We start from the raw sequence: 54,590 nt of genomic DNA on the forward strand, positions 1-54,590 counted from the left end.
CGCCGAGCAGCCTCGGCAGCAGGGCGTCGAGGCGCCCGAAGGCCGACGACGGCCCCCACGTGGATGTGACGGTCACCAGCCGCTGGCCCTCGTCCAGCCCGAACGCCCGCCGGTACGCGTCGCGCCGCGGCAGGCCGGCCACGATCCGGTCGTGGCACGGGTCGCCGACCACCGCGGCCACGGGGAGCGCCTCGGGGCACGAGTCCGCGAGGACGTCCAGGTACCGCTCGTGCGAGAGCGCGACGGCCGCCGGGACCACGCGCCCGGCGCGGACGAGGTTGCGGCGGCTGAGCAGCCCGGGGGTCCGGGGCTCGCCGTCGCGGACCCGGCGGAGCAGCTTGATGTGCCCGGCGCCGTGCGACATCCGGATCAGTGGTGCCCGGATCTGGTCGATCCCCTGCGAACCGGCCGCCAGGGCCAGGTCGAACTCCGTGCGCACGGCGTCCTTCCACGGGACGACCGTGATCCCTTCGTCGCGCAGGTGCTCCGGTACGCCGGCGCCGAAGGCGTGCGGCGCGACGGTGAAGACGACGTTGACCCGCAGGTCGGACCGGAGAAGCGCGATGATGTGCTTGAGACGGTGTGCGTAGGGCAAGGTGTGCATGACCGCCAGGACCGTTTTGCAGTCCGTGACGGTGCTCCACTCCCCCCGTTGAACCAGCGCGGGCGTTGTGCGCCGTGCCCCTGTCGACATGACATCCCCCATCGGGTGCGACGGATACTTCATCCGCCGGGGGTCATGCCCCGGGAGTCCGGCCGATCGCTTGCAACACCCTTGCAGAACGCTTGCGGCGGCGGCCCGCGCGGCGCCCCCCACCGGGGGGGGGGGGGGGGGGGGGGGGGGGGCGGGGGGGGGCGGGGGGGGGGGGGGGGGGGGGGGGGGCGGGGGCCCCCCCCCCGGGGCCCCCGGGGGGGGGGGGGGGGGCCGCGGCCCCCCCCCGGAGGACGCCGCGCCGGGGGGGGGGGGGGACCCGGGCCCTGCTGCGGGCCTCCGCGCGCCGACTCCCCCGGGCCGCCCCGCCCCCCGGCGGGCCCCTCGTCGGCTGCCTGCCCGCTCCCCCGGCCGCCCGCTCCGGCCTGTACGTGGGCGGCCAGGGAGACCAGGCCGCCCACGTACAGGCCGGAGCGGGCGCCGAGGAGTTCCGACAGCCAGCCGACGAGGATCGCGCCGAGGGGTGTGGAGCCCTGGAGGATCAGCGTGTAGAGGGCCAGCACCCGGCCCCGGTACGCCGGGTCGCTGCCGAGCTGGATGCGGTGGTTGGCGGCCTGCGCGAAGTAGATCGAGGTGAAGCCGGTGAGCGCCAGCAGCACCACGGCCGCGCCGTAGGTGGGTGCCCAGCCGGTGAGGGTCTCGGTGACGCCGAACGCCAGGGCGGCGCCGATGACCGTGCGGGCGGTGGGGCGTCCGCGCCGGCCGGTGGCGGCGAAGGCGGCGATCAGGGAGCCGGCGGCCAGGGAAGTGGTCAGCAGGCCGAAGGAGGTGGCGTCGGCGTCGAAGACCGTCTTGGCTATCAGTGGCACGGTGAGCTGGAAGTTGAGGCCGAACAGGCCGATCACGGCGACGAGCGCGATCGGCAGCATCAGGTCGGGGCGGCCCCGCATGTAGCGCAGGCCGTCGGCCACCCCGGCGCGGGCCGTGTCCCGCTTCTCGCGGAGGAGTTCGGACGGGCGCATCATCCGCAGGCCGACGACGGTGCCCAGGTAGCTGGCGGCGTTGAGCAGCATCACCGGGCCGGTGCCCCAGGCAGTGATGAGGAGTCCGGCGACGGCCGGGCCGACGACGCGGGCGATGTTGAAGTACGCCGCGCTGAGGGCCGACGCGTTGGGCAGCAGGTCGGCGCCGACCATCTCGCTGACGAACGCCATGCGGGTGGGCACCTCGACGGCGTTGACCGTGCCGAGGGCCAGCGCGAACAGGTAGACGTGCCACAGCGCGACGGCGTCGGTGACGACCAGCAGGCCCAGGGCGAGGGCGAGGACGCCGGAGATCACGTTGGCGACAGTGAGCAGCAGCCGCTTGTCGTACCGGTCCGCGAGCTTGCCGCCGTACAGCGTCAGCAGGAGCAGCGGCGTGAACTGGAGGGCCGTCACCAGGCCCAGCGCCGTCGCGGAGTCGTCCGTCATGCCGAGCACGAGCCAGTCCTGGGAGACGACCATCATCCAGGTGCCCGCGACCGAGACCACCTGTCCGCCCGCGAAGAGCCGGAAGTTGCGGACGGACAGGGAGCGGAACGTGGTGGCGAGAATCTTCTTCATGGTCCTTCGGTCATACCCGGGCCGGCGCGCGGGCAGCCGACGCGCGCCCGGCGAGGCACTCCTCGAAGAAGGCCAGCGCCTTGAGGTGGTACGCGCGGGCGGACCAGCCGAGGCTGATGTTGTGGCCGGTGCCGGGCTGGCGGTCGACGAGCACGCGGGGGGCGGCGAGCCGGGCGGTGAGGTCGGCGACGGTCGCCTCGGCGTGGTGCCACCACGTCTCGTGCTCGGCGAAGGTGAGGCGGACGGGGACGCGGACGCGGGCGGCGACGCCGGGGAAGATCTCGGACCAGCGGGCGGCTTCCTGCCGTTCCCTGGGCGGCATGGGCTTCACCAGCGCGGTGGAGAAGCGGAAGGTGTTGGGCGGGTAGAGGCTGAGCTTGCCCCAGTTGAGGGTCCAGTGGCCGTGCCGCCGGCCGGTGGACTGGTCGTCGAGGCGGGCGGCGTAACGGTGGCCGCAGCCGGAGATGTCGATGCCGAGCCAGCGGCCCCGGCTGTCGTCGGCGGCGGCGGTCAGGGCCAGTTTGCCGCCGTAGGAGTGGGCGAGGACGAACAGCCCGGCGCCGGTGTCGTACCGGGCGGCGAAGTCGTCCAGGGCGGCGTGCAGCACGGCGGACTGCTCGGCGAGGGTGGCGCCTTCGGGGAGCTGCGCGGCCGAGTGGCCGTAGCCGGGCCGGTCCACCGCCAGGACGGTGTAGCCCAGGCTCGCGCCGAGGGCCAGCAGGGAGGTGCTGGGGTGGGCCTGGCCGTCGAAGTAGCCGGCGCTCATGCCGCCGCCGTGCAGGGCGACGACGGCCGCGCGCGGGGGGCCTTCCGGCTCGATGAGGAGGCCGGAGAGGGTGACGCCCGCGGGGTCGAGGGTCACACGCCGTACTCCGGGCGAGGCGTCGAGGGTGGGCGTGGGCATCTGCACGTCACTGCTCCTTCTTCGGGGATGGTGCGTACGGCTGTCCGGCCCGCGCCGGGCCCCCGGCGGGGACAAGGTCCGGGGACGCGACGGGGCCGGTGTCATGTGGACGCGCCCCGCGGATCGGTGCTCAGTACTGCCAGAGGTGCTTCTTCCGGTAGCTGGACTCCCAGAAGAGCTTGTTGAGGGCGCGGGCGGGCGGGGGCATGTTCACCAGGAACCTCTGGCGGTCGGCCTCCGAGATGTCGTCGAGGATCCACGGGATGTAGACGGCGGCGCCCTTGATGCCCTGGGCGCGGGCCATGCCCGCGGCGAAGTTCTTCCAGTCGGCGTTGGTGCACGTCTCCTGGATGAGCGGCAGGGCGTTCTCCTCCTCGTGCTTCATGTGGAAGCCGAGCACGGCGCCGAGTTCCTTGATCTTCTCGACGAGGTCGGGCGACTTGGTCGCCAGCGCCTCGTCGACCGCGGTGAGGACGGGGTCGAGCTGGGCGTGCTCGGCCTCCATCTCGCGCAGCAGCTCGTTGGGGCCGGGGGCGTCGCCGACCTTGCTCTGGACCGTCGGCCACAGCCGCTCGTCCTCGACGGTGTGGTGGATGTGGAGCTGGTGCTTGAAGTTCTCCCAGCCGGCGCGGACCTGGGGCGTGTCGGTCTTGCCGGCGAGGGCGGCGGCCTCCAGGCGCTCCAGGTCGCGGCGGAACGCGTCGTGCGTCGCGAACATGACGTCGAAGTTGATGTGGTCCTGCTGCGCGTCGGTCATGATGCGCGCTGTCCCTTCTCTGGGCTGGCGATTCATCGGTTCTGCGGCGGAATGCGCGGGGGCCGCTTCCGCCGGGTCCGGACGGTGGACCCCGCGGTCCCGGCGCCGAATCCGGTCACCGGACGATGCGCCGGGCGTGCTCACGCTCCGTTCCCCGCTGCCAAGAGGGAGGCGGCGGCGTGGATGTGACATCGGCGGGCCGGGGTGAGACGCAGACCACATTTCCCGGCGGCGGCCGTGCCGATGTCACATTCCGGTGCCCGGCGGCCCTCTCATCGGCGGAGCGCACCACACGGGAGGCACACCATGTCCGACACCCCGTCGGGAAGCCCGGCAGGCAACGGCACCGGCCCGGAGGACCCGTCCGTCACGGCCGCGACGACCGTCTTCGTCGGCCACCGTGAACTGCTGTTCTCCATCGTCTACAACATGCTGGGCAGCGTCGCGGACACCGAGGACGTGCTCCAGGAGACGTGGCTGTCGTGGGCCCGGAAGTCCGGTCAGGCCACGGCGCCGGAGATCGACAACCCCCGCGCCTACCTGATCCGGATCGCCGTCAACCACGCCCTCGCGCGCCAGGCGACGATCAGCCGCCGCCGCGAGACGTACGTCGGTCCCTGGCTGCCCGAGCCGCTGGTCACGGACGCGTCGGAGTCCGACGACGCCGCCGACCAGGCGGTGCGCACCGAGTCGGTGTCGATGGCGCTGCTGGTGGTGCTGGAGACGCTGACGCCGCTGGAGCGGGCGGTGTTCGTGCTGCACGAGGTGTTCGGGTACGCGCACACGGAGATCGCCGAGATCCTTGGCCGTACGCCCTCGGCGGTGCGTCAGCTCGCGCACCGGGCGCGGGGGCACGTGCAGGCCCGGCGGCCCCGCTACCAGGCCGATCCGGACCTCCAGCGGCGGATCACCGAACGTTTCGTCGAGGCCGCCATGGGCGGTGACATCGCGGCGCTGATGCAGATGCTGGCGCCCGAGGTCACGTTCTGGACGGACGGCGGCGGCAAGACCCGGTCGGCCGGGCTGCGTCCGGTCAAGGGCCGGGAGAAGGTGGCGCGCCTGATGGCGGGTTACGCGTCCCGGCCGCCGAAGAACTTCGACGTGCGCTACATGCACGTCAACGGCGACCAGTCGGCCGTGGTCTTCTCCGGCGACTCGCCGTACGCGGTCGTCGTGATGGACCTGACCCCGGAGGGGGACCAGGTCCGCGAGGTGTACGCGGTCACCAACCCCGACAAGCTCGCCCACGTCCGGCTCGCCGAGGACCCGGCGGCGGGCGAGGACGACCGGGACCCGGCCGACGCCGGGTAGGGGCGCGCCGGGCCGGCGGTGACACCCGGCCCCGAAGGGGGGACTCCCTCGGGGCCGGGCGGTGGTGGCCGTCAGGCGGCCGTGAGCGGGAGCAGTCCCGTGCGGGCGTCGCGGGCCGCGAGAGGGTTCCGGACGGGTGGGGTGAACCGGTCCCGCACCTGCGTGAGGATCGCCTTGTACTCCTCCTCCTGTTCGGCGGTCCAGGCGGTCCAGGCGGCCTGCGGCGGCGGTGGTGGCTGCTCGTGCCGGGGTGCTCGTCCGGCGCGCCGGACGGTGCCGGGTCCGGTCACGAAGATCGCGACCACCGAGAGCTGGGGCTGATCGAGGTTGGCCGGCTCCGGGCGGTGCGCGGTGCGCTCGGTCGCGGACATGTGACGTCCTTCCACTGGGTGTTACGTGGTGGGGTCCTTGTCGGCGGGCGCGCCCATGAGGTCCAGCACCCGGCGCTCGCGGAGGTCCTCCTCCGCCGTGTGCTCGACCCGGGTCATGGCCAGCCGCAGCAGCGGCGGGGCCATGAGGGAGGTGAGCACCGCGACGAGCACGATGATGCTGTACATCTCGACGCTGAGAAGACCGAGGCGTACGCCGATCATGGCGATGATGACTTCGATCACTCCCCTGGCGTTCATACCGGCGCCCAGGGCGAGCGACTCCCACTTGTTCATCCTGCTGAACAGGCCGCCGACGAAGGCGCCGAGGAACTTTCCGGCGACCGCGACGGTGACCACCGCCAGCGCCCACAGGGCGATCTCCGGGTCGGCGAGCGCGGTGAGGTCCATGCGCAGACCCGCGGTGGCGAAGAAGAGCGGGGCGAGCACGGTGACGACCGTGGTGTTGAGGGGCTCCAGGGGGCGGACGTCGATGTCCTTGGCCGAGCCGATGAGGATGCCGCACAGGAACGCGCCGAAGACGGCCTCCAGTTCCAGCGCGTGGGTACCGGCCGCCGACAGGATGGTCAGCACGACCGCCGTCACGATGGGCAGCCCCCGGACGCCGGAGCGGATGGCCCACCGCATGGCGAGACGGACGACGACGCGGCCGACGGTGACGGTCATCAGCAGCACGATCGCGAGGTGCCCCAGCGCGGTCGCCACGTCGCCGCCGCTGAGGCCGGACGCGGTCGCCATGGCGGCCACCAGGGAGACCAGCACCCAGCCGACGGCGTCGTCGATGGTGCCGGCGACGAGGATCATCTGCCCGATGTTGCGGTGGATCAGCTTCAGGTCCATCAGGGTCCTGGCGATGACCGGGATGGCGCTGACGCACATGGCGACGCCGACGAAGCACGCGAACACGGCCTGGTCGGAGCCGTCCTCGCGGAGCGACGCGGGCAGCAGGAAGCCGAGCCAGACGCCGAGTGCCAGCGGCAGCACCAGGCCCGCGGCGCTGACCGTGGCGGCCCGGGCGCCCTGTCTGCGGACCCGTTTCAGATCGAGGGGCATGCCGGTGAAGCCGACGAGCAGGATGACGCCGAGCTGCCCGAGGGCGTCCAGCAGGTGCATCTGGCCGGGGTCCTGCGGGAAGAGCCACGACCCGAAGTCGGGGAACACGTGAGACAGCAGGGACGGCCCGAGGAGAACGCCGGCGGACAGCTCGCCGACGATGGCGGGCATGCCGAGTCGCTCCGCGAGCCGGCCGAGGAGCATGGCCAGCAGGAGCAGGACTCCGACCTGGGTGAGCAGAACCAGCAGCTCGTGATGGGCGATCGGCGGGACCGCGGTGGCCGCGAACGTCATGGAGGTGTCCTTTCTCCCGAGGGGAGGGGCGCCCATGGGGAGTGAGCGTCGTCGCCTCTTCGCCGGCCGTACGCCGCCCGGTGCGGCGGTGTGCGGCGGCGGCCGTGCCCGGGACCGACCGGGGAGGTGTTGCACCTGTGGGACATCCCCGCGTAACGTGATAAGCGGATTACTGGGTCCCCGAGTTGTGGGACCCGGCCGTCCGGGGGCCCGGCACAGCGGAACGACAGCGTGTGCGGGTGGAAGCGCGCGCACGGCGTCATCGGGTGCGCGGCATGGTGCGGTGATCGTGCCGTGGTCGTGCTGGTGTGGCGCGCCGCGCTCCTGGAGCACCGAGCGCGGGGTGGCCGGGGTGCCGCAGCGCTCCGGCCGGGGTCCGTCGAGGGACAGCTTGCCCACTCCCCCGAGCCGCCATGCGGCCGGGTGTGATCATGTCACCGGTGGGGCGTGTGCGCCCCGCGCGGGGGTCACGCGACGCAGACGCCGGGGACCGCGATCTTCTCGTAGACGTGCGGCAGGATCCGCACTCCCTCGGGGAACTGGTGCGCGCTCCGGTGGAACGCGGGGTCCGCGAAGGCGTCGGCGAGTGCCTCGGTGGACTCCCAGACCGCCACGTTCAGCAGCAGGTTGCTGCCCGCCGTGCCGCGGTGGAGCTGCGCCGAGAGGAACCCGGGGCGGCTCTTGAGGAACGCGGCGTCGGCCCGGAAGGCGGCGATGACCTCGTCCGTCTTTCCCTCCGGCACCACGAAGGTGTTCACCAGGACGATGGGGCCGGTCTTCTCCGCCAACTGGGCCGGGAGCGGCGTCGAGGGATCGAGGCTGTCGAGCTGCATCGGGAGCTACCTTCCACTGCGCGCGGCGGGGCGGTCGGGGACGGTCAGGGACCCGTTGCCCTTACACATCCTCGAGCCCACGAGACAGGCAGCAATCTTGCATGGCGTCTTCTGGTCGCCCGTGCTCGTGGTGCGGGAAGTGGTGAAAAGGGACGGTGGGGGGTCGGCGGCCCACCGGGCGAACGTCGACGCCGGGCGCCCGGTGATCCGTTCGGCGTCGGCCGAGACGAACGCGGGCCGGCCCGCCGCCTCTTCCTCCAGCCGCAGCACCGACTCGGCGATGCCCTCGGGCAGATGACGCACCGCCATGAGATGCCGGACGGCCCCCTCGCGCGGGATCCGCTCGAACCGGACGGGGCGCCCGATCGCCTGGGAGACGATGCGCGCCATGTGCCTGCGGGTGAGCGACTCGGGGCCGGTGACGGTGAACGTCGCGCCGCCGTACGCGCCGGACAGCAGCAGCCGGGCGGCCACGTCGGCGACGTCCCGCTCGTGGACGGGCGCCGACGCCGCCATGGCGTGGGCCTCCCGGACCACGCCCGCGGCGCGGATGCCGGGCGCCCAGTGCGTCAGCGTGTTCGCCGCGAACTCGGAGGCGCGCAGGATCGTCCAGTCCAGGCCGGAGGCGGTCACCGTCTCCTCGATCAGCCGGTGCCAGAACACCATCGGGTCGGTGTCCCAGGCGGCCTTGTCGCGGATCGCCGCGGTGGAGAGCAGCACGACGCGGCGCACGCCCCGGGAGCGGGCCAGGGACAGCAGCCGGCCGGTGAACTCCCCGGCGGCGGCCGGGTTGACGAACAGGGAGGTGACGCCGTCGAGGGAACCGGCCAGGGTGCCGGGCTCGTTGGGGTCGCCGCGGATGACCTCGGCGTCGGCCGGGAGCCGCGCGGTCAGGGGGTCGCGGGTGACCGCCCGGACCGGGGCGCCGGCGGCCAGCAGGGACGCGACGAGCGCGCGCCCCACCGTGCCGGTCGCCCCGGTGACGAGAACGGTTTGGTCAGCCGTCGAAGACCGGGTCGACACCGTGGGGTTCCTCCTCCAGGGATCCCAGGAAGCCGCGGAAGAAGATCAGCGGCTCCTGCGACTGTCGCGGGACGCCGAGTTCCACGACCTCGCCGACGAAGATGGTGTGGTCACCGCCGTCGAAGGCGTTGACCAGGCGGCAGGACAGGAACGCCAGCGCCTCGCTCAGCACCGGCACACCCGTCACCGACGCGTGGTGGGCCACGTCCGTGATGGCCGCGGTGGACTTGCCCGCGAAGGCGCGGGCCAGCTTCTCCTGGCGGCCGGAGAGGAAGTTGACGGCGTAGGCGCCGGTGCTCTCCACCACCGCGCGCAGCCGCGAGTCGTTGTGCAGGCAGAACAGCACCAGCGGCGGGTCGAGCGAGACCGAGGTGAAGGAGTTGACCGTGGTACCGGCCGCCGCCTCCTCCGTTCCGCTGGTGATGACGGTGACGCCGGTGACGAAGAGGCCGCACACGTCGCGCAGCGTCCTGCCCGCGACCGGGTTCACCTGGGCCGGTGCCTGCGTGTCCGTTGGAGTCACGAATACCCCCTGGGTCGTGGTGGTCGGGATCGGCGGCCGCCGGGATCAGCCGTCGAAGATCGGGTGGACGCCGCGGGGTTCCTCCTCCAGCGCGCCGAGGAACCCGCGGAAGAAGATCAGCGGCTCCTGGTTGTCGCGCGGGACGCCGAGTTCCACGACCTCGCCGACGAAGATGGTGTGGTCACCGCCGTGGAAGGCGTTGACCAGGCGGCAGGACAGGAACGCCAGCGCCTCGCTCAGCACCGGCACACCCGTCACCGACGCGTGGTGCGCGCAGTCGGTGATGGCCGCGGTGGACTTGCCCGCGAAGGCGCGGGCCAGCTTCTCCTGGCGGCCGGACAGGAAGTTGACGACATAGGCGCCGCCGTCCTCCACCACCGCGCGCAGCCGCGACTCGTTGTGCAGGCAGAACAGCACCAGCGGCGGATCGAGCGAGACCGAGGTGAAGGAGTTGACCGTGGTACCGGCCGCCGCCTTCCCCTGGCCCGCGGTGATGACGGTGACGCCGGTGACGAAGTGCCCGCACACGTCGCGCAGGGTTCGTCCCTCGACCGGTTTCGCGCGGTGCAGCGCCTCGGTGTCCGAGGTGGTCACACGCACCTCCTGGGGTTCGTCGCGGGAATGTCGGTCTGGTGGGGTGCCGGGCGGCCGGTCAGGCGGTGCCTTCCGCCACGGGCGCGCGGCCCGCGCCCGTGGCGACGGCGTCCCGGGGCGCGCCGGGCGGCTCGCCGGGGGCGGGTGACGGGACGCCGCCGGCCGCCAGGTCCGCCGGCCCGACGCGCAGGACGCGCAGCAGGGGGCCGGCCATGGTCGTGGTCAGCAGGGCCATCAGCACCATCATGGTGAACATCTCGGCGTCGATCAGGCCGAGTTCGCGGCCGATGTCGAGGATGACGATCTCCGTCAGGCCCCGGGTGTTCATCAGCGCGCCGAACGCGCCGGCCTCCCGCCAGCTCATGCCCGACAGCCGGGCCGGAAGCGCGGCGCCGGCGAACTTGCCGATCACGGCGGCGGCGATGACCAGCGCCAGCGACAGCAGGCCGCCGGTGCCGAGCGCGCCGATGTCGACGGAGAGTCCGGTGATGACGAAGAAGACCGGCAGCAGGATGCCGGCGGCCTTCTCCAGCGGGAAGGCGACGTGCTCGTGCAGCGCGGGCGCGTGCCCGTGCGGCATGATCAGGCCGAACGCGAAGGCGCCGAAGATGGCGTGGATCCCGATGAGGGACGTCGCGTACGCGGAGAGGAACACTCCGGCGACGACCAGGATCAGCAGCGGCGCGGTGTCGCCGCGCAGGGTCGCGCGGCGCACGAGGCGGTGCAGCACCGGCCGCGCGATCAGCGCCATGCCCAGGCCGTAGGCGACGGTCCAGGCGACGACCGAGACGAACTGCCCGGCGCCGCCGGCGTCCGCGACGGCGATGACCAGGACCAGCACGCACCAGGCGACGACGTCGCCGATGGCCGCGCAGGCCATGGCCATGGTGCCGACCCGGGTGTTGGACAGGCGGCTGTCCTTGATGATGCGGGCCAGGACCGGGAAGGCGGTGATGGAGAAGGCCGTCGCCAGGTAGAGCACGAAGGACGACGCGCTGACGCCGTCCGCTCCGTGACTGCCGAACAGCAGGGCGGCGGCGCCCAGGCCCAGGACGAACGGTACGGCCATGGCCAGGCCGGCCATGGTGCCGACCGCGCGGCCCCGGCCCCGCAGCAGGCTCAGGTCCAGCTCCCAGCCGGCGAGGAACATGAAGAGCGCCAGGCCCACCTGGGCGATGGCCGACAGCATGGACAGGCCGTCGTGCGGGAAGATCCGCGCGGGCAGGTCGCCCGGCAGCAGGCCCAGCACGCTCGGCCCCAGCATGATGCCGGTGGCGATCTCGGCGACCACGGGAGGCTGGTGGAGGCGTCTGCCCAGTTTCACCATCACGGCCCCCGCGAGCAGCACGAGCGCGATGTCGGCCAGAACGATCGCTTCCATGGGCAGGCCGTCGGCCGCTGCCATGTCACCTCCAGTGAGGAAGGGAAGGGGCGCGGCCGGCGCGCCGTGGCTTCCGGCCTCCGGCCGCGCTCGACGGGTCGCGCGTTACCGGGCGTCGCCGGTGGGCGGGCCGCCGTGCGGGCTGCCCTGCGGCGGGTGCGCGACGATGCCGTGCCGCTCGCCGAGGGCGCGCAGGTCCTCCCACGCGGGGCGGGTGTCGCCGGACAGGAGGGCGCTCAGCTCCTCGAAGAAGACCTCGATGCCGCCGGGTGTCGTGGTGCACAGCATCTTGCCCGGCCGCTCGGAGACGCAGTGGAACGAGTGCGCCACACCGCGCGGGCCGTGCACCAGGGTGCCGGCGGGCGCCTTGTGGATCTCCTGGTCGATCTTGATCTCGAACTCGCCCTCGATCACGTAGAACGTCTCGTCCATCGCCTCGTGGACGTGGTAGAGCGAGCCCTCGCCGGGCGGCATGAACACCTCGTAGAACGAGTACAGTCCGCCGGTGTCCTCGGCGCGGAGCAGGACGCGCGTCTCCTCGCCGCCGCCGTAGCCGATCGGTGCGACGTCGTCCAGGTGGACGACCTTCGCTGCCTTTCCTGTCTTCACCGACATGACGCCTCCTGGTGAGCGGACTCGCGGAACGGTCGCGTCGACGCGGCGACCGACCGGTGTGCGCCCGGGGCTCCGGGCGGCGGAAAGCACCCGGCCCGAAATGCACGCCGGGTGAATACGAGAGGGGCGGCCGGCGAATTCCTCGGCCGGGGGGTCGAAAACACGATCGGGAAGCTGCGCCGATTCGCGACTCTTTTTGAGTGAAGTGCGCCAACTCGGCCTGCAAACAGGCATACTTCGAGCGCCGGAAAAAGCGTGACACGCGTTCGGTGCCGGTGTCAACCCTGCCTTCCCCGCAAAGCACTCCAGGCCGCGACCGAGGAAATTCACCGGAAAGGGTGAGGTTCGTCGGTCACGGCCTGGAGGGGGCCGGTTCGCCGGCGGGGTCAGCCGGGGACGCGGGCGCTCTCGCCGCTCTCCGGCTGCGGCTGGGCGGCGGGCATGCCGTGCCCGTGGCCGCTGGGGGCGGCGCCGCCCTTGAGGACGAAGGTGGCGAGGGCACCGGCCAGCAGGATGCCGCCGGAGACCATCATCGTGGGCCCGAGGGCGTCCACGAAGCCGTTGCCGAAGACCTGACCGGACAGGTCCTGGATGGTGCGCACGACGTCCGAGGGGATGCCGTCGGGCAGCGCGCCGGCGCTCTGCTCGGTGCCGACGTTCAGGCCCTCGTCACCGGCCTCCTCGAAGCCCTGGACGAAGCCGTCCCGGAAGTCCGGGGGCAGCGCCTCGGCGCTCTTCTCCGCCTCGTCGACCAGCGAGGAGGCGAGCTGCGCCTGGAGCACGGCGCCGATCACCGCGCCGGCCAGCACCGAACCGACCTGCCGCAGGGCGTTGTTGACGCCGGAGGCGGCGCCGGTCAGGTGCGGCGGGACGTTGCGCATGACCTCGGAGGCCATCGGCGCGAAGGTGCAGCCGACGCCCACGCCGATGACCAGCAGCGGGCCGATGAACGTGGTCCACTCGCTGTCCGTCTCGGCCGAGGCGACCAGCCAGGTGATGCCGGCCGCGAAGCCGCCGAGGCCGACGGTCAGGACGTACTTGCCGCCGAACTTCTCGGACAGCACACCGGCCGGTCCGGCGACCATCATCGTGGCCAGCGCCAGCGGGAGCAGCACGAGGCCGGTCTTCTGGGCGCTGAAGCCGAGCACCGACTGGAAGTAGATGGTGGTCGGCAGGAAGAACCCGATGACGCCGAACGAGACGGCGATGCCCATGAAGTTGACGATGGAGAAGTTCCGGTCCTTGAACAGCGAGAACGGGATCAGCGGCTCGTTGTCCTGCTGGGTGCGCTCGTAGGCCAGGAAGATCAGGAAGATGACCACGGCGGCACCGATCAGCGCCCAGATGCCGGCGTTCCAGTCGTACTTCTCGCCCTCGGTCAGGCCGAAGGCCAGGCAGAACAGCGCCGCCGAGGCGAGGGCCACGCCGGGGACGTCGAAGCGGTGCTTCACCATGCGGCCGGTCACCGGCATGACCTGGAGGCCCATGACGAGCACGAGGATGCCGAGCGGGATGTTGATGTAGAAGATCCACCGCCAGTCGAGGTGGGTCGTCAGGACACCGCCGAGCGTCGGGCCGACGACGCCCGCGACGCCGCCGGTGGCGCCCCAGATGCCCAGGGCCGCGCCGCGCTTCTCCGGGGGGAAGACGTCGGCGACGATCGACAGGGTCTGCGGCATCAGCATGGCGGCGCCCACGCCCTGCACCGCGCGGAACGCGATGAGCTGGGTGGGGTCCTGGGCGAGGCCGCAGGCCAGGCTGGCGAGGGTGAAGACGGCCACGCCGGCGAGGAAGATGTTCCTCTTGCCGCGCAGGTCGCCCAGGCGTCCGGCGGTGATGATCAGCGTCGCCAGGGCGAGAGAGTAGGCGTTGACAACCCAGAGGACATTGTCCAGCGAGGCGTCCAGATCATCCGTCAGGTCCGGGATCGCGACGTTCACGATTGTCAGGTCCAGCAGGGTCATGAAAAACCCGAGGCACAGAACAGTCAGAATCGCCCACGGGTTGCCGTGCCATTTCCTCAACACAAATCCTCCTTGCCGTGGGCGGCAATGGCGCTCACGGTCTCGTCGCCGCGCGAGTGCGGGGTCAGCTTCTCGACCGCGCGGCATTCAGTTCCATGCCCCCAAGAGGGTCACGGCCCCGGAGCGTGTGACATCCCGGAGCACTCTGAGACGTAGGTCACACGTTCGGATGACGGAATATAAACGTGGCGTGTCAGGAACTCTGCCGGGACGTTGCGAGGGATCAGGCGGCGCCCGTCACGAGCCTTTCGCGCAGGAACGCGACGACGCGCTCGCGGGCGGCGAGCGCCGGGTGACCGGGCTCCTCGCGCACCTCGGCCGTCAGGACCTGGTGGGCGCCCTTGGCGAAGCCGGCCGCGTTGCCCTTGCCCGAGTCCAGTTCGATGACCTCGAACGCGTCCCCCAGCCGCGCGCGCAGGGTGGTGAAACGGTCCCGGGGACTGATGCCGTCCTCGCTGAACCGCAGGCCCAGCACGCACAGGCCGGCGCCGGTGGTGCGGGCGGTGACGGCGCTCAGCTCCTCCTCCGACAGGCCGGGGTCGGCCTTGCGGGCGCCGCCGAACGGGAAGGGAACGGTCGGCTGGCTCACGACGGGCGCGAGCACGGCGTCGTCCACCGCCGCGGCCAGGGCGAAGCCGCCGGTGAAGCACATGCCGATGACGCCGACGCCGGGTCCTGGAGTGCGGGAGGCGAGGTCGCGGGCCAGCGCGCGGATGTAGTCCGCCACCGGGCGGCGGGCGTCGAGGGCGAAGGCGCGGAACTCCGAGGAGACGCACAGCCGGGCGAACGCGCCCATGAAGGACAGCGGGGTCTCCGGGCGGCCCGGGGTGCCGAACAGGGAGGGGATGGCCACGGTGAACCCCTGCTCCACGAGGTGCTCCGCCAGACCGAGCACCTGCGGCGTGATGCCGGGCATCTCCGGCATCAGCACGACGCCGGGGCCGGTGCCCCTCTCGTAGACGTCGTGGGTGAGTGAGGCCCCGGTGAAGGGGGCGCTGCGCCAGCCGGTGAGGTCCGAGGTCGGTGCGGAACCGGTCACGGGGGATCTCCGGGTGTGCTTGGAGGGCGGGGGGAGGCGGCTCAACGGTTCGGGCATGCTAGCCCGTTGCCCGCCACGGCGACCGCCGGGGCGAGTGGCGCACCCGTCTCTTATACACACCTGACGCTGCCGACGAAGAGGATAGTGCAGATCTAGGCAGGGGTTGTCGCCTCTACAAGCACACGCCGCCTGCGTGGTCTTGAATCTCAGCAGCAGCGGGTGTTCTCGGTGTCGGCCTGGTCAGATGGGGATAAGAGGCAGGTGCGGGGCCGGGCGGCGGGTCCGCTCCCGTCAGGGGCGGAAGAGCGCGGCGATGTTCTCCGGAGCGTCGGTGGCGGCCCACTGCACGGCGCGCCCGACGAGCTCCTGCGTCGCGTTGAAGCACTTGTTGCCGGGCGCGCCCAGCTCGAACGGGGCGGGCAGGAACGCCGCCTCCTGGAGCCGGGCGAACAGCCGCCCGGCCGCCTCCTCGGGGGCCAGCGAGCCGTCCTCGACCGCGAGGCAGGTCTCCCGGGCGAAGGTCAGCAGCCCGTTGATGTCCGCGCCCACCGCGGCCGGCAGCCCGGGCACGTCCCGCTTCTCCAGGTCGCGGAAGATCTGGTCGTCGCGGCTCTGCATGTACCGCCGGTACGCCTGGTCGAGGGTGACCGTCGGCAGGATGCTCGTCGACTCCCACACCCGCAGGACCGCGTTCCACAGGTCGTAGTGCTTGAAGCCGACGAACGAGCAGAAGACCAGGTCGTCGTGGACGTCGAACAGGCCCTGCTGGAGGCGGTCGACGTACGCGAAGCGCTCGGTGGACCAGTCGTCGTCGCGCGAAGCCTCGATCAGGCGCCAGGCGAGGGCGTTGACGACCTCCAGGGTGTTGGTCAGGCCGCGCGAGTAGAGCGCGTCGATGAAGCCGGCGGCGTGCGCGGTCAGGACGTACCGGTCGCCGACCGTCTTCGTGGAGGAGTACTGGAGGCGGCCGGTGGCCACCCACGGGCGGACGGCCTTCGCCCGCGTGAACTGCTCGGCGATCTCGGGGAACCGCTCCAGGAACTCGTCGAACTCCTGCTGCGCGGACACCCCTTCGCGCCGGGGGAACACGCGGGGGTCCAGCGTCAGGCCCACGCTGCACAGCGGGTTGAGCGACCCCTCGTGGTTGTCGAACGGGATCACCCACAGCCAGCCGCCGTCGAAGACGTGGTGCAGCGTGCCGTGGTGCCACGGGCTGGGGTTCTCGTGCGACTTGGCCGCCGGGGCGTCGTCGAACGGGGTGACGCCGATCATGTGCGTGAAGATCGTGCGGGAGTGGGCCCGCGCGCGGGTCGGGGTCTCGCGCAGCCCGAACGCGTCCGCGACCGGGGAGCGGAAACCGCTGCCGTCCACCAGGTACTTGGCGTGGAACTCCTCGCCGGTGTCGGAGCGCAGCAGGACACCGAGGGACGGCTCGATGAGGATGTCCTTGATACGGGTGTTGGTGCGCGGCTCGGCGCCGTAGCGGACGGCGACGTTGAACAGGTAGCTGTCGATGTCCTGCCGGAACAGGTGGCTCTCGGTGCGCTGCCACTCCGGGACGACCAACTGGTTGATCTGGTCGGGGTCCTGGGGGCGGCCCTCCTGGTGGTACACGAAGCCGAAGTTCTGCTTCCGGCCGCTCATCCGGCCGACGGTCTCCTGGATGCCCTGGAAGCTGGCCAGCGGCTCGATCTCGGGCACCTGGTACCGCTCCGCGATGATCCTGGTCATCGACGACGTGTAGGGGATCGTGGACTCCCCCACCGCGAAGCGTGGGTGCACGCCCGCGTCGATCAGCAGGACCTTGACCCCGTTGCGGGCCAGTGCCGCGCCCAGCATGCCGCCGGCCATGCCCGCGCCGAGAATCGCGACGTCGTAGGGCTCGGGCGCCTGCGGTTCCGTGGTGGTTGTGTTCATGCTGTCGTGTTCCTCCCAGTACGAGAAAGGTCCGCCGTTCGGAATGCTTCGAGGGGGGCGCGGGAGCGCGGCCGTCCCTCCTCCCCATCTGGCCCCGCCGGCGTAGGGTGCGGGCCGGTGCGGCGGCAGGGTCAGAGGTGTATAAGGGGCAGGTGGACGGCGGCGGCTCCCGCTCCCCGGTCGGCGCCGGTCCTCCCGCGTGGGGGCGCGCCACAGGAAAGGCAGCACGATGTCCGACACCCCGGCAGCAGCAGACTCCGCCGAATCGCCCGTCGAGGCGGCGACGAGGGTGTTCACCGGCCACCGGGAGCTGCTGTTCTCGATCGTCTACAACATGCTGGGCAGCGTCGCGGACACCGAGGACGTGCTCCAGGAGACGTGGCTGTCGTGGGCCCGCAAGCACGGGCAGGCCACCGCGCCGGAGATCGACAACCCCCGCGCCTATCTGGTGCGCATCGCCGTCAACCACGCCCTCGCGCGCCAGGCGGCGATCAGCCGCCGCCGCGAGGCGTACGTCGGCCCCTGGCTGCCGGAGCCTCGGGTCGCCGACACCTCCGACGCCGGGGACCGGACGCTGCGCACCGAGTCGGTGTCGATGGCGGTGCTGGTGGTACTGGAGACGCTGACGCCGCTGGAGCGCGCGGTGTTCGTGCTGCACGAGGTGTTCGGGTACGCCCACGCCGAGATCGCCGGCATCCTGGACCGCAGTCCCTCGGCGGTGCGTCAGCTCGCGCCCCGGGCCCGGGAGCACGTCCACGCCCGCAGGCCGAGGTTCCGGGCGGACCCGGTGGTGCAGCGGCAGGTGACCGAGCGGTTCGTGGCCGCCGCGCTCGGCGGCGACATGGCGTCCCTGCTGCGGCTGCTGGCCCCCGATGTGACCATGTGGACGGGCGGCGGCGGCCGGGTGCCGGCGGCGGCGCTCCGCCCGGTCACGGGCCGCGAGAAGGTGGCCCGTCTCATGGCCGGGTACGCCTCCCGCCCGCCCGCCGACCTGCGGGTCCGCTTCGGGCAGGTGGGCGGGGACCAGTCGGCCGTGGTGTTCTCCGGCGACGAGCCGTTCGCGGTGGTCGTGATGGACCTGACGCCGGAGGGCGACCAGGTCCGGGAGATCTACGCCGTCACCAACCCCGAGAAGCTGGCCGGCGTCCGGCTCGACGAGACCCCCGGGCGGGAAGGCGACGGGGACCGGGCCTAGGGCCTGCCGGGGGCAGCCGGGTCACACCCGGCGCGGGCCGGTGCCGGCGATGTGCAGCTCGATGAAGTCGTACGCCTTGATCTTCTTCAGTGCCGCGGCCAGCGGGCGCGGCAGGTCGGCCTGCACAGTGTCCACGTACACCTTGGGCTCGACCAGGCGCACCCGGCGCCAGCGGGTCAGCAGCTCGCACTCGCCGGCGGCGACCACGTTCTTCACCCAGTCGGAGTCCGGTCCGTAGGGCAGCGAGAGGATGAACTTGTCGCCGACGCGGAAGACCTTCACCGGGGTGCGGTACGGGCGCCCCGACTTCCGGCCCCGGTGGTACACGGCGCCGAACCCCGGCATCCGCGAGATGACCTGGCCGATGATGCGATTGGCGACAAGGCGGTTGAAGCGCGCCAGTCGTCTTTTGACGGTCACCATGACTCCCTGAATGGTTGGTGCGTTGTCGGCGGCGGCGGCAGGGGGCCGGCGGCGGCGCTCCGCCCGGTCACGGGCCGCGAGGTGGGGAGGCAGGTGCAGAAGTAAATCAGAGACGGGCACCGCCCCCGTCCGCCGGGGGCGGGTCAGGCGACGCAGACGCCCTCGACCGCGATCTTCTCGAACACGTGCGGGTGGGCGATCACGCCGTCCGGGAGCTTGGCCGTCGCCTTGCGGAACTCGGGGTTGGCGTGGGCCCGGGCGAGGGCCTCGGTGGACTCCCAGACCGCGATGTTCACCAGGAGTTGGCTGCCGGCCGTTCCCCGGTGCATCTGCGTGGAGATGAAGCCGGGCTGGGCCTTCATCACCGCCGCGTCGGCGCCCCACAGCGTCAGGAACTCGTCCATCGCCTCGCGGGGCACGAAAAAGGTGTTCACCAGCACGACGGGGCCGGTCTTCTCCTGGAGCTGGGCCGGCATGGGCGTGGCCGGGTCCAGGTGCCTGACCTCGGGCATCGTCACATCTCCTTCGCGGTGAGCATGTCCTTGGGCGTCAGCCGCACCACGGGGATGAGACGGCTGGAGCGGGACTGGAAGTACCGCATGAACGGGAACACCTCGCAGAAGCGCTCCCACATCGCGTCGCGCTCCTCGCCCCGCAGCTCCTCGCCGACGACCTCGATGATCTCCGGGCCGATGTTGATGGTGGCCTCGGGGTTGGCGCGCAGGTTGACGAACCAGCCGGGGTGCTTGCCCTTGGGGCCGCCGGGCACGTCGAAGTGGCCGGGGGCGGCCATCGAGTAGAAGTGGCCCTTGTCGTAGATGTAGCCGACCGGCACGGTGCGCCTCAGGCCGGACTTGCGGCCCAGGGTGGTGATCAGCATCCCGTCCAGGTCGCCGAACTTGCCCATGATCTTGCCCTTGGACGCCTTGTACAGGGCGATGTGCATCTTCAGGCCGAGCTTGCTGAAGGCGAGCTGCCCCTTACGCGGCGGCTTGGAGTACATGTACACGTTGAACTTGATGAACGCCTTGATGAACGGGTTGGTGTTCAGTTCCAGGTCCGAGATGGACAGCGGCTGGGTCGGGGCCGCCGTGTCCGGTGCGGGGGTCATGGTGTCGGCCATGGGATTCCTTCTCTGCTCCGGTTCTGCTCCGGTGTGCTGCTCACGGTCGGGGGCGGTGCGCGGGGCCGTGCGGGGCCGTGCGGGGCCGGCTAGATGAGCCGCTTGCCCTTCGCCGTGGCGCGCGCCGCGACCTTGACCATCTGCCGGGCCATCTGCCGCATCTCGCCCTCGGGCGTCTTGGTGTTCGCCCACCACATGAACTTGGCGATGTCGCCGGCCGTCGGCCAGATGAAGCGGGTGGACTCCGGGTCCTTGAACCCGAAGACCGGGTTCATCGTCGGGTCCTTGCGCATCTGCTCGAAGAGGAGGTCGGCGGCGGTGTCGCCGTCCATCTCCCCCACCTCGTACTTCTCGGTCACCTCGACGGCCAGGTCGAGCAGCTTCTTGAGGTTGTGGCTCTCGGGGAACCACAGGCCCGGGTACGGCGGGTGTTCGAGGTCCCGCAGGTACTTGTCGTCGCCGGTCAGTTCGTACTCGCCCAGGGCCCGCACCAGCCGGATGACGCCCGGGGTGAGGTAGCCGGCCCAGACGCGGAACATGGCGTTCCACAGCCGGAAGTGCGAGAAGGAGATGTAGGAGCTGTTGACGAGGTCGTCGTTGTACTGGAGCAGACCCCGCTCCAGTCGCTCGACGTACTCGAAGCGCTCCTCCGACCAGTCGTCGTCCTCCAGCGCGTCGAGGATGCGCGTGCACAGCGAGTACACGACCTCGAAGGTGTTGGACAGGCCGCGGGAGAACAGCGGGTCCAGGAACCCGGCCGCGTGGGACATCAGGCACCAGCGGTGGCCGATGGACCGCTTCGAGGAGTACTGGAGCCGGTCGGTGGAGATCCACTCGCGCACCCGCTTGGCGCCCGCGAACTGCCGCTTGACCGCCGGGTACATGTCGAGGAACTTGTTGAACTCCTCCTCCGGCGACATGTCCTTGGGCTTGGGGTAGGTCCGCTCGTCGATGGTGAGTCCGACGCTGACCGCCGGGTTCGCCGAGCCCTTGAGGTTGTTGAAGGGGATGATCCAGAACCAGCCCCGGTGGATGAGGTGGTGCAGGGTGCCGTCGTGCCACTTGGCCGGCGGGCGCTTGCTGACCGGGTGGTGGGACACCTCGTCGAACGGCTTGAGGTCGACGAAGTGGGTGAACATCGACCGGGCGTGGTGCTTGAACCGGGCCGGCTTCTCGCGCAGGTCGAACTTCTCGGCCAGCGGGGAGCGGAAGCCGCTGGCGTCGATCAGGTACTTGGCGCGGAAGACCTCGCCGTTCTGGCCGGTGACGGTCACGCCGTCGTCGTCGAAGTCCAGGTCGGCGGCGCGCCAGTTCTGCCGGGTGGTGCAGCCGTACTTGGCCGCCACCTGGAAGAAGTACTGGTCGGTGTCCTGGCGGAACAGGTGGCTGGCGTCGGTGAGCACCTTGGGGATGACGAACATCGTCGCCTCGTCCGGGTCGGGCTCCTTGCCGACGTCGTGCTTGATGAAGCCGAAGCTCTGCTTCCGCCCGTGGTGCGCGCCGAGGTGCTTGGCGACGGCCTTGGCGTCCAGCAGGTAGCCGATCTCCGGGACCTTGAAGCGCTTCTCGCACATGCGCAGCCACTCCACGAGCTGCGGCGTCATGGACTCGCCGATGGCGAAGCGCGGGTGCTGACCGGCGTCGACCAGCACGACGTTCGCGCCCTGCCGGGACAGGCACGCCCCGGCCACCGAGCCGGCGAGACCGGAACCCAGGATCAGAACGTCGCACGCCTGCGCTTGCTCGGGGCCCCTGGCCTCGGTCGTTGCCTTGATCTTGCTGGGCATCAGCCCGCCTCTCTTTCCGGTCTCTTCGGATGCGCGATGGGGTGCCTTGTGCGGACGGGAGGTGCCGGCCGTGCGGGTGGCCGGGGCCCAGCGGTCCAGCGCGGCGGACGGGTCGGCCGCGCGGTCGCCGGCCCAGGCGACATGTCCGTCCGGGCGCAGCAGCACCGTCTCCCGGCCCTCCAGCGGGGCGTCGGGCGCGGCGAGGGCCGCGACCGTGTCCACCCGGCCTGCGGCGAGCGCGGTCAGCCGCGCGTGCCGCTCCGGGTCGCCGGACAGGTCGAGCAGGACGCCCCGGCCGCCGCGCAGCAGCGCGGTGGTGCTGGTGACCCCGGTGTCGGTGACCAGGTCCAGGTGCGGCACGCGGGCGCCGACCAGGGGGCCTTCGCCGATGTCGTAGCGGATGTCGAGGCCGCTGATCTTGGCGCCGAGCCGGTCGCGGACGGCCCGGTGGGCCATCAGCTCGCCGGTGGTGGCGCGCAGCGCGTCCACCTCGCCGCCGCCGAGCAGCAGCAGCGCCTGGGCCTCGATGTTGCCCAGCACCCGCTCGCCGACCCGGTGCCGCTCGTCGTGGTACGTGTCCAGCAGCCCGGCGGGTGCCGTGCCGGTCGCCTCGGCGGCGAGCTTCCAGCCGAGGTTGGCCGCGTCCTGGAGGCCCAGGTTGAGCGCCTGCCCGCCGACGGGCATCTGCCGGTGCGCGGCGTCACCGGCCAGCAGCAGCCGGCCCTGGCGGTAACGGGCCGCCAGGCGGGTGGTGTCGCCGAAGGCGTTGACCCAGAGCGGGGTGCCGCCGCTGATGTCCTCGCCGGTGACGCGGGACCAGACCTCGGCGACCTCGGCGAACTCCGGTTCGCCGTCCCGGACTTTGGGCGGGCGGCCGAACTCGTGGACCATGACGCGGGTGACGCCGTCGCGGGTGGCGGCGATGGCCAGCCCGTTCGGTGTCCGCTCGAAGCGGCGGTCGCGGATGTCGAGTCCGGTGACGTCGACCCGTACCAGCTCTCGGGTGGCGTCGTGGCCGGGGAAGGCGAAGCCGCCCAGGCGCCGCACGGCGCTGTTCTCCCCGTCGCAGCCGACGACCCAGGCGGCGGTCAGCCGGACCGGACCGCCGGGGCCGGTGGCCTCGACCTCGACGCCGTCGTCGCCCTCGGTGAGGCCGGTGACCTCGTGCCCGCGCCGGATGTCGGCGCCGAGCCCGCCGGCCCACTCCGCCAGCAGGGCCTCGACGCGCGCCTGCGGCACCTTCCCCTGGCCCCGGTAGCGGGACGGCTGCCCGCCGAGGTCCAGCGGCAGGCCGCCGAAGTGGCTCGCCGGCTCGTGGGGCGGGGTGCCCAGGGCGGCGAGCAGGCCCCGCTGGTCCAGGATCTCCATGGTGCGGGCGTGGAGCGTCGAGGCGCGGGACTCGGTGGTCGGTGTGGCCAGGCGTTCGAGGACGATCACCTGGGCGCCGCCGAGCCGCAGTTCACCGGCCAGCATCAGGCCGACCGGCCCCGCGCCGACGATGAGGACCTGGGTGTCCATGTCAGCGCTTGCCCTCCGCGTACGCCTTGGCGTACCCGAGGGTGGCGGTGCTGTTGGTGCTCAGGGCGTTCTTGACGAACGCCTTCGCCTGCGCGAGGTCCGCGTCCTCGCCGAGGATGCGGGTGATGTTCTCGGTGTTGATGATCACCGCGTGCTGGGAGGTGGCGGCGACGCCGTCGGCGTTCTCCTCCAGCTTCCAGTAGCCGGTGTGCAGGGTCATCAGCGCCGGGAGCGTGATCTGCTTGTAGACGATCCGGCTGTCGGGGAAGCAGACGCGCACCGACTTGGTGGTGTGCGTGGAGCCGTCCTTGGTGCGGGTGTCCATCTCCAGGATCTGGAGGCCCGGGGTGTCCTCGGTCAGCTCGACGCGGGCGACGTGCGCCAGCCGCTCCTTCCAGAGCTGCGCCTCGTTGAGGAAGTCGTAGACGTCCTTGGCGGAGCCGTTGATCTGGACCGTGTCCTCGAAGGCCAGGTACAGCTCGTCGGCGCCGGTGGCGAGTTCGACGTTCTTCTTCAGGGCGGCCAGCTCGGACCGGCTGTTGCGGTCCACGGCCTGGTCGATCCAGGCGAGGCTGTCCGGGTCGTCGTCGATGGCGCGGTAGTCGTGCAGCAGCCGCACCCGCGACTGCGTGGCGGAGATCGACTCGATCAGCCAGGTTCCGCCCATGGCGGCCACCGGCGGGGTGGAGACCTCCTGGCGGAACTCGATGCGCAGCTTCTCGGGGTCGAGCACGCGGCGCGACGTCCAGTTCTTGGCCTCGCCGTTGGCGGTGGCCCAGATGCGGATCCGCTCGGTGTTCCCGCCGCGCTCGACGTGGTCCACGAACACGGTCGGCGGGAAGATCCGCGGCCAGTTCACCACCTCGGCGATCAGGCGGTAGACGTCGGCGGCCGGGGCGTCCACGGTGATTTCGTGCTCCACCTCACGGTGGCCGGACTCCGTCATGGTCAAGTCTCCCAATCGCTCGCTTGGTTGAGGTGCCACGTTCTTTCGGCCCAGGGGGCGGTGGTCTCAGAAGTTGCCGAGACCGCCGCAGACGTTGATCGCCTGGGCGGTGATGGAGGCGGCGGTGTCCGTGGCGAGGTAACCCACCAGGCCGGCCACTTCCTCGGGGGTGGAGTAACGGCCCAGCGGGATCTTGGCCGTGAACTTCTGCATGATCTGGTCCTCGGTGGTGTCGAACGCGGCGGCGTAGCCGGCGCGGACCCGGGCGGCCATCGGCGTCTCGACGTAGCCGGGGCAGACCGCGTTGACCGTGATGCCGGTCGGGGCCAGCTCGTTGCCGAGGGCCTTGGTGAAGCCGACGACGCCGTGCTTGGACGCCGAGTAGGGGGCGCCCAGGACGACGCCCTGCTTTCCGGCGGTGGAGGCGATGTTGATGATCCGGCCGCGGTCGCGGTGGCGCATGCCGCCGGTGTTGAGGACCTCGCGCGTCATCAGGAAGACGCTGTTGAGGTTGGTGTTGACGACGTCGAACCAGACGTCGTCCTCGATGTCGGCGGTGACGCCGCCGCCGCTGCGGCCCGCGTTGTTGACCAGGACGTCGACCCGGCCGTACCGGTCGACGGCGGCCTGGACGAACGCCTTGATGTCGTCCTTGGAGGTGACGTCGCACGCGGTGCCGTCCACCTCCAGGCCCTCGTCGCGCAGTTCCTTCACCGTGACCTCGACGGTGTCCGCGCCGCGCGCGCAGATGAACACCGCGTGGCCCTGCGCGGCCAGTGCCTTGGTGACGGCCAGACCGATACCGCTGGTGGCCCCCGTGACGAGAGCGACCCGCTGCCCCTCAACGGCCATGCCTACTCCTTCTCTAGGTGGGTGTGCCGGTGTGCCGGATGCGGCGCGGACACCGTCGAGGTCACGGTGAAGGAACTGCGCGACGAGGGCCTGGAGGTGGACGGCACCGCGTGCGACGTCACCTCCAAGGACGACATCAAGGCGTTCGTCCAGGCCGCCGTCGACTGCGGGCCCGCCGGTCCGCCGCCGGGCGCGTGCGGGGCGCGCGGCGGCGGGGCGGGGGCGGGACGGCGGTCAGGCCGCGTGCTCGGTGGCGAGCTGCTTGTTGACGACCTCCAGCAGCGCGCCGGGCGTCTCGACGTCGGCGACGGAGGTCTCCTCCAGGGCGATGCCGTACTCGCGCTCGATGCGGCTGCCGGTCTCCAGCAGCGCCAGCGAGTCGTAGCCGAGTTCCTCGAAGGTCGAGTCGAGGATGTCGCCGTCGAGGTCGACGCTCTCGACCTCGCCCGCGGCCTCGCGCAGGATGCGCCGGAGGTCTTCGATGGTGAGTTCCTGAGTGGGCATCTGGAATCCTTCGTTCTTCGTTCTCGTGGGCCCGGTGGTCAGTCGGCGGCCTTGCGGACGACCATCGCGGAGTTGAAGCCGCCCTCGCCGCGGGCGAGGACCAGCGCGGAGCCGACGTCGGTGACGCGCGGCTCGCCGACGACCAGGTCGAGTTCGTACTCGGGGAGCGGCGAGACGTTGGTGGTGGGCGGGACGACGCCGTCGCGGATGGACAGCAGCGCGGCGGCCAGGTCCAGCGAGGCGGCGCCGGACAGCAGGCGGCCGGTCATCGTCTTGGGCGCGGTGACCGGCACGCCGTGCGGCCCGAAGACCGCCCGGATCGCCTCGGCCTCGACGCGGTCCAGCTCGGGCACGGCCGCCGCGTCGGCGAACACGACGTCCAGCTCGCCGGGTTCGAGGCCCGCCTCGTCGAGCGCGATCTCGATCGCCCGCCGCAGCCCGGGCTCGCGCCCGCTTCCCGGCTTCGGGTCGAACGTCGCGCCGTAGCCGGCGACCTCCCCGTAGACGCGGGCGCCGCGCTCCCGCGCGGAGTCGGCGTCCTCCAGGATGACGAGGGCGCCGCCCTCGCCGGGCACGTGGCCCGAGGCCCCGGGGTCGAACGGCAGGTAGGCCCGGTCCGGGTCGGCGCTGGTGCTGAGCCGGCCGCCGGCGAGCTGCGCCGCCCAGCCCCACGGGCAGATGGAGCCGTCCACGCCTCCCGTAACGATCAGACGGCTGCCCTTGCGGATCTGGCGACGGGCCTGGGCGACGGCGTCGAGGCCGCCCGCCTGGTCCGACACCACGACGCCGCTGGGGCCCTTCATGCCCGTGCGGATGGAGATCTGGCCGGTGTTCACGGCGTAGAACCAGGCGAACGACTGGTACGCGCTGACGTACTGGCCGCCCTTGCTCCACAGCGCCTGGAGTTCGTTCTGGCCGAACTCGAAGCCGCCGGAGGAGCTGGCGGTGATGACGCCCATGTCGAACGCGGGCCACTCGGACGGCTGGACACCGGCGTCGGCCAGGGCCCAGTCGGCCGCGACGAGCGCCAGCCGCGTCATGTGGTCCGTCTGCGGCATCAGCCTGCTGGGCAGATAGTCCTCGGCGACGAAGCCGGGGACCTCGCCCGCCAGCACGGCCGGGTACTCCGACGCGTCGAACCGTTTCACCGGCTCGATGCCGCTCGTGCCGCTCCTGGTCGCCGCCCAGTACGCGTCGGTACCGAGCCCGTTGGGGGCCGTGACGCCGAGCCCCGTCACCACTACCGAAGTGCTCACGCCGTCCTCCGCAGGACCATCGCGCTCTGGAAACCGCCGAAGCCGCTGCCGACCGTCAGGACGGCGTCCGTCTGCCACTCCCTGGCCCGCAGCGGGACGTAGTCCAGGTCGCACTCGGGGTCGGCGGTGTGCAGGTTGGCGGTGGGGGGCACCAGGTTGTTCTCGATGGCCAGCGCCGAGGCGGCGATCTCGATGGAGCCGATCGCCCCGAGCGAGTGCCCCACCATCGACTTGATGGAGCTGACCGGGGTGCGGTAGGCGTGGTCGCCGAGGCTGCGCTTCATGGCCGCCGTCTCGTGGCGGTCGTTCTGCTTGGTGCCGGAGCCGTGGGCGTTGATGTAGTCGATCTCGTCCGGGTTCATCCGGGCCTCGTCCATGGCGGTGCGGATGGCCTCGGCCATCTCCAGGCCGTCGGGGCGCAGACCGGTCATGTGGAAGGCGTTGCAGCGGCTGGCGAAGCCCGCGATCTCGGCGTAGATGTGAGCGCCGCGCCGCTTGGCGCGCCCGTACTCCTCCAGCACGAACACCGCCGCGCCCTCGCCGAGGACGAAGCCGTTGCGGGAGTTGTCGAACGGCCGGGAGGCGTGCTCCGGGTCGTCGTTGCGCGAGGTGGTCGCCTTGATGGCGTCGAAGCAGGCCACGGTGATCGGGGAGATCGGCGCGTCGGAGGCGCCGGCGATCATCACGTCGACGCTGCCCTCGCGGATCAGCTCGGTGGCGTACCCGACCGAGTCCAGACCGGACGTGCAGCCGGTCGAGACCACGGTGGCCGGGCCTTCGGCGCCCACCGACCACGCCACCTCGCGCGCGAAGGAACTCGGCACGAAGTAGTCGTAGAGGTGCGGCACCGCGTACTCGTGGTCCACCAGGTCGAGCCGGCCGCCGTCGCTGACGACGCGGTACTCCTGGTCGAGCCCCATGGTGGCGCCGACGGCGCTGCCGACGGTCACTCCCGTGCGGTACGGGTCGAGGTCGGCGGGTTCCAGGCCGCTGTCGGCCACCGCCTCGGCGGCGGAGACGACGGCGAACTGCGCCGCGCGGTCCATCCGCCGGGTCTCCTGCGGGCTCAGCCCGTGCGCCTCGGGATCGAAGTCGACCTCCGCGGCCACGCGGGAACGGAACGGCGCGGGATCGAAGAACGTGATCCCCCTGGTCGCCGTCCGGCCCTCGCTGAGCAGGCTCCAGAAGTTCTTGACGCCGATACCGCCGGGCGCCACGACCCCGATGCCGGTTATCACTACTCGCCGTCGCATGTGGACGTCGCCCCCTTCGGGCAGAAAAGCGTCACGAAGACTTGGTCCAGTGGTAGAAACGCTTGGCCATGGCGTCGGCGGGCGAACGCCAGGTCGCCGGGTCGTACGCCTCGATGTACGGCTTGAGGTCGTCGCTGACCTTCACGAAGAGCGGGTGGGACTTCGTCTCCTCGATGACCGTGCCGCCGTGGTCGTCGTCGAAGTCCTGGAGGTGGAAGTACAGGCCCCGGTAGGAGAAGAGCTGGCGGCGCCTGGTGCCCATCAGATCGGGCATCTCGGTCTTGTCGAATTCGCCGAAGATACGCGCGACATCACCGTGGACGTCCGGCGCCATCCGAGCAACGATCAACGTGCTGTGCATCGGGTGTCTCCCCTTTTCTGAGGTTGTCTGCTCAGACCGTGCCTTGTTCTCTGGGGGTGCTCCGGGGGTGCTCCGGGGCGATCGGGAATTCGCTGGAATTCCTCGATCGGCGGAGGACGGGCGGGACCCGGCCGGCCGGAATTCCGGTCGGGTCACCGCCCGTCCCCCGCGCCCCAATCGCTCACAAAAGTTCCGTGCCCGCGGACGGGCGTGGGCGCGGCCTAGCGGGGCTTGCCGAACCAGCGGTTCAGCGCCGACGACAGCGCCTCGCCCTCGCCGTCCGGCTCGACCCAGGCGGCGTAGCCGTCGGGGCGGATCAGCACCGCGGTGACACCGGCCAGCGGGCTCTCCTCCGACAGCTCGTGCGGGAGCGCGGTGACGATGTCCACCCGGTCCGACCAGGGGGCCGCGACGGCGCGCAGGTCGGGGTGGTCGGTGAAGTCGAGCAGGACGCCGCGTCCGGCGTGCAGCAGCTCGGTGGTCGTGGTCTTGCCGCCGGTGCCGACCAGGTCCTGGGCGGGGACGCGGCTGCCGAGCAGGGGGTGCGTGCCCGCGCCGACGTCGTAGCGGACCTCGAAGCCGCTGACCATGCCGATGATGTGCCGGGCGGCCTCGGGGAACTCCAGCAGCTCGGCGAAGACGTCGCGCAGCGGCTCGATCTCGGACCCGCCGAGGTAGAGCATGCCCTGCGCGCGGGTCGCCATCAGCAGCCGCCGGCCCACCGGGTGACGCTCGGCGTGGTAGCTGTCGAGCAGCTCGGGCGGCGCCGAGCCGCGCACCGTGGCGGCGAGCTTCCAGCCGAGGTTGAAGGAGTCCTGCACACTGACGCTCAGGCCCTGGCCGCCGGCCGGGAGGTGGGTGTGGGCGGCGTCGCCGGCGATCAGGACGTTGCCCTTGCGGTACTCGGTGACCTGGTGGGTCGCGTCGCCGAACGAGCTGACCCAGGACGCCGTGCCGTGCGCGATGGACTGGCCGGACAGGCGCTCCCAGCAGGCCGCGACCTCCTCGTAGGCCGGCGGGCCGGTGCGCTCCCGGGGGCCGTTGCCGCGTTCGGCGGCGATGATCCGCTCGACGCCGCCGCCCAGCGGGGCGTTCATGATCATGCCGCCGGGGACCTTCTCACCGATGTGCCGGGCGGGCAGGTCCAGGCCGGACACGTCCGCCAGGTACATCTCGATGGTCGAGGGGGTGCCGGGGAAGTCGAAGCCGACCAGCTTGCGGACCGTGCTGCGCCCGCCGTCGCAGGCCACCAGGTACCGGGCGCGCAGCGTCCGCCGGCCCTCGGGCGTCTCGGCCTCGACGTCGACCCCCTCGCCGTCGTCGGTCACGCCGACGACCTCCCAGCCGCGCCTGATGTCCGCGCCGAGGCCGGTCGCCCAGGCGATCAGGACCTCCTCGGTCCTGGCCTGGGGGATGCCGCGGGCGCCGAAATGGGCGCCTTCGAGCTGGGTGTAGTCCATGGGGATGCCGCCGAAGTGGCCGATGGGCGCGAGCTCCAGGTTCTCCCCGAACGCGGGCAGCAGGCCCCGCTGGTCGAACAATTCGACCGCGCGGGCCGTGAACCCGAGGCCGCGGGATTCCCCCGAGGGCTTCTCCAGCTTGTCGAGGACGACGACCTCGACACCGCCCAGCCGCAATTCGGCGGCCAGCACGAGCCCGGAAGGCCCGGCGCCCACGACGATGACCGGTACGTCCATGCTTCTCTCCTTGACCTGGGAAACAGTGCGTGAGCGCCTGTGGGATACGGCGTGGAACAGCCCGTGGAGCCGCCTGGGAACGGCACGGGAAACGTCAGGGAAAACGGGACGGGAAAAGGGCATGAAAAATGGCCCTGGCCGCCTCGGAAGGGCGGGGCAGAGCCAATCGGGAAGAACACGGAGAGGGGTGGCGAACCTCGTGGGAAGAGGCGCCCGGCAGCGGCCCGTCATTTGGGCACAGCTCGGCCGTTGGGAAAAGCGTGACACGTCTTCGTGGCCCGTGTCAACAGCCTTCCGGAATCCCCGGGCGGTCGTGAGGAAAATCCTCCGGGATGTTTGGACGGAGGATCGGCGGAACGGCGTTCCGAAATGCGGGATTCCGCTTGCGGAACCCTCCGGCGGCCGGCGCGCCCGTCCGTGCTCCGCGCGTAGACGAGCAGGCGGGCGGGGCCGCGCGGCGCGGCCGGAACCCCGGGGGGTCAGTCGGCGGCGGTGAGCGCGCCGACGGCCGCGGCGAGCTGGCGGGTGTCGTACGTGGGGTGCGCGGCGGCCCCGGGGACGATGCGCCGGCACAGACCGGTCAGCACCTTGCCCGGGCCGACCTCGACGAACCGCCCGACGCCGTCCTCGGCCATCCGGGTCACCACCTCGGTCCACCGGACGCGGCCGGCGAGCTGACGCGTGAGGACGTCCCTGGCGAGCGCGGCACTCGTCACCGGCGCGCCGGTGACCGAGGAGACCATGGCGACGGCCGGCTCCCGGAACTCCACCCCGGCGAGGGCGGCGGCGAACCGTTCCTCGATCTCGCCCATCAGCGAGCAGTGGAACGGCGCGCCGACCTCCAGCGGCACGGCGCGGCGGGCCCCGGCCTCCCTGGCGGCGGCCATGACCGACCGGACGGCCGCCTCCTGCCCGGAGACGACGGTCTGGCCGGGCTCGTTGTCGTTGGCGATCTCGACCACCTGACCGGTCGCCCCGGCGGCCTCGGCGCACAGCTTCTCGACGTGCTCCAGGGTGAGACCGACGACGGCGGCCATCGCGCCGGGTACGCGTTCGTTGACGCCGGCCATGAGCTGTCCGCGCAGCCGGACCAGGCGCAGCGCGTCGGTCCACGCCAGGACGCCGGCCGCGACCAGCGCGGTGTACTCGCCGAGGCTGTGCCCGGCGACGACGTCCGGGGCCGGTCCGCGTGCGCGCAGGGTGTCGAGCACGCAGAGGCTGGTGAGGAAGACGGCGGGCTGGGTGATGGAGGTGTCCTTCAGGGCCTCCGCCGGGCCCTCCCAGCAGAGCCGGGACAGGGGCAGGCCGAGGATCTCCTCGGCCGGGCGGTAGTAGGTGTCGACCAGCTCCGGGCGCTCGTGGGCGAGGTCGTGACCCATGCCCACACGCTGGGAGCCCTGGCCGGGGAAGACGAAACCGATTCTGTCCATGCGCGTCAAGGTTCCGGATTCTTCGGGGCGCCGCCGGCGTCGTACGAGCGGGTGGCACCGGGAAATGGTGATCTGGACCACACGAGCGCTTGTCGCCGCGCGCCGGGACCTCGCCGTCCCCGTGGCGTCCTGGGCGAAAGCACTGGACATGCCCCGCATCGGCGCCCGAGCGCCGGATACCGTCGGACATGAAGAAGGCGGCCCACCCGATTCGAGGGTCATATCGACCGATACTGAATCCGGGCATAAGCCTGCCGCCGAAAACATCGTGACAGCTTCACGCAGTCGGTGTCAACAGCGTTCGTTCTCCACGGCATTTACGCAGTTCATGGCTGCGCGACGCCCGGCGGTCGGCTTCCGTACGCCTGCGGATGGAATCTTGCGCGGCATCGGGAAGAGGGTGCGGAGCGGCCCGATTCGCACGAGCGAAGATTCGGTAATCGAGCACGCATGCTCTGACCTAATGTCAGAACATGATTACGCGCGCCGCACTCCGGCGCCCACGCAACCGCGAAGGGAAACTGGAATTCCGTTGTTCCATACCGGATTCGGACAACCTTCGCACACGGGATGGACCGGTCACCGGAGGACAGAGGAGCACTCTCGCACCACCCTCCCCCGATCACCCCGGGACACCAGCCGGGTATGGACGGGCGACGCAGTTTGTGAGTAGCCTTCCACTTCAAAACCTGGAGATCGCCACACAAGGCCAGGCCATGACTCGGGAACGGGGGTTCCGGATCATTATGACGCCGATTTAACGCGGTAGAAACGCAAAATCATGTTTGGCTCCGGGCGTTTGACCCCGCCCGAATCCGCGGCGACCAGAGACGAGAACCGCGAAAAGCAGCCGACAGCGGGCACGTAACGGCCAGGTGTCTCACACGACAACACATGGCGTCTTTCGGCATGCCCGCGAACAGCCACAGGCTTCGAGGCCATCACCCATGACCTCTTATCCCGCGACGCGACACCCACTTTCCGCCATGATTGACCATCAGGTGAGGAAATGAACACTTCGCTGTGTTTGGGAAACAACTGCGGCAGCCGTCCGCAGGCGACACGTCCCCACCCACCCGCGGGCTCCGCCCCGCGGCTGTGCGCCACCTGCCACCACTCGCTCAGCGCCGCTCTGCTGGAGCTGCCCCAGATCTACGAGGACTGCGAGCCCGCCCTGCTCCCCCGCCGCAATCCCGCGCTCCAGCGGGTCAGCGGGAGCAGGCGATCCACCGGGATCCTGCTCGACGAGGAAGTGATCACCATCCGCTCGGGCATCATCGGCTTTCTCGCCTCCTGGTCGGCCCTGGTCGCCGACGAACGGTCGGTCACCAGGCCGGTACGAAGACAGCCGGCGGAACTCGCGGCTTTTCTCGTGAGGCACCTCAACTGGCTGGTCGACCACCCGGCCGGGGCGGACTTCATCGAGGAAATCGCCCACATCACGACCCACGCCCAGCGTTCGGCCTACACCCAGCCGGCACTCCGGATCGAACTCGGGCAATGCATCCACCCCGGCTGTACGGCATCGATGAGGCCGACCGCTTCGGGCCGCGAAGGTAAGCGCATACGGGAGGTGCGCTGCACCGCGGGCCACACATGGGCTCCTCATCAGTGGCTGCACCTGTCCCGGCAGATCCAGCAGTCGCGACACGGCAGAACCACGAACCGCAAGGCCGAGGGCGCCGCATGAGCGAGGGACCGAGAAACGGCGCAAGGCTCGTTCCCACGGAACTCGCGGCGCTCGCCGCCGGAGTCACCCAGGCCACCATCCGCAAATGGGCCAGCCGTGGCAAGATCACGCGTTACGGCAGCCCGAACAGAGCGCAATACGATCTCGACGAGCTGATGGAACTTCTCGCCGCCTCGTCGGAATCCCGTCCTTCCCGAGAATAAACCTCCTTTGCGGGCGCACCTGCTGTGACGGAGTGCCCTGCCTGTCATCCGCGAACGGGAGGACGGGGGAATCCCCCCTTCCCGCGGATGACAGGCGGGGCGAGCACGACCACCGCCCGGCGGCTGCCGCCCCGAGCTGACTACGCTGCCCGCGCGGTCACCCGGACGGTCCGGCGGAGCGGACCATGACGGCGCGTCGGCGGCGACGCGGGGCGCCGCTGCGTAGCGGGGTCGTGCCGTGTGGGGGCCCCGGATCGCCCGGGGCGAACGTCCCGGCCGGGACCGCCCGGTAGCGCGGTCGGCGGCCGAGGATGTCGGCGATCTCGCTGTGACGGATGCCGAACGTCTGGTGCACGACGACCATCGCCCGCTCCAGCGGGGTCAGCCCCGCGACGGCCGGCCCGCCGCCCGCTCCCCCGCCGTCCCGGGCGCGGGTCCCGGTCTGCCGGGCCAGGGCCCGGTTGACCGCGATCCGCACCAGGTAGGCGCGCGGGTCGTCCGGGTCGTCGACGGAACCGGCCATCCGCCGGCTCGTCCGCCGCCAGGACGACGCGGTCTCCCGGAGGACATCCTCCGTGTCCGCGACGCTGCCCAGCAGGGTGTGGACGACGGTGAACAGCAGGTCCCGGTGGTCGGCGAACACCCGGGCCGAGGTGTCGCCCGGGGTGCCCGGGACGCCCGGGGGGCTCGTCGCCGAACCGTCGATCATGGTGGACCTCCTGTGTGCGCGTTCCCTCCTTAGAGGGACCGCGCCGCGCGAGTGTGACATCGGGCCGGGGAAGTGTGGCCTGTGTCTCATCCGGACCGGGTCAGGAACCGGGGCAGGAGTCGCGGTACTCGGAGATCACGCTGCTGGGCGCGGGCGCCGGGCAGAGGAACTGCTCGTAGCGGGTGTCGTTGTCGACGTACCGCTTCAGCCAGGACAGAACGTACCGGCCGACGGTGGGGTTGGCCGAGTTGGTCACGAAGTGGCCCTGCCCCTCCATCTCCAGGTACGCGCGCTCGGGCGCGTTGGTGAGGCTCTCGTAGAACGGCTCGGAGTGCGCGCCCACCGAGGCGATGATGTCGGTCTCGCCGCCCACGATCAGCGTGGGGACGCGCACCGAGGACCAGTCCTGGTTGAGGTGCCAGGGCGTGAGCGGGATGGCCGCCTGGATCTCGGGGCGGGTGGCCGCCGCGCGCAGGGCGCCGCCGCCGCCCATCGAGTGGCCGGCCACGGCGAGCCGGTTCTTGTCGATGCGGCCGGCGACCGGGCTCTGGCCGGTCAGGGAGTCCAGCGCGGCCAGGAGCTGCGTGCCGCGGGCGTCGGGGAAGTCGAGGAACGCGTTGTTGTTGTTGATGGTCATGACGACGAAGCCGTTGGAGGCGAGCTTCGGCCCGAGCCAGGCGATGGCGGACTGGTCCTCCGTCCAGCCCGGCGAGATCGCGATGGCGCCGAACGTGCCCTGGCTGGTGTCGGTCGGGTAGTAGATCGTGCCGCCCCCGAAGCCGTTGCCGGCCGGGACGCTGGTCTGCTGGATGGCGAACGGACCCGTGGCCGCCTCCACGCTCTGCGCGGTGGGGTCGGGGCCGCGGCGGTACTCCTGGGCCGCGGCGGCCTGGGTGCCGGACACGGTGGTGGCGGACGCGGTGGTGCCGGCCGTCGCGGTCACGTTCGAGAGGCCGACGGTTCCGAGCGCGAGACCACCGACGACGACCGAGGTCAGGGCAACCTTCAGCCGCGTCATGCGCGCGCGGCGTATGCGGGGGGTGAGGCGGGGTCGCATCCGGATCGCACTCCTTCTGGGCGCGGGGGCGCCCACTCGACGGGGTTCGGAGTGTCCACGGCGCCCGCGCGACGCGGAAAGAGGTGCGGGAGTTATTCGTTCCGAGGGCGCGCGCGGCGCGGTCCGCGCTGTCAGGCTCGTGACAATTCCGGCAGGTCCGCGCCGCGCGCCGGCCCGTTCACCGCACGCGGACGACCACCTTGCCCAGGGCCCGGCGCTCGTCCAGCTCGGCCAGCGCGTCGGCCGTGTCGTCCAGCGCGTAGGTCGCGCCGAGCGGCGGGGCGGGGCGCCCGGCCTCCAGGTGCGGCAGCAACTCGTTCCACTGCTCACGCAGATAGTCGGGCCGCCGCAGCCAGAAGCCTCCCCAACTGGCGCCGATGACCTCGATGTTGTTCAGCAGCAGCCGGTTGACGCGGACGGTGGGGATCTCGCCGCCGGTGAAGCCGATGACCAGCAGCCGCCCCTCGGTCGCCAGGCTGCGCAGCGAGTCGGTGAACCGGTCGCCGCCGACCGGGTCCACCACCAGATCGACGCCCCGGCCGCCGGTCAGCCCGTCGACGGCCTGCCGGAAGCCGTCGACCGGGACCACGTCGTGGGCCCCGGCCCGGCGGGCCACCTCGGCCTTGGCGTCGCTGGAGACGACGGCGATCACCCGCGCGCCCAGCGCGCGGGCGTACTGGATCGCCGCGGTGCCGACGCCGCCGGCCGCGCCGTGGACCAGGACCGTCTCGTCGGCGCGCAGCCGGCCCCGGCGGCTGAGGGCGAAGTGGACGGTGAGGTAGTTCATCGGCAGGGCGGCCCCGCTCTCGAACGAGAGCCGGTCGGGCAGCGCGAAGACCAGCCGGGCATCCACGGCCACCCGCTCGGCGAAGCCGCCGAAGGCGGGGAACGCGGCGACGCGGTCACCCGGCGCGAACCCCGAGCCCTCCGGCGCGGACCGCACCACACCGGCCACCTCGGATCCGGGCACGAACGGCGGCTCCGGCTTGATCTGGTACAGACCGCGGGTCAGCAGCACATCGGGGAAGGCGACCCCGGCGGCGTGGACGTCGATCAGCACCTGGTCCGCGCCGGGTTCCGGCTCGGGCAGGTCCACGATCTCCACGGCCTTGGGCCCGTCGAGCCGGGTGACGTGTACGGCGCGCATGGCGTTGTCTCGCTTTCTGGTGGTCGTCCCGGGGTCCTCCCGGGTTCTTCCGGGTTCTCCCGGGGTTCCGGTCAGCGGTAGGTGAGCAGTTCGCGGCCCTGGCCGGCGAAGTGGGCGTGGTCGTTGAACGCCAGCAGGCTGGTGCCCGAACGGCCCACCACCAGCGTGGTGATGGCCGCGTTCACCGCGACCCGGTGCAGGGCGACGACGCCGCCGGGGGGCAGTCCGAGGAGCCAGCCGCACAGCGCCGCGACGACCCCGGCCGAGGTGACGACGACGGCGTCCCGCCGCTCGGCGGTCACGGTCGCGGCGAGGTCCTCCAGGGCGGCGATCGCGCCACCGGAGAACGCGGGCCAGCCGTCCTGGGCGGGGTCCTCGATCCACGCCAGCAGCGCCAGGTCCAGGACGTCCTGCACCCCGGCGGACCCGATGGGTTCCTCGGGCACGGCGTAACGTTCCAGCACGGCGAGGAAGTCGTACTCGTCCCAGCGCGCGTCGATGCGCGGCTCCATGGGGAAGCCGCCGCTGCCCACGACGATCCCGGCCGTGTCGAGCTGGCGGGTCAGCGTGCCGCAGACGATGAGCGGGTGGCGCGGCTCGCGCCGGGCCAGTTCCCGGCCGGCTATCACCGACTGGCGGCGGCCGAGGTCGGACAGTTCGTCGTAGGCGGGGCCGCCGAACGACGCCTGACCGTGGCGGAGAAGGTGGATGACGGGCATGAGGTGTTTTCTTCAGCCTCTCAGCGGCCGGCCCGGCGGATGGTGGAGCGGCAGCGCCCGTGGAGATGGTGCACGAAGATCCACAGGTTCTTGAAGGCCGGGTTGCGGGTTTGTTTGTGGTGGTAGCGGTAGTAGATCTGCTGGGCGATGGCGGCGAGCCGGAAGAGGCCGAACACCTCGTAGAAGGGCCAGTTGCCGGTGGCCAGGCCCATCCGGTCGCAGTACCGTTCGACGATCTCGGCGCGGGTGAGCATGCCGGGCAGGTCGCTGGGCTGGCGGCGGGTGCGGCGGGCGAGGATGCCGTCGCCGGGCTCCACCCAGTAGGCGAGGGCGCCGCCGAGGTCCATCAGCGGGTCGCCGAGGGTGGCCATCTCCCAGTCCAGGACCCCCAGGACGCGCAGGTCGTCCTCGGCCAGCACGATGTTGTCCAGCCGCCAGTCGTTGTGGATGACGCAGGTGGCGACGTCGTCCGGCTGGTGGTCGGCGAGCCAGGCGGTCACGCGGGTGAACCCCGGCACGTTCCGGGTGCGGGCCTGCTCGTAGCGGCGGGTCCAGCCCTCGACCTGGCGGCCTACGTACCCCGCTCCCCGGCCCAGGTCGGACAGGCCGGCGGCGGCGGGGTCGATGCCGTGCAGTTCGGTGAGCGTGTCGACATAGGTCTCCGACAGGGCCCTGGCGCGGGCCGGGCCGAGCGCCAGCCCGGGGGGCGGGTTGCGGCGCAGGATGAGGCCCGGCACGCGGTCCATGACGTAGAAGTCGCCGCCGATGACGTCCGGGTCCTGGCACAGGGCGCGGACGGTCGGGACATGCCCGAACACGGGCTTGAGCTGGCGCTGCACCCGGTACTCGCGGGCCATGTCGTGGGCCGAGGACGCTTTGCGGCCCGCGGGCGGGCGGCGAAGGATCAGGTCGGTGCCCGGGTAGCGCAGCAGGTAGGTGAGGTTGGAGGCGCCGCCGGTGAACTGGGTGACGTCGGGCGTGCCGGTCAGGCCGTCCAGCCGTTCCTTCAGCCAGGCGTCGAGACGGGGGACGTCGAAGGCGTCCTCGTCGCGGACCTTTCCCGCCGCCGCGGGCTCGGTGCCGGGCCGGGTCATGCCCGCTCCCGGTAGGCGGCCAGCTCGATCCTGGCGACCACGCCGAGGTGGACCTCGTCCGGGCCGTCGGCCAGGCGCAGCGCGCGGGCGGCGGCGAGGGCGGCGGCGAGCGGGAAGTCGTCGGAGAGACCGGCGCCGCCGTGGAGCTGGATCGCCATGTCGATGACCTCGTACGCCATCGCCGGCACGGACGCCTTGACCTGGGACAGCTCGCTGAGCGCGCCGAGCGCGCCGGAGGTCTCCAGCAGCCAGGCGGTGTGCAGGACCTGGAGCCGGGCCTGGTTGACGGCGATGCGGGCCTTGGCGATGCGCTCGCGGTTGCCGCCGAGGTTGGCCAGGGGCTTGCCGAACGCGGTGCGCTCGGTGGCCCGGCGGCAGGCCAGCTCCAGGGCGCGTTCGGCCAGGCCGATCAGGCGCATGCAGTGGTGGATGCGGCCGGGGCCGAGGCGGCCCTGGGCGATCTCGAAGCCGCGTCCGGGTCCGGCGATGACGGCGTCGCGGGGCAGCCGGACGTCGGTGAACGAGACCTCGCCGTGGCCGTAGGGCTCGTCGTAGTGGCCGAAGACGGGCAGCATCCGCTCGATCCGCACGCCCGGGGTGTCCAGCGGGACGAGGACCATGGAGTGGCGCTGGTGGCGGTGGGCGTCGGGGTCGGTGAGGCCCATGAAGATGACGAACCGGCAGTCGGGGTGGCCGATGCCGGTGGACCACCACTTGCGGCCGTTGAGCACCACGTCGTCGCCGTCGAGGAGGGCGGTGGCCCGCATGTTGGTGGCGTCGGAGGAGGCCACGTCGGGCTCGGTCATGCAGAACGCGGAGCGGATCTCGCCGGCGAGCAGGGGCTCCAGCCACCGTTCGCGCTGGGCGTCGCTGCCGTAGAGGTGGAGCACCTCGGCGTTCCCGGTGTCGGGGGCGTTGCAGTTGAAGATCTCGGGGGCCATGGGCGAGCGGCCCATCAGCTCGGCGAGGGGGGCGTACTCGGTCATGGTGAGACCGGGCCCGTACCGCTCGTCGGGGAGGAAGAGGTTCCACAGCCCGGCGGCGCGGGCCTTGGCCTTCAGCTCACCGATCAGCGAGGGCACGCGCCAGCGGTCGGACTGCCGCGACAGCTCGGTGTAGTACTCGCGTTCGCGCGGGAGGATCTCGGTCTCGATGAAACCCCCGACTCTCTCGATGTAGTCGCGCGCACGGGGGGAGTGTGCGAAGTCCATGGCCGAACTCCTCGCCTTATTGACCATTGCTCGATAGGGAGGCTAGCGCCCTGCTGACCATTGCTCAACGGTGTGCCCGCCCCGGATTCGGGACGGCGTGCGCCGGCGCGCGTGCGGAAGCGCGCTGGTCAGGGTGGCGATCGGGAACGAGGGGCGGTGCGGTGGCGGCCCGACGGCGGTCAGCGCGGGGTCGCCGGGGGCAGGATGCGCTCCAGGCTGCGGGCGAGGAGGTCGGTCAGCTCCTCGGTGGACAGCACGTCCACGGGGGTCTCGATGGCCATCTCCTCGACCATCGCCAGCCAGCCCCGCACGGTGTACCGCGTCAGCGGCGGCGCGGCCGGCTCTCCCAGCGCCGCGAGAACGCGGTCGGTCAGCTCGGCGCGGACGCCGCCGAACGCCTCCAGCACCTGATCGTCCGCGCCCGCCCCGGCCCGGGCCAGGGCCACGTAGTTGTCGTGCCGCCGCCGCACGAAGCCGACGAACCCGTGGATGATGCCGCGCAGCCGCTCGGCCGGGTCGTCGCTGTCGGGCGCGGTCGCGTGCTTCAGCAGCCGCCGCCCGGCGGCGCGGGCCACGGCGACGTAGTAGTCGCGCTTCGTCGGGAAGTAGTGGAAGAGAAGACCGCGGGAGATCCCGGCCTCGGCGGCCACCTCGTCGATCGACAGCTCGTGGATGGGACGGGTCACCAGCAGCCGCAGCCCGATCCCGATGAGCTGCCTGCGCCGCTCCTCGGCGGTGCGCCGCACCCGGGGGCGCGCTGGCTGGGCGGTCATGGCTCCCACCCTAGCTTGTTGAGCATTGCTCGACTGCCGGGAAGGATGGGCCTACGATCGACACCGCCCGCGATGCACCGACGCATCGGTGCCCCAGGAGGGATCCGCCCGTGGAGACCATGCTCGCCGGCCGCCTGCATCTGACGACCAGGCGGTTCGCCGTCGAGGAGGTGCCGGTGCCCGTCCCCGGGCCGGGGGAAGTGCTGATCGAGGTGAAGGCCGCCGGGGTCTGCCTGTCCGACGTCCACCTCATCGACGGCACGCTGCGCCCGATGTTCAACCCCGCGGACGCCGTCACCCTCGGCCACGAGGTCGCGGGCGTCGTGCACACCCCCGGACCTGGCGTCGCCGAGGAGTGGACGCCGGGCACGCGCGTCGTCCTCGTCGCCGGGCAGAGCTGCGGCGCGTGCGTCAACTGCCGCCGCCGGCGGGCCTCCTGCCTGCGCACCCTCACCCGGGGCGTGGACTACGACGGCGGCTGGGCGCGGTACGCCCTGGCCCGCGAGGACACCCTGCTGCGCATCCCCGACAGCCTGCCGTTCGACCAGGCGGCGATCATCCCCGACGCGGTCTCGACGCCCTACGCGGCCGTGGTGGCGACCGGTGGCGTCCGGCCCGCGCAGGCCGTCGGCGTGTGGGGCGCGGGCGGTCTGGGCGCGCACGGCGTGCGCTGCGCCCGGCTGGCGGGGGCCGCGCCGGTGATCGCGGTGGACCCGCTGCCCGGTGCGCGCGAGCGGGCCCTCGCCTTCGGCGCCGACGTGGCGCTGGACCCGGCGGCGCCGGACTTCGCGGACGAGCTGCGCCGGGCCACCGACGGCGCGGGCCTGGACGTCGCGTTCGACTTCGCGGGCGTCCCGGCCGTGCGCGAGCAGGCCGCCCGTGCCCTCGCCACCGGGGGCGTGCTGGTCCTGGTCGGGCTCACGCCGCAGCCGCTGTCCCTCGCCAACGGCACCCTGTTCAGCTATCGGGGCAACCAACTGCGCGGCCACTACGGCTCGGACCCGGAGCACGTCGAGCAGCTCGTCCGGCTGGCGTCGGCCGGCCGGCTCGACCTCGGCCCCTCGATCAGCGGTCACCTTCCCCTGTCCGAAGCGGCCGAAGCGGTGGAGCGGCTGGAGCACAAGACCGGCGATCCGGTCCGTCTGGTGCTCGTGCCGTAGCTGGTTCTTGTGCCCGGGCGGGGCGCGGACATGCGCGACCGGGGCCGGATGTGGCGCGGACCGCATTTTCCATAGAACTCCCGAATGGGGGTAGCTGGCCGACATGGGCTGGAATGAACTTGTGCAGCAGGTGAGGCAGTACGGGCAGTACGAATCCGGATCGGAGGCCGAGCGGGTGACCCGCGTCGTGCTGTCCGAGCTGGGCGGCCATCTGACGGGCGACGAGCGGGCCGATCTGGCCCGCTCGCTGCCCACCGAGGCGGCGGCGCTGCTGGTCGGCGGGGACCCGGCCGAACGGCCGCTGGCCGCCGCCGAGTTCGTCCGCGACGTGGCGGCGCGGTTCGACGGCGCCACCGAGGCCACCGCCCGGTGGGACGTCAGCTCGGTGCTCTGTGTCGTGGCGCAGACGGCCGACGAGGATCTGGTGGACAGGGTGATCGGCGCGCTCCCGCCGGGCTACGCCCTGCTCTTCGGCCGGGCGGAGCTGGCGCGCGCCGCCTGAGCGACGGGCGGCCCGCGCCGGCGGGACGGCGCGCTCCCCGGGGGCTCAGTCGGCGGGGTCCCCGGAGGCGCAGGGCGGGAAGAACTGCACGCTGCTCACCGGGTCCGTGTCATAGCCGGTGGTCCGCTCGACACGGCCTATCTCGGTGTCGCAGCGGGTGTCCCCGTACAGCACGGCGGTGAACACCGTGCCGTTGAAACCGCTCATGACCGGCTCGTCGGAATCACCCAGCTCGTAGCACTGATAAGGCTCGACATCGTCGAGGGCGCCCTCGTTTCCCCCGACTGTGTGGTACGTGAACGTCCCGGTGCCGGCCTGGGCCACGGCGGCCGGCCCGGCGATCGTGAGGAGCACCGCCGCGAACGCGGCCCCCACGGCTTGGCGGATGCGCATCTTGCTCGCCCCTCCCGGCGAAGTCCCACTGGCTCGTCTCCCTACGATTACCCACAGTGACGGCCGGTACGCGCCTTGTCCCCCGATCGGGTGAGGGTGGGGCTCAGCCGAGAACGCCCGCCAGCACGCTCAGGGCCCACTCCAGTTCGTCCTCGGTGATGGTGAGCGGCGGCGCCAGGCGGATCGTCGAGCCGTGGGTGTCCTTCACCAGCAAGCCCTCCCCCATCAGCCGCTCGCACACCTCCCGGCCCGTGCCGAGGGCCGGTTCCACGTCCACGCCCGCCCACAGTCCCCGGCACCGGTAGGCGACGACGCCCCTGCCGACCAGGGCCGCCAGCCCCGCGTCCAGCACCCGGCCCAGTTCGGCGGCCCGCCGCTGGAACTCCCCCGTCCGCAACAGGTCCACGACGGCCGGGCCGACGGCGGCGGCCAGCGGGTCCCCGCCGAACGTCGAGCCGTGCTCGCCGGGCCGCAGCACGCCGAGCACGTCGCGGCGCGCGACGACGGCGGAGACCGGCACGATGCCGCCGCCCAGGGCCTTGCCGAGCAGCAGCACATCCGGCAGGACGGATTCGTGGTCGACGGCGAGCGTGGTGCCGGTGCGGCCGAGACCGGACTGGATCTCGTCGGCGACGAAGAGTGTGCCGGTGCGCCGGGTCAGCTCCCGTACCCCGGCGAGGTAGCCGTCGTCGGGGATGATGACGCCCGCCTCGCCCTGGACGGGCTCGATGAGCACGGCCGCCGTGGTGTCGTCCACGGCGGCCTCCAGCGCGGCGAGGTCGTTGTAGGGGACGACGCGGAAGCCGGGTGTGAAGGGGCCGAAGCCCTCGCGGGCGACCGGGTCGGTGGAGAAACCGACGATGGTGGTCGTGCGGCCGTGGAAGTTGTCGGCGGCCACCACGATGGTCGCCTCGCCGGGGGCGACGCCCTTGACGTCGTAGGCCCACTTGCGGGCGACCTTGATGCCGCTCTCCACCGCTTCCGCCCCGGTGTTCATCGGCAGTGTCATGTCCAGGCCGGTCAGCTCGGCCAGGCCCTCGGCGAAGCCGGCCAGCCGGTCGTTGCGGAAGGCCCGGGAGGTGAGGGTGAGCCGGTCGAGCTGGCGGTGTGCCGCCGCCACCAGCTCCGGGTGGCGGTGGCCGAAGTTGAGGGCCGAGTAGCCGGCCAGCATGTCGAGGTAGCGGTGCCCCTCGACGTCCTCCACCCAGACGCCCTCGGCGCGCGCGACGACCACGGGCAGCGGGTGGTAGTTGTGCGCGAGGGCCGATTCCTCGGCGGCGATCAGCTCCGCCGACGAGCGGCGTGCGGGGCGGGGCTGCCGGTCTCGTGGGCCCGAAGTTGTGTATAAGAGCCGGGGGCGCGCTGGTCATGGCCTGATCTCCTGGGTGCAGCACTTGATGCCCCCGCCGGCCTTGCGGAACTCCGACAGGTCGAGGGGGACGGGGACGTAACCTCGGTGCGCGAGCCGGCGGATCAGGTCCCGCGCTCCCGGGTCGATGAACACGTGCCGGCCGTCGGAGACGGAGTTGAGGCCGAACGCCAGGGCGTCGTCCTCGCTCGCGATCACCGCGTCCGGAAAGAGCCGTTCCAGCACCGCGCGGCTGCCCGGGGAGAACGCCCCCGGGTAGTAGGCGATGTTCGCATCCGGCCCCTCGTCCTCCAGGACGAACAGCGCCGTGTCGAGGTGGTAGAACCTCGGGTCGGTCAGCCGCAGGCCGATGACCGGCACGCCGAAGAACTCCCGCACCTCCGCGTGCGCGGCCGGAGCGGTGCGGAAGCCGGTCCCGGCCAGGACGTAAGGACCGACCGGCACCAGATCGCCCTCGCCCTCGCAGACCGCCCGCGGCTCGTGCACGTCGAAGCCCGCCGTCTTGAACCACAGCCCGTACGCCGCGCTCTCCGGCCGCCGCTGCGGCGCGCGGAACCGCGAGCCGAACGCCCGGCCGCCGAGGACCAGCGCCGCGTTGGCCGCGAAGACCATGTCCGGCAGGCCGGGAACGGGCGGCACGGTCTCCACGGTGTGCCCGTGGTCGCGGTACGCGCCGACCAGCGTCCGCCACTGCGTCAGCGCCAGCCCGGTGTCGACGGGGGTGCCCACGCGCATCCAGGGGTTGATCGCGTACAGCACGTCGAAGTGCCGGGGCTCGCAGGTCAGGTAGCGCCGGGATCGCCGCGCGCGTGAGGGTCCCATGGATCAACGGTAGGAACGGGTGCGGTAACCGACAAGAAACCACGATTGCGCGGGCGCGCAGCGGTGTTGCGTTGTTGGGCCGATCAGCGGCTGATCGTTTCGTCCGGATGGGTGGGAGGGCTGGCCGCGGCCTCCGGGCTGCCGGCGATGAGGTGGGAGAGGACGATGAAGCTGATCGTCTTGCGGATGAACGGCTCGGCGCGGATGCGTTCGAGCACCTCCTCGAAGTGCGCGATGTCGCTGGCCCGGATGTGGAGCAGGGCGTCGGCGCCGCCGGTCACCGTCATGGCGGCGGTGATCTCCGGGTAGTCCCGCACCACCTCGGCCAGCCGCCGGGGCGGGGCGGCGCTGTCGCAGTACACCTCGACGTACGCCTCGGTGCGCCAGCCGAGGGCGGGGGGGCTGACCATCGTGGTGAACCCGGTGATCACCTGGGCCTCCCGCCTCCGGTCGACGCGGCGTTTGACGGCGGGGGCGGACAGGCCGATGGCGGCGCCGATCTCGGCGAAGCTGGTCCTGGCGTTCTCGATCAGCGCGGCGACGATCTTCCGGTCGAGATCGTCGAGGGCCATGGGGTGACTGGTCATGACGGCGGCCCCTCGGGGGTGTGCGGACGGCGATGCCGGGGCGCGGTGGCGCCGCTGACATTGTCGTCTCAGGCCGTGGGCAGCCGGGAGGCGTGGACCGATCGGTACCGGGCGTCGTGGAAGAGCTTGGCGGTCAGCAGGTCGCGGCCGGACGCCAGGACCGGCAGGGCCGCGGCGGCCAGCATCACGCCGAGGCACGGCCCCAGGAAGTAGACCCACAGGGCGCCGAACTCCCCGGTCACCAGATCGGGCCCGAACGTGCGGGCCGGGTTCATGCTGGCCCCGGTCGGCGGTCCGCCGATGGGCACGAGCGCCGTCAGCGCCGCGGCCGACGCCACCGGGGTCCAGGGGGCGGTCCTGGCCGAGGAGAGCATCAGGAAGATCGCGAACACCAGGCAGAACGTCAGCGCCACCTCGATCCCGAGCGCGGGCCACTCCCCCAGTCCGGGGGCGGGCTCCGTGCGAGCGTACCCGGCGGTCCGCGCCCACGAGCCGGCGGTGGCCCGGAAGGCCGCCGCGGCCAGGCAGGCGCCGGCGATCTGGGCGGCGGCGTAACCGATCAGATCGTGCGGGTGGGTCTGGCCGCGCGCCCAGAACCCGAGGGTCACCGCCGGGTTGAGATGGGCGCCGCTGCGGCGTCCGAGCGGGGACAGCGCCACGGTCATCGAGAGCAGCCCGATCGAGGCGCCGATCAGCGTCAGCCGCAGCGCCGTCGCGGGCAGGGCCTGGTGGACCGGTGACCGGGGGCTCTCCACCACGCCCACCAGGACGAAGGCGCCGAACAGCACGAACGCCGTCCCCGCCAGCTCGCACAGCCAGTCGACCGGGTGCCAGCCGCCCGTGGCCAGCCGGGACGCCGCGATCCGCCGGACCGGACGCCGCCGCCGCGCCGACCTGGTCATGGGTGCCTCCCGGGGGTTCGTCGAGGCGTCCGGGTACCCCACGACCGGCGGGTGAAATCGCACATTCCGCGCATATGGGTCAATCTGGGCGCAGCGCTCCGGCCGCCACGCGCAGGTCCGCGACCAGGCCCGCGTAGACCGCTTCGCGGTCCTCGTCCGCCCGCAGCACGGCGGACGGGTGGATCGTCGCCACCAGCACCGCGCCGTCCGCGTCGGGCAAGGGCAGCGGAACGCCGCGCTCCTTCGTGACGCGGAACGCCGAGCCGCGCAGCGCCTTGCCGGCCGTGGCGCCCAGCGCGACCACGACCTCCGGCTCCACCGCGCGCAGTTCCGCCAGCAGCCACGGCTTGCACGCGCTCAGCTCGCGCAGCCCCGGCGCCTTGTGGATGCGGCGCTTGCCCGAGCCGGTGCGGGTGAACTTGAAGTGCTTCACCGCGTTCGTCACATACGTCCCGGCCGGGTCGAGGCCCGCGTCGTCGATCGCGCGGGCCAGCAGTTTCCCGGCCGGGCCGACGAACGGCTCGCCGCGCCGGTCCTCCTGATCGCCGGGCTGCTCCCCGACCAGCAGCACCCGCGCGGCGGTGTCCCCCGAGCCGAACACGGTCTGTGTCGCGTCCCGGTGGAGCGGGCACCCCTCACACCCGGCGGCGGCGCGCCGCAGGGCCGCCAGGCCGGCACCGTCCGGGACGTACGGCGTCGCGTCGTACCTGTCGTCCTCACGCATGCCCGCCCGGGTACCCCGGCGGACGCGGGCCTACCGGGCCGGGACGGGTGACGGCCGGCCGCCTCGACGGCACGACGCGCGGACTCACCGTTCCGTCGCCGCCCGGTCACGGGAACGCGCCGACCGGGCCCGGCGACGTGGCGTGCGGCGCGCGGCCGAGGTCACCGCCAGGAGCGCCGATCCGGCGAGACAGGAGAGGAGCGCGGGATTGATCCAGGGCGGCACGGTGTCGATCGCCCCGTCCGACCAGTGGCAGACCGCGGCGACCGGGAAGTACCTCACCTCACGCGCGTGGAGACCGGGGTTGTCCGCGTCCCGGCCCGGGGCTTCGGGAGAGCCGTACCGCGCGATCGAGCAGGCGTGGTAGTCGGATTCTCCCCCGTTCCACGTGTACATCGCTCCGGGGATGTACAGGACCAGGGCGGCGGCCAGGAGCAGTACGGCCCCGTCGGCCCACGAGCGCGGCTCGTCGCGCCACAGCCTTCGGCCACGGCTGCTGAGCGTGCCGCAGAGGTAGGCGATGAGCGCGGCGGTGACGAGCGGGAGGACCAGAAGGAGCACGCCCGGTGTCATGTCATCCTCCGGAGCCCCGGGAGGGGGCCGTCCCGTTCGGGCGCGCATGTCCGGAAACGCAAGCGAAGCCCCCTCGTGATCGCTCGGCGACAGCGTTCCACTCTGGCACGCGCCCGGCCGCCGGGGCCGTTCCGTGGGCGGAATGACCGGAAGTCATCTCGTCACCGCCCGCGCGCTGTTCGCGTGGGGCGGCCGTGCGCCTCGTTCGACAGGCGCGGGGAGCCGGGGCGTGGCCTGCGTGGCGCGCACGCGCCGCATACGGTGGGAGCGGTCAGGGTCCCGCACGCACGGAGGAGTTCCGCAGATGAGCGACACCTACGACGTCATCGTCATCGGCGCCGGACCGGTCGGTGAGAACGTCGCCGACCGGACCCGGGCCGCCGGGCTGAGCACGGCCGTCGTCGAGAGCGAACTCGTGGGCGGCGAGTGCTCGTACTGGGCCTGCATCCCCAGCAAGGCCCTCCTGCGCCCGCCCGCCGCGCTCGCCGCCGCCCGCGCGGTGGCCGGTGCGCGGGAGGCGGCCGGCGGGCGGCTCGACGCGGCGGCCGTGCTCGCCAGGCGCGACAGCTTCGTCTCCAACTGGGAGGACGACGGCCAGGTTTCGTGGGTGGAGTCGACCGGTGCCGACCTGTTCCGCGGCCACGGCCGCCTCGACGGGCCGCGGACCGTCACCGTCGAGGCGCCGGACGGCGGCGTCCGGCGTCTCACCGCCCGGCACGCGGTCGCGGTCTGCACGGGCAGCGCCGCCGTCGTGCCGGATCTGCCCGGGGTCGCCGACGCGCGGCCGTGGACCAGCAGGGAGGCCACCAGCGCCAAGGAGGTGCCGGGCCGGCTGGCCGTGGTGGGCGGCGGCGTGGTCGGCGTGGAGATGGCCGCCGCCTGGGCCGCGCTCGGATCGCGGGTGACGCTGCTCATGCGCGGCGACCGGGCATTGCCGAGGATGGAGCCGTTCGCCGGTGAGCTGGTGGCCGAGGGACTGGCGGCGGCGGGCGTGGACATCCGCGCCGGAGTGTCCGTCACGCGGGTGGACCGGGCCGGCTCCTCCGGCCCGGTGACGGTGTCGCTGGACAACGGTGAGCGGCTCGACGCGGACGAGATCCTGTTCGCCACCGGCCGGGCGCCGCGTACCACCGATCTGGGCCTGGAGACCGTGGGGTTGGAGCCCGGCTCGTGGCTGGAGACGGACGACGCGCTGCGGGTGCAGGGCGTCGAGGGCGACTGGCTGTACGCGGTGGGCGACGCCAACCACCGTTCCCTGCTGACCCATCAGGGCAAGTACCAGGCGCGCGTGGTGGGTTCGGTGATCGCCGCGCGTGCCGCGGGCGCGCCCGTCGACGGGACGCCGTGGGGCCCGCACGCGGCGACGGCCGACAATATGGCGGTTCCGCAAGTGGTGTTCACCGAACCGGAGGCCGCCTCGGTCGGCCTGACGGCGCGGGAGGCGGAACGGGCGGGCCGCCGGACCCGCGTGGTGGACTACGAACTGGGCGACGTGTCGGGCGCGGCGCTGTACGCCGACGACTACAAGGGCCGCGCCCGGATGATCGTGGACCTGGACCGGAACACCGTCGTCGGCGCCACGTTCGTCGGCCCGCACGCGGGCGAGTTGCTGCACGCGGCGACCGTCGCGGTCACCGGCGAGGTCCCGATCGACCGGCTGTGGCACGCGGTTCCGTCGTTCCCGACGATGAGCGAGATCTGGCTGCGCCTGCTGGAGACCTACCGGGGCTGAACGCCGGGCGTGGCCCGGGGCCCCGACGCGGGTAGCCTCGCAGCGACTTCCCGACAAGAGCACGGACCGGCGGACGACGGGACGGAGGGCGGACGGATGGCCGAGCACATCACGGTGCTCACGACGACGGACAGCAGAGAGGACGCCGAGCAGCTCGCCACGTCGGCGGTCGAGGCGAGACTCGCCGCCTGCGCGCAGATCGACGGGCCGGTCACCAGCGTGTACTGGTGGGAGGGTTCGGTGCGGACCGACCAGGAGTGGCGGGTGCTCTACAAGACACCGGCCGCGAAGTACGACGCGCTGGAGGCGCACATCCGCGGCGTCCACGCGTACGAGACGCCGGAGATCATCGCCACCGAGATCACCCGGGGCAGCGCGGCGTATCTCCAGTGGCTGCATCAGGAGACGTCGTCCTGAGCGGCGGGCCGGCGCGGCGGCCCGCCGCGTTCAGTCCTGGCCGAAGCCGCTGAGGATCTCCTCGCACACGTCGCCGACGAAGTCCCCCAGGGACCGGTCGCCGATGTCGCACGCCGTCTCGGGAACGGCCCGGTCGGTGTCCGGCACGGACTGGTCCCGGGGCTCCGCCCGCTCCTGTTCCTCCTCGGCGGGCGCGGCGGGCGCCTGCTCCGACGGCTCGGGCTCGGGCGGCTCGGGAGTCACGGCGTCGGTCAGTGCCTCGTCGGGAGACGGCTCCGTCAGGTCCACGCTCGGCTCGGGCGCGGTCGGGCCGTCCGTGGACAGCACCGGGCGGGCGTCCTGCCCGTCCGGCGGCACGGTGTCGCGGAGACCGCATCCCGCGGCGGCGAGAAGCGTGAGTGTCACGAGCCCCAGCGTCCTGGGTGAGGTCTTCACTGTGTGTCCTCCTCCGACTCCTCCTTCCGAACACTCTTTCAGACCACCCCCCGGCACGTCTGCCACGCCAACACGATTTGCGCACAGGCATATCAACGGATTCAGGGGGTGCCCGCCCGGCCGTGATGCGCGGGCGCCGGGCTCCGGGCCGGGCGGAGGCTTTAGAGTCGGGGTATGGCTGCTGGCGAGGGCGGAGTACGGGTCGACGCGTGGATCTGGTCGGTGCGGCTGACCAAGACGCGGGCCGTCGCCGCCGCCGCGTGCCGGAGCGGGCACGTGAAGGTCAACGGGGAGCGGGTCAAGCCGGCTTATGCCGTCCGCCCCGGCGACGAGGTGCGGTTGCGGCTGGAGGGGCGGGAGCGGGTGGTCGTCGTGAAGGAGCTGCTGCGCAAGCGCGTCGGGGCTCCCGTCGCCGCCGAGGCCTATGTCGACAACAGTCCGCCGCCACCTCCGCGCGAGGCGGCGGTCGAGGTGCCCGTACGGGACCGGGGGGCCGGGCGGCCCACCAAGCGGGAGCGACGGGAGATCGAGCGGCTGCGCGGTCGCTGAGGTCAGCGGTCCCGCAGGTCCTGGTACTCGGGGTGGCGCTCCAGCCAGCCGGAGATGAACGGGCAGCTCGCCCGCACCCGCAGGTCGCGTTCGCGGGCGTCGTCCAGGGCGGTTCTGGCGAGGGCGCCGCCGATACCCTCGCCCTCGTGGTCGGGCCGTACCTCCGTGTGCGGGTACTCGACGACGCTGCCGGTGCGCGCGTACTCCGCGTAGCCCGCCAGCTCGCCGCCGATCCACGCCTCGAAACGGGCGGCGTCCGTGTTGTCCCGGACCGAGACCGATGCGCTCATGAACCCCATCCTGGCGCGTCCCGGGCCGCCCCGCACTCCGGCGGGGACGGCCCGGGACGGCCCGGGACACAGGTCATGCGCCGCGTTCGGCCAGCATGCCGGTCATGAGCTGGATCTCCGAGTCCTGGGCACGGACCATGCCCGACGCCAGGTTGGTGATCTCGCCGGTTTCCGCCAGCCCGGTCGCCGCCTCGGCCATCTCGACGCCGCCCCGGTGGTGCGCGGTCATCAGCTCCAGGTACAGCACCTCCGCGTCGCGCCCCTCGGCGGCACGCAGCGCGTCCAGATCCTCGTCGGTCGCCATGCCGGGCATCGCGGCGGCACCACCGCTCCCCCCGTGCCCCTCGCCCATCCAGGCCATCGGCTCCGGGGTGCTCTTGGGGACGCCCCAGGTCTCCAGCCAGCCCAGCATCATCCCGCGCTGGTTGGCCTGGGTGTTGATGATGTCGTACGCCAGCAGCCGCACCTCCTCGTCGTCGGTGCGGTCGCGGACGATGAACGACATCTCGACGGCCTGCTGGTGGTGGACGGCCATGGCGCGGGCGAAGCCGACGTCGGCGGAGTCCTCCCCCGGCGGGTCGGCGTCGGCGGACGACGCCGGGGCGAGCAGGGTGAGGGCGATCAGCACGGCGGCGATCAGCCCGATCGCGGCACTGCCGGCCAGGACCAGGCGCCGTCCGGTCACTCGGCCCGCCCGCCGCTGCACGCCGCACCGGGCTCGGGGGTCTGGGCGCCCTGGACGTAGGTGTCGAAGAACTCCGCGACCCGCTCGTCGGAGGCGCTGTCCAGCGTGAGCTGGTGGCCCCAGGCGGTGAGGGTGATCGGGGACTTCTGGTCGTTCTTGGGGCTCATCAGGGAGTACGGGGTGGCGGAGACGCGCGTGGCGAGGGTCTCGATGTCGGCCTCGGTCGCGGACTCGTTGTAGGTGACCCACACGGCGCCGTGCTCCAGGGAGTGGACGGCGTTCTCGTCCGGTATCTCCTCGGTGTAGACGTCGGCGTCGCAGTTCATCCAGATCGCGCTGTGGTCGCCGCCGACCGGCGGGTTCATCGGGTAGTCGACGTCCGTCTCGACGTGGGTCTGGGTCAGGCCGGACCAGGTCTTCTCGCCGCGGATGTCCGAGGCGGAGGCCGCGTTGAGCTTGGGGCCGCTCTCCTTGTCGTCGTTCTCCGCGCCGGCCACGGCGATGGCGATGCCGGTGACGAGCGCGGCGACGACGACGGCGCTGGAGACGATGGCGATCAGGCGGTTGCGGCGGTCGCGGGCGCGCTCCTTGCGGCGGGCGTCCTCGATCTTGGCCCGGCGGGCGGCGAGAACCTGCTGCTTGTTCGACTTGCTGGGCTTGGCGGCCATGGAAGGTCCTTAAGCGAAGGAAAGCCAGAAAAGAAGGGGGGAAAGGGGGAAACGCGAAGAACACGAAGAACGCGGAGAAGGCGTTTCCCGGCTAGGTTCGCTGGACCTGGAGGCGGTGCAGATCGACGGAGTGGGCGCCGTCGTACGCGGCGCCGGTGATGCCCGGCACGGCCCGCGACCGGGCGGCGGGCGGCGCCGGGGGGGGGGGGGGGGGGGGGGGGGGGGGGGCTGGCGCTTATACACATTCTGACGCTGCCGACGAAGAGGGGAGTGGAGATGTAGGGGGGTGCGGAAGGAGTGAAGTAAAAAAGAGGGTAAAAGGAGTGGGGGCGGCAGAGGGCGCAGACAGAACGCACGAAGGGCGGGGACGTGGAGTGCGAGCGGGGGCGGCGGCAGCGGGTCGGTGGCGGTGCCCGGGCCGACGTGGCAGGTGCTGCCGGGTCGTTCGGCATCGACCATGTCGATGGGGGCCGCGGCCGTCGGGGCCGTGAGCGGCCGGACGAGGGTCCGCGTCACCGGGCTCCGCTCGGCGCGGTGCTCCGCGGCGGCGGGCACGGTGAGGCCGAGGGCGCACAGCAGGGAGACGATGACGAGCGCGCAGCCGGAGACGGCGGCACGTCTGGTGTCCCCGCCCGGTCTCCGGCCGGGTCTATGACCGGGTATTCGTATCGTCGTCATCGTCGGCCATCGTACTCATCCGGCCGCGCGGGCCAAGGCCCCCGCGGGCACCGGGGGCGGCCGGGGCGCCGCACACCGTTACCGCCGGGTTCGCCGCCGCGCGGCCCGTCGGCCGGTAGCGTGGGAACGGCTTCGCGCCACAGGTGAGTTGTGATCCATTGATGTGAAGGACGCTAAGGAGACGCCGGGATGGTATTCAAGAAGTTGCTCGGAGCGCTCGGCGTGGGGGGTCCCTCGGTGGACACGGTCCTCAACGGCGGTGCGGTCGTCCCGGGTTCGGCCCTGGCCGGCCAGGTGCTGGTGCGCGGCGGCTCGAACGACGCGGAGATCACGCATGTGACGCTCCACTTCGTGGCCCGGGTCGAGGCCGAGGGCGGGGACTACGAGACGCAGGGCACGGTCGCCTTCCACAGCCAGACGGTCGGCGGTGGCTTCAAGCTGGGCGAGGGGCAGCAGTTCGCGGTGCCGTTCTCCGTGCAGGTCCCCTGGGAGACGCCGATCACCGAGGTCTACGGCCAGCCGCTGGGCATCGTGCTGGGGGTCAAGACCGAGCTGGCGGTGGCGGGCGCGGTGGACCAGGGCGACCTGGACCCGCTGCTGGTCCGGCCGCTGCCCGCGCAGCAGGCGATCCTGGAGGCGTTCGGGCAGCTCGGCTTCGGTTTCAAGTCCGCCGACCTGGAGCTGGGCCGGATAGGGGGAACGGGCCAGACGCTGCCGTTCTACCAGGAGATCGAGATCACGCCGCCGCCGCACTACGCGCACGCGATCAACGAGATCGAGATCAGCTTCATCGCCTCGCCGTCCGGTGTGGAGGTGGTGCTGGAGGCCGACAAGCGCGGTGGCATGTTCACCGGCGGCGGCGACTCCCTGGGCCGGTACACGGTCAGCCACCAGAGCGTCGCCACCACCGACTGGAACGCCGAGGTGGACGGCTGGGTGCGCCGCCTGGCCGAGCGCCGGCGCTGACACCCGCCGCCGACGCGGACGCCTGCCGCCGCCCGGACCGGAGCCCGCGGGGCCCGGCCCGGGCGGCGCCGTTCCCCGGCCCCCCTCACTCCCCCGGGTGAGACCGGGCAACGCGGCCCGCCGCTTCGTCGTCCCTCGTCCGGGTCAGGCCGTCGCGCGCGAGGGCGGGCCGGAAGCCCCCGGAATCGCGGGAAAATCCCCGTGGCGGTATTTCCGCCGGATGAACGGGCGTGAATTCGGTGCCGTTCCGGGGTTTAGCCTCGTGCGCCATGACCCTGCTCCGGAAAATCAACAAGACGCTCGGCTCCGCCCCCGGATTCCAGATCCGGCGGGTCCGGCCCAGGCCCGCGGCGGCGACCGCCGCGCCCGCCGCGCCCCGCGCCGCCCGGCCGGTGGCCCTTGGCCGCGCGCAGCCCGCCGCCGTCGTGCGACCGCCGGGCGACCCGCGCGTCGACCGCCTGCTGCGGCAGCCGGTGTTCATCATCGCGCCGGTCCGGTCCGGTTCGACGCTGCTGCGCATGATGCTGAACGCCCACTCCCGGCTCCACGCGCCGCACGAGCTGCATTTCCGCCGTCTGGAGGTCCATTTCTCCACCGGGCTCGCGGAGAAATCGCTGGCCGCTCTCGGTCTGGACCGGGGCGACGCCGAGCATCTGCTGTGGGACCGGCTGATGCACCGCGAGCTGGTGAAGTCGGGGAAGTCGGTCCTCGTCGAGAAGACCCCGGGGAACGCGTTCGCGCACAAGCGGCTCGCCGCCTGCTGGCCGGACGCCCGGTTCGTCTTCCTCCTGCGGCACCCGGCCTCCATCGCCAGGTCCTGGCACGAGGCGGATCCCGGCCGGCGCGGCCCGGAGGAGGCGGCGCTGGACGCGCTGCGGTTCATGAACGCCGTGGAGCGCGCCCGGAAGCGGCTGACCGGGCACACCGTGCGGTACGAGGAGCTGACCGACGACCCGGCGACGGCGCTCAAGGGCATCTGCTCCTTCCTGGAGATCGAGTGGGAGCCGGGGATGCTGGAGTACGGCGACCACGACACGGGGGTCGTCGCCAAGGGGCTCGGCGACTGGAAGGACAAGATCCGCTCCGGCCGCGTCCAGCCGGGCCGCGCGCTGCCCGCGCCGGGCGAGGTGCCGGACGCGCTGCGCGGGATCTGCGCGGCGTGGGGCTACCCGGCCGGGTCGGCGGTCGCGTGATGGCGCACGCGGAGCTGGACCGGGTGTGGCCGCGTGACGGCAGGGTCCGGCTGGTCGGCCGCCTCCACGGCCGGGCCCCGGCCG

The 54,590-nt window shown here is 72.2% G+C and carries 56 protein-coding genes and 1 pseudogene (2 of these 57 running past the window's edge); 12 read left to right on the forward strand and 45 right to left on the reverse strand.

Translation table 11 applies throughout. The annotated features are described in order from the left end of the window. The 4 genes from BN2279_RS11330 to BN2279_RS11345 form a co-directional block, all read right to left on the reverse strand. Positions 1-604, reverse strand: the 5' portion of a protein-coding gene (locus BN2279_RS11330; protein ID WP_059008570.1) for a hypothetical protein. The gene continues 536 nt to the left of window position 1, outside the view; only the first 604 of its 1,140 coding nucleotides appear in the window; the start codon lies at positions 602-604; its stop codon lies beyond the left edge, outside the window. 119 nt (positions 605-723) lie between these two features. Beyond that, a complete protein-coding gene (locus BN2279_RS11335; protein ID WP_079032067.1) occupies positions 724-2,256 on the reverse strand; it encodes an MFS transporter in 1,533 nt (510 codons plus the stop codon). A 10-nt stretch (positions 2,257-2,266) separates the two neighbouring features. Continuing rightward, positions 2,267-3,160 carry an alpha/beta hydrolase gene (locus tag BN2279_RS11340; RefSeq protein ID WP_079032093.1) on the reverse strand — a complete coding sequence of 298 codons (894 nt, stop codon included), beginning with the start codon at positions 3,158-3,160 and terminating at the stop codon, positions 2,267-2,269. A 130-nt stretch (positions 3,161-3,290) separates the two neighbouring features. Beyond that, on the reverse strand, positions 3,291-3,917 hold the full coding sequence (locus tag BN2279_RS11345; RefSeq protein WP_059008572.1) for a hemerythrin domain-containing protein: 627 nt from the start codon (positions 3,915-3,917) through the stop codon (positions 3,291-3,293). Between the two features lie 306 nt (positions 3,918-4,223). On the opposite strand from BN2279_RS11345, the gene sigJ (BN2279_RS11350) reads away from it, so the two are divergent. Continuing rightward, positions 4,224-5,228, forward strand: a complete 1,005-nt coding sequence (gene sigJ, locus BN2279_RS11350; RefSeq protein ID WP_059008573.1) for an RNA polymerase sigma factor SigJ — start codon at positions 4,224-4,226, stop codon at positions 5,226-5,228. Positions 5,229-5,299: 71 nt separating this feature from the next. On the opposite strand, the gene BN2279_RS11355 is transcribed toward sigJ (BN2279_RS11350), so the two are convergent. The 11 genes from BN2279_RS11355 to BN2279_RS11405 all read right to left on the reverse strand — a co-directional run bounded on the left by BN2279_RS11355 (position 5,300) and on the right by BN2279_RS11405 (position 16,913). Then, positions 5,300-5,599 carry a hypothetical protein gene (locus tag BN2279_RS11355; RefSeq protein WP_059008574.1) on the reverse strand — a complete coding sequence of 100 codons (300 nt, stop codon included), beginning with the start codon at positions 5,597-5,599 and terminating at the stop codon, positions 5,300-5,302. A gap of 21 nt (positions 5,600-5,620) precedes the next feature. Continuing rightward, positions 5,621-6,964, reverse strand: a complete 1,344-nt coding sequence (locus tag BN2279_RS11360) for a cation:proton antiporter (RefSeq protein WP_059008575.1) — start codon at positions 6,962-6,964, stop codon at positions 5,621-5,623. A gap of 467 nt (positions 6,965-7,431) precedes the next feature. After that, complete coding sequence (locus BN2279_RS11365) at positions 7,432-7,797, reverse strand: antibiotic biosynthesis monooxygenase family protein (protein ID WP_059008576.1); 366 nt, start codon at positions 7,795-7,797, stop codon at positions 7,432-7,434. A 6-nt stretch (positions 7,798-7,803) separates the two neighbouring features. Continuing rightward, positions 7,804-8,820, reverse strand: coding sequence for an NAD(P)H-binding protein (locus BN2279_RS11370; RefSeq protein WP_059008577.1), 1,017 nt, complete (start codon positions 8,818-8,820; stop codon positions 7,804-7,806). Continuing rightward, positions 8,795-9,343: a flavin reductase family protein gene (locus BN2279_RS11375; protein ID WP_079032068.1), complete on the reverse strand. Its 549-nt coding sequence runs from the start codon at positions 9,341-9,343 to the stop codon at positions 8,795-8,797. The genes BN2279_RS11370 and BN2279_RS11375 overlap by 26 nt, the downstream gene beginning before the upstream one ends. Positions 9,344-9,388: 45 nt before the next feature. Further along, entirely contained in the window at positions 9,389-9,937 is a 549-nt protein-coding gene (locus tag BN2279_RS11380; protein ID WP_079032069.1) for a flavin reductase family protein, read from the reverse strand. 58 nt (positions 9,938-9,995) lie between these two features. Continuing rightward, positions 9,996-11,342, reverse strand: a complete 1,347-nt coding sequence (locus tag BN2279_RS11385; RefSeq protein WP_059008579.1) for a cation:proton antiporter domain-containing protein — start codon at positions 11,340-11,342, stop codon at positions 9,996-9,998. 81 nt (positions 11,343-11,423) lie between these two features. After that, on the reverse strand, positions 11,424-11,933 hold the full coding sequence (locus BN2279_RS11390) for a cupin domain-containing protein (RefSeq protein WP_059008580.1): 510 nt from the start codon (positions 11,931-11,933) through the stop codon (positions 11,424-11,426). Between the two features lie 386 nt (positions 11,934-12,319). Further along, positions 12,320-13,960: a DHA2 family efflux MFS transporter permease subunit gene (locus tag BN2279_RS11395; RefSeq protein ID WP_059008581.1), complete on the reverse strand. Its 1,641-nt coding sequence runs from the start codon at positions 13,958-13,960 to the stop codon at positions 12,320-12,322. Positions 13,961-14,180: 220 nt separating this feature from the next. After that, positions 14,181-14,996: a dienelactone hydrolase family protein gene (locus BN2279_RS11400; protein WP_059008582.1), complete on the reverse strand. Its 816-nt coding sequence runs from the start codon at positions 14,994-14,996 to the stop codon at positions 14,181-14,183. A 291-nt stretch (positions 14,997-15,287) separates the two neighbouring features. Beyond that, positions 15,288-16,913, reverse strand: a complete 1,626-nt coding sequence (locus BN2279_RS11405) for an NAD(P)/FAD-dependent oxidoreductase (RefSeq protein ID WP_059008583.1) — start codon at positions 16,911-16,913, stop codon at positions 15,288-15,290. A 229-nt stretch (positions 16,914-17,142) separates the two neighbouring features. Here BN2279_RS11405 and sigJ (BN2279_RS11410) point away from each other — a divergent pair, with 229 nt between their 5' ends. Continuing rightward, entirely contained in the window at positions 17,143-18,108 is a 966-nt protein-coding gene (sigJ, locus tag BN2279_RS11410; protein WP_059008584.1) for an RNA polymerase sigma factor SigJ, read from the forward strand. 21 nt (positions 18,109-18,129) lie between these two features. On the opposite strand, the gene BN2279_RS11415 is transcribed toward sigJ (BN2279_RS11410), so the two are convergent. The 12 genes from BN2279_RS11415 to fabD all read right to left on the reverse strand — a co-directional run bounded on the left by BN2279_RS11415 (position 18,130) and on the right by fabD (position 31,258). Continuing rightward, positions 18,130-18,531: a nitroreductase family deazaflavin-dependent oxidoreductase gene (locus BN2279_RS11415; protein ID WP_234347750.1), complete on the reverse strand. Its 402-nt coding sequence runs from the start codon at positions 18,529-18,531 to the stop codon at positions 18,130-18,132. A 143-nt stretch (positions 18,532-18,674) separates the two neighbouring features. Beyond that, the gene (locus tag BN2279_RS11420) at positions 18,675-19,043 is read right to left on the reverse strand and encodes an antibiotic biosynthesis monooxygenase family protein (RefSeq protein WP_059008585.1); all 369 of its coding nucleotides are present in this window, start codon (positions 19,041-19,043) and stop codon (positions 18,675-18,677) included. A gap of 2 nt (positions 19,044-19,045) precedes the next feature. Next, the gene (locus BN2279_RS11425) at positions 19,046-19,654 is read right to left on the reverse strand and encodes a nitroreductase/quinone reductase family protein (RefSeq protein WP_059008586.1); all 609 of its coding nucleotides are present in this window, start codon (positions 19,652-19,654) and stop codon (positions 19,046-19,048) included. 89 nt (positions 19,655-19,743) lie between these two features. Continuing rightward, positions 19,744-22,959 carry an FAD-dependent monooxygenase gene (locus BN2279_RS31185; protein ID WP_234347752.1) on the reverse strand — a complete coding sequence of 1,072 codons (3,216 nt, stop codon included), beginning with the start codon at positions 22,957-22,959 and terminating at the stop codon, positions 19,744-19,746. 1 nt (position 22,960) lies between these two features. After that, positions 22,961-23,905, reverse strand: a complete 945-nt coding sequence (locus tag BN2279_RS11440) for an aromatase/cyclase (RefSeq protein WP_059008587.1) — start codon at positions 23,903-23,905, stop codon at positions 22,961-22,963. Positions 23,906-23,971: 66 nt separating this feature from the next. Continuing rightward, complete coding sequence (gene fabG, locus BN2279_RS11445) at positions 23,972-24,757, reverse strand: 3-oxoacyl-ACP reductase FabG (protein WP_059008588.1); 786 nt, start codon at positions 24,755-24,757, stop codon at positions 23,972-23,974. A gap of 234 nt (positions 24,758-24,991) precedes the next feature. Next, positions 24,992-25,261, reverse strand: a complete 270-nt coding sequence (locus tag BN2279_RS11450; protein WP_059008589.1) for an acyl carrier protein — start codon at positions 25,259-25,261, stop codon at positions 24,992-24,994. Positions 25,262-25,299: 38 nt separating this feature from the next. After that, positions 25,300-26,517, reverse strand: a complete 1,218-nt coding sequence (locus tag BN2279_RS11455) for a ketosynthase chain-length factor (protein WP_059008590.1) — start codon at positions 26,515-26,517, stop codon at positions 25,300-25,302. Continuing rightward, complete coding sequence (locus BN2279_RS11460; RefSeq protein ID WP_059008591.1) at positions 26,514-27,770, reverse strand: beta-ketoacyl-[acyl-carrier-protein] synthase family protein; 1,257 nt, start codon at positions 27,768-27,770, stop codon at positions 26,514-26,516. Before BN2279_RS11460 ends, BN2279_RS11455 begins: the two co-directional genes overlap by 4 nt. Before the next feature lie 31 nt (positions 27,771-27,801). Beyond that, positions 27,802-28,131, reverse strand: a complete 330-nt coding sequence (locus tag BN2279_RS11465; protein WP_059008592.1) for a TcmI family type II polyketide cyclase — start codon at positions 28,129-28,131, stop codon at positions 27,802-27,804. A 221-nt stretch (positions 28,132-28,352) separates the two neighbouring features. After that, positions 28,353-29,828, reverse strand: coding sequence for an FAD-dependent monooxygenase (locus tag BN2279_RS11470; RefSeq protein WP_059008593.1), 1,476 nt, complete (start codon positions 29,826-29,828; stop codon positions 28,353-28,355). Between the two features lie 479 nt (positions 29,829-30,307). Further along, positions 30,308-31,258: an ACP S-malonyltransferase gene (fabD, locus tag BN2279_RS11475; protein ID WP_059008594.1), complete on the reverse strand. Its 951-nt coding sequence runs from the start codon at positions 31,256-31,258 to the stop codon at positions 30,308-30,310. Positions 31,259-32,267: 1,009 nt separating this feature from the next. Between fabD and BN2279_RS11480 the strand changes: the two genes are divergently transcribed. Then, entirely contained in the window at positions 32,268-32,948 is a 681-nt protein-coding gene (locus BN2279_RS11480) for a hypothetical protein (protein ID WP_059008595.1), read from the forward strand. Further along, positions 32,945-33,151 carry a MerR family transcriptional regulator gene (locus BN2279_RS27620; RefSeq protein ID WP_079032071.1) on the forward strand — a complete coding sequence of 69 codons (207 nt, stop codon included), beginning with the start codon at positions 32,945-32,947 and terminating at the stop codon, positions 33,149-33,151. Before BN2279_RS11480 ends, BN2279_RS27620 begins: the two co-directional genes overlap by 4 nt. Positions 33,152-33,308: 157 nt before the next feature. On the opposite strand, the gene BN2279_RS11485 is transcribed toward BN2279_RS27620, so the two are convergent. From BN2279_RS11485 to BN2279_RS11515, 7 genes are all read right to left on the reverse strand, one after another. Next, positions 33,309-33,860, reverse strand: a complete 552-nt coding sequence (locus BN2279_RS11485) for a sigma-70 family RNA polymerase sigma factor family protein (RefSeq protein ID WP_059008596.1) — start codon at positions 33,858-33,860, stop codon at positions 33,309-33,311. 100 nt (positions 33,861-33,960) lie between these two features. Next, on the reverse strand, positions 33,961-34,878 hold the full coding sequence (locus BN2279_RS11490; RefSeq protein ID WP_199827708.1) for an alpha/beta hydrolase family protein: 918 nt from the start codon (positions 34,876-34,878) through the stop codon (positions 33,961-33,963). Between the two features lie 217 nt (positions 34,879-35,095). After that, positions 35,096-36,064: an NADPH:quinone oxidoreductase family protein gene (locus BN2279_RS11495; protein ID WP_059008597.1), complete on the reverse strand. Its 969-nt coding sequence runs from the start codon at positions 36,062-36,064 to the stop codon at positions 35,096-35,098. Positions 36,065-36,135: 71 nt separating this feature from the next. Further along, entirely contained in the window at positions 36,136-36,783 is a 648-nt protein-coding gene (locus tag BN2279_RS11500; protein ID WP_059008598.1) for a histidine phosphatase family protein, read from the reverse strand. A 20-nt stretch (positions 36,784-36,803) separates the two neighbouring features. Next, on the reverse strand, positions 36,804-37,877 hold the full coding sequence (locus BN2279_RS11505) for a phosphotransferase family protein (protein WP_059008599.1): 1,074 nt from the start codon (positions 37,875-37,877) through the stop codon (positions 36,804-36,806). Continuing rightward, positions 37,874-39,088, reverse strand: coding sequence for an acyl-CoA dehydrogenase family protein (locus tag BN2279_RS11510; protein WP_059008600.1), 1,215 nt, complete (start codon positions 39,086-39,088; stop codon positions 37,874-37,876). The genes BN2279_RS11505 and BN2279_RS11510 overlap by 4 nt, the downstream gene beginning before the upstream one ends. 179 nt (positions 39,089-39,267) lie before the next feature. Further along, on the reverse strand, positions 39,268-39,861 hold the full coding sequence (locus BN2279_RS11515; RefSeq protein ID WP_059008601.1) for a TetR/AcrR family transcriptional regulator: 594 nt from the start codon (positions 39,859-39,861) through the stop codon (positions 39,268-39,270). A gap of 110 nt (positions 39,862-39,971) precedes the next feature. Between BN2279_RS11515 and BN2279_RS11520 the strand changes: the two genes are divergently transcribed. Next, the gene (locus tag BN2279_RS11520) at positions 39,972-41,021 is read left to right on the forward strand and encodes a zinc-binding dehydrogenase (protein ID WP_059008602.1); all 1,050 of its coding nucleotides are present in this window, start codon (positions 39,972-39,974) and stop codon (positions 41,019-41,021) included. 121 nt (positions 41,022-41,142) lie between these two features. After that, positions 41,143-41,523: a DUF2267 domain-containing protein gene (locus tag BN2279_RS11525; RefSeq protein WP_324612832.1), complete on the forward strand. Its 381-nt coding sequence runs from the start codon at positions 41,143-41,145 to the stop codon at positions 41,521-41,523. 45 nt (positions 41,524-41,568) lie between these two features. Here BN2279_RS11525 and BN2279_RS11530 read toward each other — a convergent pair whose 3' ends face one another. The 7 genes from BN2279_RS11530 to BN2279_RS11560 all read right to left on the reverse strand — a co-directional run bounded on the left by BN2279_RS11530 (position 41,569) and on the right by BN2279_RS11560 (position 46,893). Beyond that, complete coding sequence (locus tag BN2279_RS11530) at positions 41,569-41,916, reverse strand: hypothetical protein (protein ID WP_059008604.1); 348 nt, start codon at positions 41,914-41,916, stop codon at positions 41,569-41,571. A gap of 103 nt (positions 41,917-42,019) precedes the next feature. After that, the gene (rocD, locus tag BN2279_RS11535) at positions 42,020-43,201 is read right to left on the reverse strand and encodes an ornithine--oxo-acid transaminase (RefSeq protein ID WP_059008605.1); all 1,182 of its coding nucleotides are present in this window, start codon (positions 43,199-43,201) and stop codon (positions 42,020-42,022) included. Positions 43,202-43,282: 81 nt separating this feature from the next. Further along, the gene (gene ddaH / locus BN2279_RS11540; protein WP_059008606.1) at positions 43,283-44,107 is read right to left on the reverse strand and encodes a dimethylargininase; all 825 of its coding nucleotides are present in this window, start codon (positions 44,105-44,107) and stop codon (positions 43,283-43,285) included. 83 nt (positions 44,108-44,190) lie between these two features. Then, complete coding sequence (locus BN2279_RS11545; protein WP_059008607.1) at positions 44,191-44,694, reverse strand: Lrp/AsnC family transcriptional regulator; 504 nt, start codon at positions 44,692-44,694, stop codon at positions 44,191-44,193. Positions 44,695-44,762: 68 nt separating this feature from the next. Next, positions 44,763-45,596 (reverse strand): MIP/aquaporin family protein, encoded by an 834-nt coding sequence (locus tag BN2279_RS11550; RefSeq protein WP_059008608.1) that lies wholly within the window; start codon positions 45,594-45,596, stop codon positions 44,763-44,765. A gap of 79 nt (positions 45,597-45,675) precedes the next feature. Next, entirely contained in the window at positions 45,676-46,320 is a 645-nt protein-coding gene (locus BN2279_RS11555) for a UdgX family uracil-DNA binding protein (protein ID WP_059008609.1), read from the reverse strand. An 84-nt stretch (positions 46,321-46,404) separates the two neighbouring features. Continuing rightward, positions 46,405-46,893: a hypothetical protein gene (locus BN2279_RS11560; protein ID WP_059008610.1), complete on the reverse strand. Its 489-nt coding sequence runs from the start codon at positions 46,891-46,893 to the stop codon at positions 46,405-46,407. Positions 46,894-47,197: 304 nt separating this feature from the next. On the opposite strand from BN2279_RS11560, the gene BN2279_RS11565 reads away from it, so the two are divergent. Together BN2279_RS11565 and cutA are read left to right on the forward strand one after the other, a co-directional pair. Then, a complete protein-coding gene (locus BN2279_RS11565) occupies positions 47,198-48,625 on the forward strand; it encodes a dihydrolipoyl dehydrogenase family protein (protein ID WP_199827709.1) in 1,428 nt (475 codons plus the stop codon). A gap of 96 nt (positions 48,626-48,721) precedes the next feature. Next, the gene (gene cutA / locus BN2279_RS11570; RefSeq protein ID WP_059008611.1) at positions 48,722-49,042 is read left to right on the forward strand and encodes a divalent-cation tolerance protein CutA; all 321 of its coding nucleotides are present in this window, start codon (positions 48,722-48,724) and stop codon (positions 49,040-49,042) included. 30 nt (positions 49,043-49,072) lie between these two features. Here cutA and BN2279_RS11575 read toward each other — a convergent pair whose 3' ends face one another. Then, a complete protein-coding gene (locus tag BN2279_RS11575) occupies positions 49,073-49,447 on the reverse strand; it encodes a hypothetical protein (protein WP_159037192.1) in 375 nt (124 codons plus the stop codon). Between the two features lie 204 nt (positions 49,448-49,651). Between BN2279_RS11575 and BN2279_RS11580 the strand changes: the two genes are divergently transcribed. Beyond that, positions 49,652-50,026, forward strand: coding sequence for an RNA-binding S4 domain-containing protein (locus tag BN2279_RS11580; protein ID WP_059008613.1), 375 nt, complete (start codon positions 49,652-49,654; stop codon positions 50,024-50,026). Positions 50,027-50,028: 2 nt separating this feature from the next. Here the strand turns inward: BN2279_RS11580 and BN2279_RS11585 are convergent, their stop codons facing one another. The 3 genes from BN2279_RS11585 to BN2279_RS11595 all read right to left on the reverse strand — a co-directional run bounded on the left by BN2279_RS11585 (position 50,029) and on the right by BN2279_RS11595 (position 51,669). Next, on the reverse strand, positions 50,029-50,316 hold the full coding sequence (locus BN2279_RS11585) for a GNAT family N-acetyltransferase (RefSeq protein ID WP_059008614.1): 288 nt from the start codon (positions 50,314-50,316) through the stop codon (positions 50,029-50,031). 73 nt (positions 50,317-50,389) lie between these two features. Then, the gene (locus BN2279_RS11590) at positions 50,390-51,001 is read right to left on the reverse strand and encodes a DUF305 domain-containing protein (protein WP_234347754.1); all 612 of its coding nucleotides are present in this window, start codon (positions 50,999-51,001) and stop codon (positions 50,390-50,392) included. After that, positions 50,998-51,669 carry a DUF3105 domain-containing protein gene (locus BN2279_RS11595; RefSeq protein ID WP_059008616.1) on the reverse strand — a complete coding sequence of 224 codons (672 nt, stop codon included), beginning with the start codon at positions 51,667-51,669 and terminating at the stop codon, positions 50,998-51,000. Before BN2279_RS11595 ends, BN2279_RS11590 begins: the two co-directional genes overlap by 4 nt. An 867-nt stretch (positions 51,670-52,536) precedes the next feature. On the opposite strand from BN2279_RS11595, the pseudogene BN2279_RS11605 reads away from it, so the two are divergent. From BN2279_RS11605 to BN2279_RS30555, 3 genes and pseudogenes are all read left to right on the forward strand, one after another. After that, a pseudogene (locus BN2279_RS11605) lies at positions 52,537-53,307 on the forward strand (sporulation protein); the annotation flags it as partial. Between the two features lie 275 nt (positions 53,308-53,582). After that, complete coding sequence (locus BN2279_RS11610) at positions 53,583-54,506, forward strand: sulfotransferase family protein (protein ID WP_059008619.1); 924 nt, start codon at positions 53,583-53,585, stop codon at positions 54,504-54,506. Next, a protein-coding gene (locus BN2279_RS30555) for a hypothetical protein (RefSeq protein ID WP_059008753.1) crosses the window boundary here: on the forward strand, positions 54,506-54,590 show its 5' portion. 371 nt of this gene lie beyond the right edge of the window; only the first 85 of its 456 coding nucleotides appear in the window; the start codon lies at positions 54,506-54,508; its stop codon lies off the right edge, out of view. Before BN2279_RS11610 ends, BN2279_RS30555 begins: the two co-directional genes overlap by 1 nt.

The organism is Streptomyces specialis (genome assembly GCF_001493375.1).
Taxonomy (GTDB): Bacteria; Actinomycetota; Actinomycetes; order Streptomycetales; family Streptomycetaceae; genus Streptomyces; species Streptomyces specialis.

What these genes read in the sequence shown, in the direction of transcription:
- BN2279_RS11440 (WP_059008587.1), bottom strand. Translation starts at nt 23,905, where the DNA reads ATGACGGAGTCCGGCCACCGTGAGGTGGAGCACGAAATCACCGTGGAC.
- BN2279_RS11385 (WP_059008579.1), bottom strand. Translation starts at nt 11,342, where the DNA reads ATGGCAGCGGCCGACGGCCTGCCCATGGAAGCGATCGTTCTGGCCGAC.
- BN2279_RS11480 (WP_059008595.1), top strand. Translation starts at nt 32,268, where the DNA reads ATGAACACTTCGCTGTGTTTGGGAAACAACTGCGGCAGCCGTCCGCAG.
- BN2279_RS11335 (WP_079032067.1), bottom strand. Translation starts at nt 2,256, where the DNA reads ATGAAGAAGATTCTCGCCACCACGTTCCGCTCCCTGTCCGTCCGCAAC.
- BN2279_RS31185 (WP_234347752.1), bottom strand. Translation starts at nt 22,959, where the DNA reads ATGGACACCCAGGTCCTCATCGTCGGCGCGGGGCCGGTCGGCCTGATG.
- ddaH (WP_059008606.1), bottom strand. Translation starts at nt 44,107, where the DNA reads ATGGGACCCTCACGCGCGCGGCGATCCCGGCGCTACCTGACCTGCGAG.
- BN2279_RS27620 (WP_079032071.1), top strand. Translation starts at nt 32,945, where the DNA reads ATGAGCGAGGGACCGAGAAACGGCGCAAGGCTCGTTCCCACGGAACTC.
- cutA (WP_059008611.1), top strand. Translation starts at nt 48,722, where the DNA reads ATGGCCGAGCACATCACGGTGCTCACGACGACGGACAGCAGAGAGGAC.
- BN2279_RS11495 (WP_059008597.1), bottom strand. Translation starts at nt 36,064, where the DNA reads ATGCGCGCCGTACACGTCACCCGGCTCGACGGGCCCAAGGCCGTGGAG.
- BN2279_RS11580 (WP_059008613.1), top strand. Translation starts at nt 49,652, where the DNA reads ATGGCTGCTGGCGAGGGCGGAGTACGGGTCGACGCGTGGATCTGGTCG.
- BN2279_RS11415 (WP_234347750.1), bottom strand. Translation starts at nt 18,531, where the DNA reads ATGGTGACCGTCAAAAGACGACTGGCGCGCTTCAACCGCCTTGTCGCC.
- BN2279_RS11555 (WP_059008609.1), bottom strand. Translation starts at nt 46,320, where the DNA reads ATGCGTGAGGACGACAGGTACGACGCGACGCCGTACGTCCCGGACGGT.
- BN2279_RS11560 (WP_059008610.1), bottom strand. Translation starts at nt 46,893, where the DNA reads ATGACACCGGGCGTGCTCCTTCTGGTCCTCCCGCTCGTCACCGCCGCG.
- BN2279_RS11510 (WP_059008600.1), bottom strand. Translation starts at nt 39,088, where the DNA reads ATGGACTTCGCACACTCCCCCCGTGCGCGCGACTACATCGAGAGAGTC.
- BN2279_RS11485 (WP_059008596.1), bottom strand. Translation starts at nt 33,860, where the DNA reads ATGATCGACGGTTCGGCGACGAGCCCCCCGGGCGTCCCGGGCACCCCG.
- sigJ (WP_059008584.1), top strand. Translation starts at nt 17,143, where the DNA reads ATGTCCGACACCCCGGCAGCAGCAGACTCCGCCGAATCGCCCGTCGAG.
- BN2279_RS11340 (WP_079032093.1), bottom strand. Translation starts at nt 3,160, where the DNA reads ATGCCCACGCCCACCCTCGACGCCTCGCCCGGAGTACGGCGTGTGACC.
- BN2279_RS11345 (WP_059008572.1), bottom strand. Translation starts at nt 3,917, where the DNA reads ATGACCGACGCGCAGCAGGACCACATCAACTTCGACGTCATGTTCGCG.
- BN2279_RS11545 (WP_059008607.1), bottom strand. Translation starts at nt 44,694, where the DNA reads ATGACCAGTCACCCCATGGCCCTCGACGATCTCGACCGGAAGATCGTC.
- BN2279_RS11365 (WP_059008576.1), bottom strand. Translation starts at nt 7,797, where the DNA reads ATGCAGCTCGACAGCCTCGATCCCTCGACGCCGCTCCCGGCCCAGTTG.
- BN2279_RS11585 (WP_059008614.1), bottom strand. Translation starts at nt 50,316, where the DNA reads ATGAGCGCATCGGTCTCGGTCCGGGACAACACGGACGCCGCCCGTTTC.
- BN2279_RS11500 (WP_059008598.1), bottom strand. Translation starts at nt 36,783, where the DNA reads ATGCCCGTCATCCACCTTCTCCGCCACGGTCAGGCGTCGTTCGGCGGC.
- BN2279_RS11565 (WP_199827709.1), top strand. Translation starts at nt 47,198, where the DNA reads ATGAGCGACACCTACGACGTCATCGTCATCGGCGCCGGACCGGTCGGT.
- BN2279_RS11450 (WP_059008589.1), bottom strand. Translation starts at nt 25,261, where the DNA reads ATGCCCACTCAGGAACTCACCATCGAAGACCTCCGGCGCATCCTGCGC.
- BN2279_RS11355 (WP_059008574.1), bottom strand. Translation starts at nt 5,599, where the DNA reads ATGTCCGCGACCGAGCGCACCGCGCACCGCCCGGAGCCGGCCAACCTC.
- BN2279_RS11515 (WP_059008601.1), bottom strand. Translation starts at nt 39,861, where the DNA reads ATGACCGCCCAGCCAGCGCGCCCCCGGGTGCGGCGCACCGCCGAGGAG.
- BN2279_RS11425 (WP_059008586.1), bottom strand. Translation starts at nt 19,654, where the DNA reads ATGGCCGACACCATGACCCCCGCACCGGACACGGCGGCCCCGACCCAG.
- BN2279_RS11505 (WP_059008599.1), bottom strand. Translation starts at nt 37,877, where the DNA reads ATGACCCGGCCCGGCACCGAGCCCGCGGCGGCGGGAAAGGTCCGCGAC.
- BN2279_RS11405 (WP_059008583.1), bottom strand. Translation starts at nt 16,913, where the DNA reads ATGAACACAACCACCACGGAACCGCAGGCGCCCGAGCCCTACGACGTC.
- fabG (WP_059008588.1), bottom strand. Translation starts at nt 24,757, where the DNA reads ATGGCCGTTGAGGGGCAGCGGGTCGCTCTCGTCACGGGGGCCACCAGC.
- BN2279_RS11490 (WP_199827708.1), bottom strand. Translation starts at nt 34,878, where the DNA reads ATGACGCGGCTGAAGGTTGCCCTGACCTCGGTCGTCGTCGGTGGTCTC.
- fabD (WP_059008594.1), bottom strand. Translation starts at nt 31,258, where the DNA reads ATGGACAGAATCGGTTTCGTCTTCCCCGGCCAGGGCTCCCAGCGTGTG.
- BN2279_RS11610 (WP_059008619.1), top strand. Translation starts at nt 53,583, where the DNA reads ATGACCCTGCTCCGGAAAATCAACAAGACGCTCGGCTCCGCCCCCGGA.
- sigJ (WP_059008573.1), top strand. Translation starts at nt 4,224, where the DNA reads ATGTCCGACACCCCGTCGGGAAGCCCGGCAGGCAACGGCACCGGCCCG.
- BN2279_RS11595 (WP_059008616.1), bottom strand. Translation starts at nt 51,669, where the DNA reads ATGGCCGCCAAGCCCAGCAAGTCGAACAAGCAGCAGGTTCTCGCCGCC.
- BN2279_RS11460 (WP_059008591.1), bottom strand. Translation starts at nt 27,770, where the DNA reads ATGCGACGGCGAGTAGTGATAACCGGCATCGGGGTCGTGGCGCCCGGC.
- BN2279_RS11550 (WP_059008608.1), bottom strand. Translation starts at nt 45,596, where the DNA reads ATGACCAGGTCGGCGCGGCGGCGGCGTCCGGTCCGGCGGATCGCGGCG.
- BN2279_RS11360 (WP_059008575.1), bottom strand. Translation starts at nt 6,964, where the DNA reads ATGACGTTCGCGGCCACCGCGGTCCCGCCGATCGCCCATCACGAGCTG.
- BN2279_RS11470 (WP_059008593.1), bottom strand. Translation starts at nt 29,828, where the DNA reads ATGGACGTACCGGTCATCGTCGTGGGCGCCGGGCCTTCCGGGCTCGTG.
- BN2279_RS11530 (WP_059008604.1), bottom strand. Translation starts at nt 41,916, where the DNA reads ATGCGCATCCGCCAAGCCGTGGGGGCCGCGTTCGCGGCGGTGCTCCTC.
- BN2279_RS11390 (WP_059008580.1), bottom strand. Translation starts at nt 11,933, where the DNA reads ATGTCGGTGAAGACAGGAAAGGCAGCGAAGGTCGTCCACCTGGACGAC.
- BN2279_RS11420 (WP_059008585.1), bottom strand. Translation starts at nt 19,043, where the DNA reads ATGCCCGAGGTCAGGCACCTGGACCCGGCCACGCCCATGCCGGCCCAG.
- BN2279_RS11465 (WP_059008592.1), bottom strand. Translation starts at nt 28,131, where the DNA reads ATGCACAGCACGTTGATCGTTGCTCGGATGGCGCCGGACGTCCACGGT.